Consider the following 57671-nt stretch of genomic DNA (forward strand, 5'->3'; position numbering starts at 1 on the left):
TAGCTCCGCTATCACGACGTTCCGGCGCCTTGCGATGCACCGCACCAGGCGCCGCACCCTGACCGACCCTGATCCACCAGACACCCCCTAGGCGTTCGCGCAGGTCAGGGAGGGGAGCGGCCGGGTGCGGGCCGGGGGCCGGCGGGCGGTTTTGACCCGCCCGGGGGCGCCCGGGTACCCTTCTGGTTTGTTATGCGTATCGGATAGGTCGTTCTCACGCGACAGATCCCCACGCAGGTTCTCTGGAGCAGTTACCAGTGGCTCGCATACGGGCAGCGTCCCCGGCACTGTGAGTCCCAGCTGCATATCGCTTCAGGGTGCAATGTGTCTGCTCCCCATCCACTAAGAAGCGAAGGCTACGAAGTGCGTACGTACAGCCCCAAGCCCGGCGACATCACTCGCCAGTGGCACGTCATTGATGCCCGGGACGTCGTCCTGGGTCGTCTGGCGACCACCGCAGCGAACCTTCTCCGCGGCAAGCACAAGCCCGTCTATGCGCCCCACATGGACATGGGTGACTTCGTCATCATCATCAACGCCGACAAGGTTCACCTGTCCGGCAACAAGAAGACCCAGAAGATGGCCTACCGCCACTCCGGTTACCCGGGCGGTCTCCGCGCGGTGCGCTACGACGACCTCCTGGCGAACAACCCGGAGAAGGCCGTCGAGAAGGCCATCAAGGGCATGATCCCCAAGAACACCCTGGGCCGTCAGATGCTCTCCAAGCTGAAGGTCTACTCGGGCGACCAGCACCCCCACGCTGCCCAGCAGCCGGTGCCGTTCGAGATCACCCAGGTCGCGCAGTAGTTCCGGCCACCACACCCCCTAAGACAGAAAAGAATCTGAGGAGCATCGTGGCCGAGACCACTGTCGAGACCCCCGTCGAGGGCGAAGAGACCTACGCGGAGGTCACCACCTTCGAGTCCGAGGTCCCCGTCGAGGGCGAGTACACCACCGAGTCGATGGCGTCCCGCTTCGGCGACCCGCAGCCGGCCGCCGGCCTGGGCCGTCGCAAGAACGCCATCGCCCGCGTCCGGATCGTCCCGGGCACCGGCAAGTGGAAGATCAACGGGCGTACGCTCGAAGACTACTTCCCGAACAAGGTTCACCAGCAGGAAGTCAACGAGCCCTTCAAGGTGCTTGAGCTCGACAACCGCTACGACGTCATCGCCCGCATCTCGGGTGGCGGCGTGTCCGGTCAGGCCGGCGCCCTGCGCCTCGGCGTGGCCCGTGCGCTGAACGAGGCCGACGTGGACAACAACCGCGCCGCCCTCAAGAAGGCCGGCTTCCTCTCCCGCGACGACCGTGCGGTCGAGCGCAAGAAGGCCGGTCTCAAGAAGGCCCGTAAGGCCCCGCAGTACAGCAAGCGCTAAATCCGCGCCTGCCACTACGGCTTTCGTTCGCCCCGGCAGCACCTTTCCGTGCTGCCGGGGCGTTCGTCTATCCACCCCCCGCATTCAGCTACCTTGCACATCCAGGTTTTCGGAGGACAGACGTGGGACGACTCTTCGGCACGGACGGCGTGCGCGGTGTCGCCAACTCGGATCTGACGGCTGAGCTCGCGCTCGGTCTGTCGGTCGCGGCGGCGCACGTGCTCGCCGAGGCGGGGACCTTCGAGGGGCATCGGCCGACCGCCGTGGTCGGGCGCGACCCCCGGGCGTCGGGAGAGTTCCTGGAGGCCGCGGTCGTCGCGGGCCTCGCGAGCGCGGGCGTGGACGTCCTGCGGGTCGGTGTGCTGCCCACCCCCGCGGTGGCGTACCTCACCGGCGTGCTCGGCGCCGACCTCGGCGTGATGCTCTCCGCCAGCCACAACGCCATGCCGGACAACGGTGTCAAGTTCTTCGCGCGCGGCGGCCACAAGCTCGCCGACGAGCTGGAGGACCGCATCGAGTCGATCTACGACCAGCACCGCACGGGCGCCCCCTGGGAGCGGCCGACCGGCGCCGGTGTGGGCCGCGTCCGCTCCTACGGCGAGGGCTTCGACCGGTACGTCGCCCACCTCATCGGGGTGCTGCCCAACCGCCTCGACGGCCTGAAGGTCGTCCTGGACGAGGCGCACGGCGCGGCCGCCCGGGTCTCGCCCGAGGCGTTCGCACGGGCCGGCGCCGAGGTCGTCACGATCGGCGCCGAGCCGGACGGCCTCAACATCAACGACGGCTGCGGCTCCACCCACCTCGACCTGCTCAAGGCGGCCGTCGTCGAGCACGGCGCCGACCTCGGCATCGCGCACGACGGTGACGCCGACCGCTGCCTCGCGGTGGACGCCGAGGGCAACGAGGTCGACGGCGACCAGATCCTCGCGGTGCTCGCGCTCGCCATGCGCGAGCAGGGCACGCTGCGCGGCAACACCGTCGTGGGCACCGTGATGTCCAACCTGGGCTTCAAGCTGGCCATGGAGGGCGAGGGCATCCAGCTCGTCCAGACCGGCGTCGGTGACCGCTACGTCCTGGAGTCGATGAAGGAGCACGGGTACGCGCTGGGCGGCGAGCAGTCCGGCCACGTGATCATCCTGGACCACGCCACCACCGGCGACGGCACGCTGACCGGTCTGATGCTGGCCGCCCGCGTCGCCGCGACCGGCCGCACGCTTGCCGACCTCGCCGGGGTCATGACGCGCCTGCCGCAGGTCCTGGTCAACGTGCCCGACGTCGACAAGTCCCGCGTCGCCACCTGCGCCGAGCTGGGTGTCGCGGTCAACGAGGCCGAGCGCGAGCTGGGCGCCACCGGGCGGGTGCTGCTGCGCCCGTCGGGCACCGAGCCGCTGGTCCGCGTGATGGTCGAGGCCGCCGACATCGAGCACGCCCGCTCGGTCGCGGGCCGGCTCGCCGACGTGGTCAAGTCGACGCTGGGCTGAGGCGGTCGACATGAGCGCCGGGCCGCCGCGGGATTCCTGCGGCGGGCCGGCGCTTTCGTGTGACGCCGCGTCAGGAGCGGCGCGGCGTACGGGACTCCGCCGCGATCAGAGCTTGCGCAGCGAGATCTTCTGGATCTTGTGGTCGGGGCCCTTGCGCACGACGAGGGTGGCCCGGCCGCGCGTGGGCGCCACATTCTCCACCAGGTTGGGCCGGTTGATGGTCCGCCAGGTCGTACGGGCGTAGTCCAGGGCCTCCTCCTCGGAGACCTGGGTGTACTTGCGGAAGTACGAGAACGGGTTCTGGAAGGCCGTCTCGCGCAGCTTGCGGAACCGGTTGAGGTACCAGGTCTCGATGTCCTCGGTGCGCGCGTCGACGTACACACTGAAGTCGAAGTAGTCCGCGAGGCCGACCCGGGTGCGGCCGTCCTGGCCGGGCAGCGCGGGCTGGAGGACGTTCAGGCCCTCCACGATGAGGATGTCCGGGCGGCGCACCACCAGCCGCTCGTCCGGCACGATGTCGTAGATCAGGTGCGAGTAGACGGGCGCGGTGACCTCGTCCTTGCCGGCCTTGATGTCCGCGACGAACCGGGTCAGGGCCCGGCGGTCGTACGACTCGGGGAACCCCTTGCGCGACATCAGGCCGCGCCGCTCCAGCTCCGCCATCGGGTACAGGAACCCGTCGGTGGTGACCAGCTCGACCCGCGGGTGCTCGGGCCAGCGGGCCAGCAGCGCCTGGAGCAGTCGGGCCACCGTCGACTTGCCGACCGCCACCGAACCCGCGACCCCTATGACGAACGGGGTGCCGCGCTGGGTGCCGTGCCCGTTGCCCGCGTCGCCCAGGAACGTGTTGAGGGTGCCGCGCAGATTGGCGGTGGCCCCGACGTACAGATTGAGCAGCCGGGACAGCGGCAGATAGATGTCGCGCACCTCGTCGAGGTCGATGACGTCGCCGAGACCCCGCAGCCGCTCCACCTCGTCGGCGGTCAGCGGCAGCGGCGTCTTGTCGCGCAGCGCGCTCCACTCTGCGCGCGTCAGGTCCACGTAGGGAGTCGCCTCCGGCTTGCGGTGGGCGCTCCGTGGCGGCGAAGTGATCACGCCTCCATTGTTGCGGCTGTATGACGTGCGTGGGGGGTGGGGTGGGTCACGTGGCGCAAGCCGGTGAAATCCGGACGAAAGGCCGCCTGCCCCTCGGGTCGGGCGGAAATGGGCGGCGCCGGTCGTAGGCTGCCGCCATGTGCGGAATCGTGGGTTATGTGGGCGGGCAGTCGGCGCTTGACGTCGTGCTCGCGGGGCTCAAGCGGCTCGAATACCGCGGATACGACTCGGCGGGCGTCTCGATTCTCGCGGACGGCGGGCTCGCCGGGGCGAAGAAGGCCGGAAAGCTGATCAACCTGGAGAAGGCGCTCCTGGAGGCGCCGCTGCCCGCCGGAGCGACCGGCATCGGGCACACCCGCTGGGCCACGCACGGCGGCCCGACGGACGCCAACGCGCATCCGCACCTGGACAACGCCGGACGCGTAGCCGTCGTGCACAACGGGATCATCGAGAACTTCGCCGCGCTGCGCGCCGAGCTCGCCGAGCGCGGGCACCAGCTGGACTCCGAGACGGACACCGAGGTCGTCGCGCACCTCCTGGCCGAGTGCCACTCCTCGGCCGGAGACCTGGCCGAGGCCATGCGGCAGGTGTGCCGTCGGCTTGAGGGCGCGTTCACGCTGGTCGCCGTGCACGCCGACGAGCCGGACGTGGTGGTGGGCGCGCGGCGCAACTCGCCGCTCGTGGTGGGCGTCGGCGAGGGAGAGGCCTTCCTCGCGTCCGACGTCGCCGCGTTCATCGCGCACACCCGCTCCGCCATCGAGCTCGGCCAGGACCAGGTGGTGGAGCTGCGCCGGGACTCGGTCGTGGTCACCGACTTCGACGGCGCGCCGGCCGAGACCCGGGCGTACCACGTCGACTGGGACGCCTCGGCCGCCGAGAAGGGCGGCTACGACTACTTCATGCTCAAGGAGATCGCCGAGCAGCCCAAGGCCGTCGCCGACACCCTGCTCGGGCGGATCGACGGCGCGGGCTCGCTGACCCTGGACGAGCTGCGCATCCCGCACGCGGTGCTGCGCGAGATCGACAAGGTCGTCGTCGTGGCCTGCGGAACGGCCTATCACGCGGGCATGATCGCGAAGCTGGCCATCGAGCACTGGACGCGGATCCCCTGCGAGACGGAGCTGGCCAGCGAGTTCCGCTACCGCGACCCCATTCTCGACCAGCGCACCCTGGTCATCGCCATCTCGCAGTCCGGCGAGACCATGGACACCCTGATGGCGCTGCGCCACGCCCGCGAGCAGGGTGCGAAGGTCCTCGCGATCTGCAACACCAACGGCTCGACGATCCCGCGCGAGTCGGACGCGGTCCTCTACACGCACGCGGGCCCCGAGGTGGCCGTCGCCTCCACGAAGGCCTTCCTCACCCAGCTGGTGGCCTGCTACCTCGTCGCGCTGTACCTCGGCCAGGTGCGCGGTACCAAGTGGGGCGACGAGATCGGGGACGTCGTGCACGACCTCGCCGAGATCGCCACCGAGGTCGACCGCGTCCTCGAAACCATGGAGCCCGTACGGGAGTTGGCGCGTTCGCTCGCCGACAAGAACACGGTGCTCTTCCTGGGCCGGCACGTCGGGTACCCCGTCGCACTCGAAGGCGCGCTCAAGCTCAAGGAGCTGGCGTACATGCACGCGGAGGGGTTCGCGGCGGGGGAGCTGAAGCACGGCCCGATCGCCCTGATCGAGCAGGACCTGCCGGTGGTCGTCGTGGTTCCGTCCCCTCGGGGCCGGTCCGTGCTGCACGACAAGATCGTGTCCAACATCCAGGAGATCCGGGCCCGGGGGGCGCGCACGATCGTGATCGCCGAGGAGGGCGACGAGGCGGTCGTCCCGTACGCCGACCACCTCATCCGCATCCCGGCCACGCCCACGCTGCTCCAGCCGCTGGTCGCCACGGTGCCGCTCCAGGTCTTCGCCTGCGAGCTCGCGACGGCACGCGGCAACGAGGTGGACCAGCCGCGCAACCTGGCCAAGTCCGTGACGGTGGAGTGAGCGAATGATTCAGGGAGGGGTCGAGTGATCATCGGGGTCGGCATCGACGTGGCCGAGATCGAACGGTTCGGGGAGTCCATCGCACGGACCCCCGCGATGCTCCAACGGCTGTTCGTGGAGAGCGAGTTGCTGCTGCCGGGCGGAGAGCGCCGCGGCGTCGCATCGCTGGCCGTCCGCTTCGCCGCGAAGGAGGCCCTGGCGAAGGCGCTGGGGGCGCCTGCGGGGCTGCTGTGGACGGACGCGGAGGTGTATGTGGAGGCGAACGGGCAACCGCGGCTTCGCGTCCGCGGGTCGGTGGCCGCGCGGGCGGCGGAGCTGGGGGTTCGGCATTGGCATGTGTCGCTCAGCCATGATGCGGGGGTGGCGTCGGCGGTGGTGATTGCGGAGGGGTGACTTTTGCTTCGGCTTCGGTGAGTTTTCCCCACCCCGCCCCTTCCCGAATCCCTCCGGGGGTTGGGAGGGGGTGGACGCCGTGGCCGGGTTCTCGCGCGGTTCCTCGCGGCCCTGGGGGGGGGTGGGTTTTCGGGTGCGGGCTGTGGGTGGCTGGTCGCGTAGTTCCTCGCGCCCCTTGGAGGGGGGTGGGATTTTGGGTGCGGGCTGTGGGTGGCTGGTCGCGTAGTTCCTCGCGCCCCTTGGTGGGGGGTGGGTTTTCGGGTGCGGGCTGTGGGTGGCTGGTCGCGCAGTTCCTCGCGCCCCTTGGAGGGGGGTGGGATTTCGGGTGCGGGGCGTGGGTGGCTGGTTGCGCAGTTCCCCGCGCCCCTTAAACCCGTTTTCGTCCGTCCGCCGTGGTCGCTTCTCGCGCGGTTCCCCGCGCCCCCGGCAGCTCTGGTGCAGGGGACGTGCTGGGCTGCATGGGCATCCTCAGCCCGTCTGGCTACGCGATGCCGGGCCGCATGGACCACCTCAGCCTGTCCGGCGTTTGAGGACGAGCGCCGTTCAGGCGCGAACGGGGTCTGGGGCGGAGCCCCAGGGGGCAGCTCATTCAATGCGCTGTACGGGCGGGTGGGTGGGAAAACGTCCCCGGGGTCTGGGGCGGAGCCCCAGGGACCCGGACCTTCCGGCATCCGTCACGCGCGGGGGGCGGGGAAGCCCCGGCGGGTTCAGGGCACCGGGCCCGGCCGGGTGCGGGAGAGTGGGCGGCATGCGTACTGCCTATGACGTCACGACCGTCCGCGCCGCCGAGGCCGAGCTCATGGCCCACCTGCCCGAGCACGCTCTCATGCAGCGCGCAGCCGCCGGACTGGCCGCCGCCTGCGCCGACATGCTGGGCCGGGTGTACGGAGCCCGCGTCGTGCTGCTCGTCGGCAGCGGCGACAACGGCGGCGACGCGCTGTACGCCGGGGCCCGCCTGGCCCGCAGGGGCGCCCGGGTCGACGCGGTGCTGCTCAGCCCCGACCGCACCCACCCCGAAGGGCTCGCCGCGTTGCGGCGGGCCGGCGGCCGCGTCGCCGATGACCCCTTCGAGGTGCTGGCCAGCATCGACCTCGTACTCGACGGCATCACCGGCATCGGCGGTCACGGCGGCCTGCGCCCCGAGGCGGTGCCCCTCGCGCGGGCCGCCCGCGGGTCCGGCGCGCTCGTCGTCGCCGTCGACCTGCCCAGCGGCGTCGATGCGGGCACGGGCGAGGTGGCGGGCGAGGCGCTGCGGGCCGACGTGACCGTGACGTTCGGGGCGTACAAGCCGGGGCTGCTCATCGACCCTGCGCGGGAGTACGCCGGTGCGGTGCGGCTGATCCCGATCGGACTCGACCTGCCCTCCGTGCCGGATGTCGAAGCGCTCCAACACGCCGATGTCGCCGACCTGTTGCCCACCCCGTCCGGTGAGAGCGACAAGTACCGGCGGGGTGTCGTGGGGGTGGTGGCGGGCTCGGCCCGTTACCCGGGGGCGGCCGTCCTCGCGGTCGCAGGCGCGCTGCGGGGCGGGGCGGGCGCGGTGCGGTACGTCGGCCCCGGCGGGGACGCCGTGCTCGCGCGCTTCCCCGAGACCCTGGTGTCGGACGGTCCGCCCGCGAAGGCGGGCCGGGTGCAGGCGTGGGTGGTCGGGCCCGGCCTCGGCGAGGATGAGGGCCAGGGAGTGGCCGACGTACTCGCATCGGACGTGCCGGTCCTGGTGGACGCGGACGGGCTGCGCGGGCTCGACCCCCGTACGGTACGGGCCCGCTCGGCGGAGACCCTGCTCACCCCGCACGCGGGCGAGGCGGCCGCGCTGCTCGGTGTGGCGCGCGAGCGGGTCGAGGCCGAACGGCTGGCCTCGGTGCGGGAGCTGGCGGAGCGGTTCGGGGCGACGGTCCTGCTGAAGGGCTCGACCACGCTGGTCGCGTCCGCGGACGGGCCGGTACGGGCCAACGCGACCGGGACGCCCTGGCTGGCCACGGCGGGCAGCGGTGACGTGCTGTCGGGGCTCGCGGGGTCGCTGCTCGCGGCGGGACTGCGGGCGGTCGACGCGGGGTCGGCGGGGGCGTACCTGCACGGGCTTGCCGGGCGGCGAGCGGCCGGGGGTGCGCCGACCACGGCCTACGCGGTGGCCGAAGCCCTCCCCGCCGCCTGGCAGGACATCACCCGACCCGGCCCGTCCTGACCCCCCGGGGCTCCGCCCCAGACCCCGTTCGCGCCTGAAGGGCGCTCGTCCTCAAACGCCGGACAGGCTGAGGTGGTCCCTGCGGCCCGGCGTCGCGTAGCCAGACGGGCTGAGGTGGGCCGCGCTGGGCACCCTGCCAGGGCCAGCCCACCCAGGGGCGCGGGGAACTGCGCGAGGCGCGGGCACGGTCCGCACCCGAAAGCGGGGTTGCCCGGGGCTCCGCCCCAGGCCCGGTTCGCGCCTGAAGGGCGCTCGTCCTCAATCGCCGGACAGGCTGAGGTGGTCCCTGCGGCCCGGCGTCGCGTAGCCAGACGGCTGAGGTGGGCCGGGCTGGGCACCCTGCCAAGGCCGGCCCACCCAGGGGCGCGGGGAACTGCGCAACCAGCCCCAGGCGCACCCGCAGACGAAGGCGGGCGCAGGCCGCGGGCGCGCCACCCCCGGGTGACATGTGCCGCGCGGCTTCCGCGACACGCCGGAGGCGGGGGGTTCGCTGAGGGAATGACTCAAGGACATTCACGTAGCAATCGCTACAAATGGGGCACCTGCGGCCTCGCCCTCGCCGCCGCCCTCGCCCTCACCGCGGCCGCCCCCGCCCCCGCCCCCGGCGACCCCCCACCCCCGTCCAGCCTCAGACCCGTCACCCCCGGCACCATCACGCCTGGCACCGCCATCCCCGCTACCCCTGGCACCACCACCCCCGGCACCACCACCCCCGGCACCACCACCCCTGGCACCACCACCCCCGGCACCGCCACCCCCGGCACCGCCGCCCCCGGCGTCGCGGCGCCGGGCGACCCCGCCCCCGGCGACCCCGCCCCCGGCGACCCCGCACCCCCCGCCCCCGGCACCGACATCGGCGCCGGTGACTCCGCCTCCCAGGCGAGTGAAGCCCTCGTACCCGGGGTCGACATGGACGCGCAGGCCGGGCCGCTCGACACGCCCGACCAGGTGCTGCCGCCGCTCGTCTACCAGCCCGGCGCCGACGAGGACCGGGCCGAGCCCGCCGAGGCGCCGGCCGACGCCTACCGGCTCATCGAGTACGTACCGCGCAGCGAGCTCGGGGCCAAGCCCGGCAGCTGCACCACCAAGACCGGCCCCCACCAGCGCCAGGTCGAGCAGTGGCTGCGGCTCAAGGTGGACGGGCGGCAGTCGGCCGCGGACTGCGCCGCGATCCGCAAGTTCCAGCAGGCGCAGGGGATTTCGCCGACCATCGGGTTCGCTGGGCCGGTCACCTGGTCGCGGATGCAGTTCCTGTCCGCGCGCAAGAACCCCAACGCCGCGCACAAGTGCCCCGTGCGGAAGGGGCGGGTGGCCTGCGTCGACCTCAATCGGCAGTTGATGTGGGTGCAGACCGGAAAAAAGGTGACGTACGGGCCCGTACCGATCCGCAGCGGGCGGGCCTCGCTCCCCACCCGGGCCGGCTGGCACAAGGTCTACTGGCGGCACAAGAACCACTGGTCGACGATCTACCACCAGTCCATGCCGTACGCCCAGTTCTTCGACGGCGGCCAGGCCTTCCACGCGATCTACCACAGCGTCTACACCACCGTCGGCAGCCAGGGCTGTGTCAACCTCACCCTCGCCGACGCGCGCAGCCTCTGGAACGCCCTGCGCACCGGTGACGCCGTCTATGTGTGGGGGCACCGCGAGGGCACCTGAGCCGGCATCCGAACGGCACCTGAGCCGGCATCCGAACGGCACCTGAGTGGATGTGTCCCGCGGCACAATCCCGGTCCTCGTACGCTCTGAGAGACTTGGCGCGATGACCGCGATGACTCAGTACCCCGCCGAGCGCGCCCGCGCCGAGATCGACCTGGGCGCGCTGCGTGCCAACGTCCGGACGCTGCGCGCCTGTTCACCGGGCGCGCAGCTCATGGCCGTGGTGAAGGCGGACGCCTACGGGCACGGCGCCCTGCCGTGCGCACGGGCCGCGCAGGAGGCAGGCGCCGCCTGGATCGGCACCGCCACCCCCGACGAAGCGCTCGCCCTGCGCGCGGCCGGCGTCCAGGGCCGGATGATGTGCTGGCTGTGGACGCCCGGCGGCCCCTGGCGCGAGGCCGTCGAAGCCGACATCGACGTCTCGGTGAGCGGGATGTGGGCGCTGCGCGAGGTCACCGAAGCGGCCCGCGCCGCCGGACGCACGGCCAGGGTCCAGCTCAAGGCCGACACCGGCCTCGGCCGCAACGGCTGCCAGCCCGCCGACTGGCCGGAACTGGTGCACGCGGCCCTCGCCGCACCCGAGGTGGAGGTCACCGGCCTCTGGTCGCACTTCGCGTGCGCCGACGAACCCGGCCACCCCTCGATCGCGGCCCAGCTCTCGGTGTTCCAGGAGATGACGGCGTACGCGGAGAAGGCGGGCGTCACCCCCGAGGTGCGCCACATCGCCAACTCCCCGGCCACCCTCACCCTCCCCGAGTCCCACTTCGACCTGGTGCGCACCGGCATCGCCCTGTACGGCGTCTCGCCGGCGCCCGAGCTCGGCACATCGCGGGAGCTCGGCCTGCGGCCGGTCATGACGCTCTCGGCGTCGGTCGCGCTGTCCAAGCACGTTCCGGCGGGTCACGGCGTCAGTTACGGGCATCAGTACGTCACCAGGAGCGAGACCACCCTCGGTCTCCTCCCGCTCGGGTACGCCGACGGCATTCCGCGGCACGCCTCGGGGCGCGGCCCGGTTCTGGTGGGCGGGAAAGTGCGTACCGCGGCGGGCCGCATTGCCATGGACCAGTTCGTGGTCGACCTTGAAGGGGACACGGTCGAGCCGGGCGCACAGGCGATCCTGTTCGGCCCGGGCGACCGGGGGGAGCCGACGGCCGAGGACTGGGCCCGGGCGGCGGACACCATCGCGTACGAGATCGTGACGCGCATCGGTGCACGTGTCCCGCGCGTCTATGTGAACGAGGGTGCCGACAGTGACGCGCACGACCAGCGTGCCGACGGTCGCGTGCACGGCGAGCGTTCCGGCGGCGTGTGAGCGCGGCGACGGGCAGGACGAAGAGCGGAACCAAGCGCAGGACGAAGAGCGGAACCAAGCGCAGGACGAAGCGCGAGACGAAGCGCAGGACGAAGAGCACAAGCGGCGACGAATAAAAGGGGCGGAGCGGCACGGTGAGCGAGACCAGCACAGGGGACGCCGTCGTATCCGCGGTCCAGGACGCCCAGACGGCGGTGGGCACCTGGCGCCTGGCCGGGATCGCGGGCGCCGCGATAGGCGTGGTCGCAGCGGGAGCCGCGGCGGGCGTGGCCATGGAACGGCTCACCGTGGGGCGCGGGATGCGCAGGAAGGCGCGGCTCGCACTCGACGCGTCCGGGCCGTACGGGGCGCTGCGCGGCACGCCGGGCAAGGCGGTCGCCGACGACGGCACCGTCCTCTACTACGAGAGCGACGAGGTCGAGCCGGAGGCGGGCACCCACGACCGGCGCACGCGTCGGCTGTTCGGGCGCAAGGTCCCGGCCCCCGTCACCGTGGTGTTCTCGCACGGGTACTGCCTCAGTCAGGACTCCTGGCACTTCCAGCGGGCGGCGCTGCGCGGCGTGCTGCGCACGGTGCACTGGGACCAGCGCAGTCACGGCCGCTCGGACCGCGGCAAGGCCCAGCGCGACGGCGTCCCGGTCGACATCGACCAGCTCGGCCGTGACCTGAAGGCCGTCATCGACGCGGCCGCGCCCGAGGGCCCGCTCGTCCTGGTCGGCCACTCCATGGGCGGCATGACGATCATGGCCCTGGCCGAGCAGTACCCGGAGCTCATCCGCGACCGCGTGGTCGGCGTCGCCTTCGTCGGCACCTCATCGGGCAAGCTCGGCGAGGTCAACTACGGGCTCCCGGTGGCGGGCGTCAACGCGGTGCGCCGGGTGCTGCCGGGGGTGCTCAGGGCGCTGGGCTCGCAGGCCGAGCTGGTGGAGCGGGGACGGCGGGCGACGGCCGATCTGTTCGCGGGCATGATCAAGCGCTACTCGTTCTCCTCCAAGGACGTCGACCCCGCGGTCGCCCGGTTCGCCGAGCGGATGATCGAGGGCACCCCGATCGACGTCGTCGCGGAGTTCTACCCGGCCTTCTCCGAGCACGACAAGACGGCAGCCCTGGCGATCTTCGCGGAGGTGCCGGTGCTCGTCCTGGCGGGCGACCGCGACCTGGTCACGCCCAGCTCGCACAGCGAGGGGATCGCCGATCTGCTGCCCGACGCCGAGCTGGTCATCGTGCCGGACGGCGGGCACCTGGTGATGCTGGAGCACCCCGAGACGGTCACCGACCGGCTCGCCGACCTGCTGGCCCGGGTCGGCGCGGTGCCGCAGGCCGCTAACGTTGGGACGTATGGAAGCACCGCACAGCAGCCCGGCGGCTGACGCCGGCACCCGCCTGACCCTCAACTCCCCTTCCGAAATGCAGGAGTTGGGGCGCCGCATCGCCAAACTGCTCCGTCCCGGCGACCTCGTGATGCTCACCGGGGAGCTCGGCGCGGGCAAGACGACGCTGACCCGCGGCCTCGGCGAGGGTCTTGGCGTACGGGGCGCCGTGACGTCGCCCACCTTCGTCATCGCCCGGGTCCACCCCTCGCTGGTGGGCGGCCCCGCCCTGGTGCATGTGGACGCGTACCGGCTGGGCGGCGGGCTCGACGAGATGGAGGACCTCGATCTCGACGTGTCGTTGCCCGAGTCCGTGGTCGTCGTCGAGTGGGGCGAGGGCAAGGTCGAGGACCTGTCCGACGACCGGCTCCAGGTGCTCATCGACCGCGCCGTGGGCGAGAGCGACGACGACCGCAGGACGGTCACCGTCACCGGAATCGGGCCCCGCTGGGCCGGCGCCGGGGTCGACGGCCTCTGAGTCGGCGGCCGGGCGCCGCGCGCGGGCACCGTACATTCCGACAAGACGTCGGCAAAATGTTGCGCCGTTCCCACCGGGCGTGGTCACATGGAGGAAGAGACCTGGTTAGGTCTACCTAACCGCGCCTTCTTCCGCAGCCTCAGGAGGCCGCCATGACCGTGCCGGAACGCGAAGCGAAGCCGCAGGCCCCGCGGGGCGTCCCGGCGCCGTCCGGAGTGTCGATACACGATCTGCTCGCCTCGTGCGCCGCGGCGAGCGCCGTGTCGACGCCGCCGCGCGAGAGCGCCCCAGCCACCGGCGAGGGTGACGCCCGCAAGGACGCCGCGTAGTCCTATCGAGTGGTGGCGGGGCCCCGGCGGACGCGCGAAGGCCCCGTGCCGGGGGAGCCGGTCACGGGGCCGGTGCCCGTCCCGGAGACAGCGGGTTCCCGAAGGACAGCGGGTTCCCGAAGGGCAGCGCGTTGCGGAAGGGCAGCGCGTTGCGGAAGGGCAGCGCGTTACGGGACGACGACGACCTTCGAGTTGTGCGTGGCGAACGCCCACATCGCGTCGCCGTCCGCCCGCTTCATGCGGATGCCGCCGGTCTTCTTCGCCGTCTTGGGGCTCGACATCGAGTCGTCCACCGCCGCGCTGAAGCCGACCACCGCGTTCTTGCTGGTGGTGAACACCACGACGTGCTCGATGGCCACCCCGTCCGAGCCCGTGGTGTGCCCGGTGCGCGAGGTCACGATGTACGTGCCCGGCTTCGGGCTGATCGCGGACGGCATGACGGTGAAGGTCTTCGGCGTCTTGGCCACGCCGACCAGCCACACCCGCTTCGCGCCGAGCGAGTACACGACCCGCACTCCGGTGCCCGATTCGGCGGGGACCGACAGGTCGGGCTTGACGGCGGGGGAGCCGGCGGGCGGCAGGTTCGACGGCTTCGCGGACGCCGAAGGCCTGGCGCTGGGCGCCGCGAGGTCGGCGGCGGGGGGCGCGCTCGCCGAGGCCTGATAGGCGAGGAAGCCGACCACCGCGAGAGCGGCCGCGGTGAGCCCGGCCACGAATCCCGTGCTGCTCCTTGCCACCTGGGCTTCCCCTTTCGTACGTACATGCTTGCTTACGGTCATACCTGCGGCTGACGGTAGCAGCAGGTGACGGCTGGGCCGGGACGCCGTGCCCCCGCCGGGTTGGCCGTAGGCTGTTCGCGTGCTCTTGCTCGCCGTTGATACCGCCACCCCCGCCGTCACCGTCGCCCTGCACGACGGCACCGCCGTCGTCGCCGAAGCCCGTCAGGTCGACGCGCGCCGGCACGGGGAGCTGCTGCTGCCCGCCGTCGACCGGGTGCTCGCCGAGGCCGGCCTGAAACTCGACGCCGTGACGGACCTGGTCGTGGGCGTGGGCCCGGGCCCGTACACCGGGCTGCGCGTCGGCCTGGTCACCGCCGCGACCTTCGGTTCGGTGCTCGGCGTTCCCGTCCACGGCCTGTGCACCCTGGACGGACTCGCCTACGCCTCCGGCATCGAGGAGCCGTTCGTGGTCGCCACGGACGCCCGCCGCAAGGAGGTCTACTGGGCCCGCTACGACACCTTCCGTACGCGCGCGGGGGAGCCCTCCGTCGACCGGCCCGGCGACATCGCCGAGCAGCTGAGCGGGCTGCCGGTCGTCGGCGCGGGCGCCGTCCTGTATCCGGAGGCCTTCCCCGACGCGCGCGGTCCCGAGCACCAGTCGGCGGGCGCGCTCGCCTCGCTCGCCGCCGAAAAGCTCGCCGAGGGCTCGGAGTTCCTGCCGCCGACGCCGCTGTACCTGCGCCGTCCGGACGCGCAGGTGCCCAAGAACTACAAGGTGGTCACCCCGAAGTGACCGGGGTCGTGCTGCGCGAGATGCGCTGGTGGGACATCGCGCCCGTGCTCGACCTCGAACACGAGCTGTTCCCCGAGGACGCCTGGTCCAAGGGGATGTTCTGGTCCGAGCTCGCCCATGCGCGCGGGCCGGGCGCCACCCGCCGTTATGTGGTGGCCGAATCCGTCGAGGACGGCAGGAGCCGGCTCGTCGGCTACGCCGGGCTCGCCGCGGCCGGTGACCTCGCCGACGTCCAGACCATCGCCGCCGCCCGCGACCAGTGGGGCACCGGGCTCGGCGCCCGCCTCCTGACCGATCTCCTCAAGCACGCCACCGCCTTCGAGTGCGACGAGGTCCTGCTCGAAGTGCGCGTCGACAACACCCGGGCCCAGAAGCTCTACGAGCGCTTCGGCTTCGAGCCCATCGGCTTCCGGCGCGGCTACTACCAGCCCGGCAACGTCGACGCGCTCGTGATGCGACTGACCGTCCAGGAATACGTCCAAGGAACAGAAGAGACTGACTGATGGCTGACGAACCGCTCGTACTGGGCATCGAGACCTCCTGCGACGAGACCGGCGTCGGCATCGTGCGCGGGACGACGCTGCTCGCCGATGCCGTGGCCTCCAGCGTGGACACGCACGCCCGGTTCGGCGGCGTCGTTCCCGAGATCGCCTCCCGGGCCCACCTCGAAGCGATGGTGCCGACCATCGAGCGGGCCCTGAAGACCGCCGGGATCTCCGCGCGCGACCTCGACGGCATCGCGGTCACCGCGGGCCCCGGCCTCGCGGGCGCGCTGCTCGTCGGCGTCTCGGCCGCGAAGGCGTACGCGTACGCCCTGAACAAGCCGCTGTACGGGGTCAACCACCTCGCCTCGCACATCTGCGTCGACCAGCTGGAGCACGGGCCGCTGCCCGAGCCGACGATGGCGCTGCTCGTCTCCGGCGGCCACTCCTCGCTGCTGCTCGCCCCCGACATCACCGCCGACGTGCGTCCGCTCGGCGCGACCATCGACGACGCGGCGGGCGAGGCCTTCGACAAGATCGCCCGGGTGCTCGACCTCGGCTTCCCCGGCGGCCCGGTCATCGACCGGCTCGCACGCGAGGGTGACCCGAAGGCGATCGCGTTCCCGCGCGGCCTGACCGGCTCGCGCGACCCGCTGTACGACTTCTCCTTCTCCGGCCTGAAGACCGCGGTGGCCCGCTGGATCGAGGCCAAGCGCGCCGCGGGCGAGGAGGTCCCGGTGCGCGATGTGGCCGCGTCCTTCCAGGAGGCCGTGGTGGACGTGCTGACCCGCAAGGCCGTACGGGCCTGCAAGGACGAGGGCGTCGACCACCTGATGATCGGCGGTGGCGTGGCCGCCAACTCCCGGCTGCGGGCGCTCGCCCAGGAGCGCTGCGAACGGGCCGGCATCCGGCTGCGGGTGCCGCGTCCCGGGCTGTGCACGGACAACGGGGCGATGGTCGCGGCGCTCGGCGCCGAGATGGTGGCCAGAAACCGGCCCGCCTCCGACCTGGAACTGTCGGCGGACTCCTCGCTCCCGGTGACCGAGCCGCACGTGCCGGGCGAGGCACACGGGGACGGGGACGGGCACGGGCAGGGCCACGCGCATTCCCACGACCACGACCATGTGCACGAGGTCAGCAAGAAGAACCTGTACTCATGACCGTCGCCCTGATGTGGGAGGCCCGGGCCGTCGAGGGCCGGGGCGCCGAACTCCTCGCCTGGGTCCGGGAGCAGCCCGCCACCGGTTCGCCGTCACGCCGCGAGATCCTGCGCGCGCCCGGCGACCGGGTCCTCGTCATCACCTGGTGGGAGGCGGCGTACGACGCCGAACTGCCCGAACTGCCGGAGCCCGATGGCGCGTTGGTGGCGCGGCCGGTGCACCGCTGGCGCTTCGAGTCGGCCGGCTGACCCGAGACCCGGGCGGCGCGCCTGTCGCTGTCCGATCATGTGAGGCAACCCCCTGACCGTTTCCGTCATCAACCTGTGCGTAAGTCGATGACGGAAACGGTCAGTGATGGGGCGGGGTTGTCTCGTGCGCAAGAAGGCTGTCGGTGCGGCTCTCTTCGGTCTTCTGATGGTCGCGGGCTGCTCGTCGGGCGGGGGAGGCGGCAGCACCCCGTCCGCGTCCGCACCGTCCGGCAAGGCGGGCGGCGCGCCGTCGACGGCGTCCCCGGGCGGTGACACGGCCGCCGTCGAGGCCGCGTACCGCAAGTGGAAGCTCAAGCCGTTCGCCGCGCCGCCCGCGCCGCCGGCCGAGAAGCCGGTGAAGGCGAAGCCGGGCGAGGTGCCGGTGGTGAGCGACATACCCACCCAGGAGAAAATCGTCTTCGTGACGTTCGACGACGGGGCCGAGAAGGACCCCAAGTTCGTCGAGATGATGCGGGACTTGAAGATCCCCTTCACCATGTTCCTGACCGACGACATCATCCGCGGCGACTACGGCTACTTCAAACCGTTGCAGGAGCTCGGCAATTCCATAGAGAACCACACGCTCTCGCACCCCAATCTGCGCACTCTCGGCGAGGCCGCGCAGAAGAACGAGATATGCACCCAGGAGAAGAAGCTGGGCAAGGAGTACGGCAAGGCGCCCGGGCTCTTCCGGCCCCCGTACGGCAACTGGAACGAGAACACGCGCGCGGCCGCCAAGACCTGCGACATCCGCGCGATGGTGCTGTGGCGCGAGTCGATGCAGATCACCAACATGCAGTACCAGCGCGGCGACAAGAAGCTGCACCCCGGCGACATCATCCTGGCGCACTTCCGCGGCCCCAAGGAACTCAAGGGCACGTCCATGACCGAGATGACCGCCAACATGCTCCGCCACATACAGGAACAGGGCTTCACGGTGGCCCGCCTGGAGGACTACGTCTAGAAACGCCGCACGTCCGCCGGTCCGGCGAACACCCACGCCGAGGCGGAAGACGCCTGTGCCGGTCCGGCGAACACCCGCGCAGAGGCGGAAGACGCCTGTGCCGGACCGGGAAACACCCACGCCGAGGCGGAAAAAAGAGAAGGCAAGGAGTACGCACTCTCCTCGCCACTATCAAGATATAGCGCACTGGGGGGCTTGCGGCAAGGCCCCCGTCGTACCGCAGAATCACTCGCCTCGGGCCAGTACCTGCGGAAATGGGAGATTCACGAAGTGCGTGTGCCGTTGTCGAATTCCGAAACCAGTGCTGCCGTCGCGTTCGATCTTCCCGTCCACCTCGCCGCCAAGGCGGATCCGGCGCTGATCGCCGACGACGAGCGGCACTTCGCCGCCATCGCGCGGACCCTCGACGAGACCGTCACCGAACTCTCCGACCGTCTCGACGCGCTGCGCCGAGCACCCGGCGGCATCGGCCGCGCGGCGATGGACCGGGATGTGGAGGTCCACCGCCTGACCGGCCGCCTGCGCACCCTGCGCCGCTTCGGCCTCGATCTGTGTCTGGGCCGCATGGTCGGCGCCGACGGCTCCGCACCGCTGTACGTCGGCCGGCTCGGCCTCACCGACAGCGAGGGCCGCCGCCTGCTGATCGACTGGCGTTCCCCGGCCGCCGAGCCGTTCTTCGCGGCGACCCACGCCGGCCCGATGGGCCTGGCGAGCCGCCGCAGGTACCGCTGGACCCGCGGCCGGATCAGCGACTACTGGGACGAGGTGTTCAGCGCCGACGGGCTCGAAGGGCACGCGGCCCTCGACGACCAGTCCGCGTTCATCGCGAGCCTGGGCACCAATCGCTCGGCCCGGATGCGCGACGTGCTCTCCACCATCCAGGCCGACCAGGACGCCATCATCCGGGCGGGATCACGCGGCGCGCTCGTCGTCGACGGCGGCCCCGGCACCGGCAAGACCGTCGTCGCCCTGCACCGCTCCGCCTACCTGCTCTACTCCGACCCGCGCCTGGGCCACCGCCGGGGAGGCGTCCTGTTCGTCGGGCCGCACCGGCCCTACCTCGACTACGTCGCCGACATCCTGCCCAGCCTCGGCGAGGAGGGCGTGCAGACGTGCATCCTGCGGGACCTTGTCGCCGAAGGCGCGACGGCCACGGCAGAGAGGGACCCCGAGGTGGCCCGCCTCAAGTCGTCCGCCGCCATGGTCGACGCGATCGAGAAGGCCGTCGCGTTCTACGAGGAACCTCCCACCGACCCGATGGCCGTCACGACCCCCTGGTCCGAGGTCCTGCTGAGCGCCGACGACTGGGCCGAGGCCTTTCGCGCACCGGGCCCCGGCGCCCCGCACAACGAGGGCCGCGAACAGGTCTGGGAGGCCCTGGTCACGATCCTGCTCGACCGGCACGAGGGCGACGACGTCACGCCCGAGGAGTTCGGCCGGGCGCTGCGCCGGAACCGGGAGCTGGTCGACGCGCTCAACGGCTCCTGGCCGCTCCTGGAGGCCGCCGACGTCGTGGGCGACCTCTGGTCGGTGCCCGCTTACCTGCGGCTGTGCGCGCCCTGGCTCGGCCCCGACGACGTACGCGCCCTGCGGCGCGCGGACGCGCAGGCCTGGACGGTGTCCGACCTGCCGCTCCTGGACGCGGCCCGCCGACGGCTCGGCGACCCGGAGGCGGAACGGCGCAGGCACCGGCACGACGCCGTGGTCGCCGCCGAGCGCGCCCGGATGGCCGGTGTCATCGACGAGATCGTCACGGCCGCCGACTTCGACGCGGCCGGCGACGACTCCGAGGGCGCGGTCCGGATGCTGCGCGGTAAGGACCTCCAGGACACCCTGATCGACGAGAGCGCCCTGCCGACCGCGGAGCCGGACCCGCTCGCCGGGCCGTTCGCGCACATCGTCGTGGACGAAGCCCAGGAACTCACCGACGCGCAATGGCAGATGCTGCTGTCGCGCTGCCCCTCCCGGAGCTTCACCGTCGTCGGGGACCGTGCCCAGGCCAGGCACGGGTTCACCGAGTCGTGGCGGGAACGCCTCGCGCGGGTCGGGCTCGACCGGGCCGAGGTGGCGTCCCTCAGCATCAACTACCGCACACCGCAGGAGGTCATGACCGAGGCGGAACCGGTCATCCGGGCCGTGCTGCCCGACGCCAACGTGCCGGCCTCCGTGCGCGGCAGCGGTGTGCCCGTCGGCCACGGCGCCGTCGCGGACCTGGACCGGGTCCTGGAGAACTGGCTCGCCGGGCACGCCGACGGGATCGCCTGCGTCATCGGCCATCCCGGTTTCCGGGCCACGCCCCGCGTCCGCTCGCTGACGCCGGAACTGTCCAAGGGCCTCGAATTCGACCTGGTCGTCCTCGTGGAGCCGGAGCGGTTCGGCACGGGTATCGAGGGGGCGGTGGACCGCTATGTCGCGATGACGCGGGCGACCCAGCAGCTCGTCGTCCTCACCGGCGAGTGAGCCTTCACCGGCGAATGGCCGGAAGGCCGGGGGGTGCGGGGGTGCGGGGGTGCGGGGGTGCCGGGCCCGGGAAATGTTGCCGCCCACCGGCCGCGGTGATCTGCTGGTACGGCCGGTCCGTGCAAGAGGCGGCGCCCCCGGCCGGCGCTTTCCCGGCCGTCGTTCCCGGCCGCTGGCTCCGCGGCGGGCGCTTCCCGGCTGTCGGCTCCCCGGCGTACGCGTACCGCGATGAGTTCCGGGCGCGGGGCCGGTCTACCGGGTGATGCCGCCCGCACCGGGTCCGGCGACGACGAGGAGGCCCACGATGACCGCGAAGATCACCCAGAAGATCACCCCCTTCCTCTGGTTCGACAGCCAGGCGGAGGAAGCCGCCGAGCACTACGTCTCCATCTTCGGCGGCGACTCGCGCGTCCTGGGGATCACCCACTATTCCGAGTCGGCGCCGGGCGAGCCCGGCGCGGTCATGACGGTCGACTTCCTGCTCGCGGGCCAGCGGTTCACCGCGCTCAACGGCGGACCCCAGTTCTCCTTCACCGAGGCGGTCTCGCTCGCGGTGGGGTGCGAGGACCAGGAGGAGATCGACCGGTTCTGGACACGGCTCGCCGAGGGCGGCGAAGAGGGGCCCTGCGGCTGGCTGAAGGACAAGTACGGGCTTTCCTGGCAGATCGTGCCCGCCGAACTGCCCGAACTGCTCGGCTCGGGCGCGGAGAAGGCCGACCGGGTCATGGCGGCGGTCATGGACATGAAGAAGCTCGACCTCCAGACCCTGCGGGACGCCTGACGAGCCGGGCGCGTGGGGCCCGGCCGGACCGCTGGGCCGCCGGGCGGCCGGACCGCTGGGTCGGCGGACGGGCGTCGCGGAGGGGGGCGGGTGTCGCGGAGGGAAAGGATCCGGCCGACTGTAGTGAACATGACCCAGGGTGGGCGCCGGTCCCGGGGGCGCCCCCGATAATCTCTGGCGCATGCCGTCCAGTTCGCCGCTTCCTCCCTCTCCGCCTCCGGCCGAGATACGCACCTGGCGCGACCGCAACGCGCTGCTGGCCGACCGGGCCCAGGCCCTGGAAGCGCTGGTCAAGGGGTACTTGGGAGCGGGCAGGCTCGGGCTGCTCTGGCTGTACGCGGCGCTCTTCGCGCTGGGCTGGTCGCTGGTCGGCGCGGCGCTCACCTCCCTCACGGACGTCCTCACCGCGATCGTGGGCGGGCTGCTCCTGCTCCTCGGCCTCGGCGTGATGATCCCCGCCGGGCTGGCCGTCGGGTTCGGCCTGCGCACCGACCGCAGGATCCGTGAACTCCTGCGCCAGTGGGCGGAGTTGGACCGGGATCCGGTGCTCGACCGCAATCTGGGCAGGCCCGGCCTGAGCCTCGCCTGGCTCGTTCCCTCGGCCGTGCTGTGCGGGGCGGGCCTGACCGTCTGCCTGGTGCTGCCCGCGACCGCCGACCCGGGGCACGACACGTACGCCGTCGTCGTCTACGGCATGGGGCTCGGCCTGATCTGCTGGCTCACCGGTCTGGTCGGCGTGGTGAAGGCGGCGGCGTACCGGCGCTGGGTGCAGCGCTCGCTCGCGCTGGCGGCCCGGCGCTGAAGCCGCGCTCCGAACCCGGCTCTATCCTGGGGAAGTTGCGGCGCCGCGCGGCGGCACATTCCGGGGGAAGGACGGTCGTCATGGCCTGGTACTGGTGGATTCTGATCGTTTTCTGGATGGGCGGGTTCGGCTGGGCGATCGACAACGGCCGGACGGCTCTGCGGACGCGGCACGAGCGCAAGATGGAGCGGCTTGAGGCGGCCCGGCAGGAACGTCTCGCCGTCGAGGCCGCGCACAAGACGCCGGAGCCGGTGTGCGGGTGCACGCACCATTTGGCCAAGCATGCCAAGGGTGGGAAGTGTCATGAGCGGGTTGAGGTTCCGGTCGCCTGGGACGAGAGCAAGAAGCCGCTGCGGTTCGAGGCGGGGCAGTGCAACTGCCAGCAGTACGTGGGGCCGCAGCCCCTCGCCCAGATCTACGCGGAACCCCTGACCGACCTGGACTGACCCCACCTTGCGCAGTTCCCCGCGGCCCTGGCGGGGCTGTTTCTTGGCGGGGTGTTCGGTTGAGGCCGCTTCAGCCTGTCCGGCGTTTGAGGACGAGCGCCCTTTAGGCGCGAACGGGGTCTGGGGCGGAGCCCCGGAGGCCCGGCTTTCGGGTGCGGATTGTGCGTGGTTGGTCGCGCAGTTCCCCGCGCCCCTGGCGGGGTTGTTTCTTGGTGGGGTGTCCGGTTGAGGCCACCTCAGCCTGTCCGGCGATTGAGGACGAGCGCCGTTCAGGCGCGAACGGGGTCTGGGGCGGAGCCCCGGCAACCCCGCCGTTTTCGGGTGCGGATCGTGCTGGGGCACCCGCGCAGTTCCCCGCGCCCCTGTAGGGCACCCGGTGCCGGTGGTCGCGTCGGCCGTGGCGGAGCCGCGTAAAGGGCACAGCCCCGCGGCCCTGTAGGGCACCCCGTACGGCGTGGTCTCGTCGGCCGTGGCGGAGCCGCGCAAAAGGGCGCAGCCTCGCGCCCCTGTAGGGCACCCGGTGCCGAGGTGGTCAGGCTGGGTGGCCCAGGAGCATGGTGGGGGCGCCGGCCACCCTGGTCAGGAAGACCGTCGCCGAGTTCGGCCCCCGCGGCTTCACCCTGCGGCGGATCTCCTCCGGCTCCACCGCCGAACCCCGCTTCTTCACCGTCAGGACACCCACCTCCCGCTCCCGCAGCAACGCCTTCAACTTCTTCAGGTTGAACGGCAGTTGGTCGGTGATCTCGTACGCCGATGTGTACGGGGACGCGTACGGCGCGTCACTCGTCACGTACGCGATCGTCTCGTCGATCAGCCGGCCCCCGCACCGCGAGACGATCTCGGCGACCAGGTGCGCGCGGATGACCGCGCCGTCCGGCTCGTACAGGTAGCGGCCGACCGGCCCGACCGGCGGCGCGGCGAGCGGGGTGGCCGTCCACAGGTCGGCGGACGCGGGCAGCAGGGTGGCGCGGACCGCCCCCGGGGTCGTCCCGCCGCCGAACCACAGCACCGCCTCCTTCACATCGCCCCCGTCCGAGATCCACTCCGCCTCGGCCTGCGGCGGGATCGCCTCGTGGGGGATGCCGGGCGCGATCTTCAGCGCGGCGAAGGGGGCCGCGAGGGCCGCCGAGACCGCCCACGACAGGGGCGGTGAGTACGCCTCGGGGTCGAAGATGCGGCCCCGCCCGCCCCGCCGTGCCGGGTCCACGAAGACGGCGTCGTACGGGCCCGTGTCGATGTCCGTCACATCCGCGCAGCGCACCTCGATCAGCTCCGCGAGGCCGAGCGCCGCCGCGTTGGCGCGGGCCACCGCGGCCGTCAGCGGGTCGCGGTCGACCGCGAGGACCGAGATCCCGGCCCGCGCGAGGGCCAGCGCGTCGCCGCCGATGCCGCAGCACAGGTCCGCGACGCTGCGCACGCCCCGCGCGGCGAAGGCCCGCGCGCGGTGGGCCGCGACCGAGGCGCGGGTGGACTGCTCGACGCCGTTCGGCGTGAAGAACATCCGGTACGCGTCCGCCTCGCCGAACTTCGCGACCGCCCGCTGCCGCAGCCGCGCCTGCCCCAGCGCCGCCGACACGAGCTCCGGGCCGTGCTCGCGGCGCAGCCGGGTGGCGACCGCGAGTTCCTGGGAGGGGTCGTACTCCCGCAGGGAAGCGAGCAGGGCGCGGCCCTCTTCGGCCAGCAGGAGGGAGAAGGTGTCGAGGTCGTTCACCCCGCCATTGTCGTCCAGGAGCGACCCGGCTGTGGGCCAGGCGGGCGACGGTGGGCCCGGGACGGCGGTGTCGTGCGGGTTGCGGGGTTCCCGCCTGACAGGATGCGGCGCCATGCAACTAGTAGGACAAAAGGGTAAAACCCACACCAGGGTCGCCGCCTGTGCCGCACTGGGACTCGCCGCCGCCCTCCTCGCCTCGGGCTGCTCGTCCGAGGACGCCGGCTCGGGGCGACCCGGGCCCCAGGCCGCCAAGCAGGGCCCCGCCGGAGCCCTGGCCAACTACTCCGAGCAGCTGAAGCGCGCCGAGACCGCCCGGCTCGCCGCCGTCAAGAAGTGGGGGCTCGCCAAGGCGCCCCTGCTCGCGCCCCCCGCACCCGCCGTCAAGCCGAGGATCACCAACCGGCCGGGGTTCGAGACGGACGGCGGCGACTCGCTGCCGCCCGTCTTCACCACCGTCCCGACCAAGGACAAGATCGTCTTTCTGACGATCGACGACGGCGCCGAGAAGGACCCCACCTTCCTGAAGATGATGCAGGAACTGCGCATCCCCTACAGCGCGTTCCTCAGCGACTACCTCGTGAAGGACAACCACGAGTACTTCAAGAAGATGCAGGGCCTCGGGGTCACGCTCAACAACCACACCATCAACCACCGCTACATGCCGGCGCTCTCCTACGAGGAGCAGCGGCACGAGATCTGCGACCAGCAGGACAAGATCGGCCAGTGGGCGGGCAAGCGGCCCCGGCTGCTCAGGCCGCCGTACGGGAACTACAACGAGGACACCCTCAAGGCGGCCAAGTCGTGCGGGATCACGGCCGCGCCGCTGTGGGCGGAGGAGGCCTTCACCGACCACATGGAGTGGCGCGAGTGGGACCAGGACCTGCACCCCGGTGACATCATCCTGACCCATTTCCGCGGGCGCGCGGACTGGAACGGGACCATGCCCGACATGGTCCGCCAGGTGATGAAGGTGATCACCGACAAGGGGTACGCCGTGGCCCGTCTTGAGGACTACGTGTGAGCGGGCCCGGGGAGCCGAGGTGAGGCGGGCGCGCCGGTTGCGGGCCGCCCTGGCCGGGCTGCTCGCGGCCGGCGCGCTCCTCGGCCCGCTGGCCGGGTGCTCGGAACCGGCTGCGCCCGTCGCCCCGTTCAGAAGGCTCGGACACCGGGCCGCCCAGCACACCGTGCCGCGCGCCGGGTCCGACGCGCGGATGGCCGCCGCACGGCGCTGGGGACTCGCCGCCCCACTGCCGCCGGCCCCGCGGCCACCGGCCCGCCGGGCCGGCGCGCACATGCCCTTCGTCGTCGACCGCGTCGCGGTGCGGGCGAAGGTGGTCTTCCTGACCTTCGACGACGGGCCGGGCGATGACCCCGCCTTCCCGCGCATGGTCCGCGATCTCCACCTGCCGCTCGCCCTGTTCCTCACCGGCGACGGCGACGGCGACGGTAGCGGCGGCGGCAGCGGCGGCGGCGGCGGCAGCGGTACGGGGACGGGTGCCGGGGCCGGCGCCGCGGTCGCGTCCGCCCGCGCCCGCGTCGACGAGCTGCGGGCCCTGGGCGCCGGAGTCCACAACCACACCCTGAGCCACCCCGACCTGCGGACCCTGGACTACGCGCGGCAGCGGGCGGAGATCTGCGGCCAGCAGGACCGGCTCGCCGCCCGGTTCGCAAGCCGCCCGAGACTGTTCCGGCCGCCGTACGGGGCGTACGACGCGGGCACCCTGCGCGCCGCGCGGGAGTGCGGGGTGCGCGCGGTCGTGCTGGCCCGCGTCACGATGACGGCCGACGGCCCGCGGTATGCCAGGGGCGCCCGGTCCCTGCGTCCCGGTGACATCGTGCGGGTCCGGCTGCCGGATCCCGGCGCGAGCGCGACCCGGCTGACCGCGCGGCTCCTGGAACACATCAGGGCCCGGGGGTTCACGGTGGGCCGCATCGAGGACTACCTCTGAGCGGCCGGGTGCGCCGGGCCAGGCCTGGCCGAAAACTGCGCGGTGGGTGGCCTGGAACCCCGGCGCGCGTCCGCCGCGACGGTGCGAGATTGGCACTCCGCTTGACCGAGTGCTAACCGCCGTCCTAGTCTCGCTTCTGGCACTCCCCACCGGAGAGTGCCAGTAGCGACGGGCAGGTCCGGCACCCGCGACGACGGATCCACCTGGTCGCCACCCCAGACAGTTAACCCCGTGAGATCTCCGAAGGGGGAGACCGGACCGTGACGACCACCAGCTCCAAGGTTGCCATCAAGCCGCTCGAGGACCGCATTGTGGTCCAGCCGCTCGACGCCGAGCAGACCACCGCCTCCGGCCTGGTCATTCCGGACACCGCGAAGGAGAAGCCCCAGGAGGGCGCCGTCCTCGCCGTGGGCCCGGGCCGCTTCGAGAACGGCGAGCGCCTGCCGCTCGACGTGAAGGTCGGCGACATCGTGCTGTACAGCAAGTACGGCGGCACCGAGGTGAAGTACAACGGCGACGAGTACCTCGTCCTCTCGGCTCGCGACGTGCTCGCGATCATCGAGAAGTAATTTCACCGAAGCGAATGCTTTGAGAGCTGCGCCCCTGGTCACCCCGCTGATTGCCGGGCGGCGAGGGGCGCAGTGTCATGAACCCGAGTTTTCGAGAGGGCTGAACCGCTCCCATGGCGAAGATCCTGAAGTTCGACGAGGACGCCCGTCGCGCCCTTGAGCGCGGCGTCAACAAGCTGGCCGACACGGTGAAGGTGACGATCGGCCCCAAGGGCCGCAACGTCGTCATCGACAAGAAGTTCGGCGCCCCCACCATCACCAACGACGGTGTCACCATCGCCCGCGAGGTCGAGCTGGACGACCCGTACGAGAACCTGGGCGCCCAGCTCGTCAAGGAGGTGGCGACCAAGACCAACGACATCGCGGGTGACGGCACCACCACCGCGACCGTGCTGGCCCAGGCGCTGGTCCGCGAGGGTCTGCGCAACGTCGCCGCCGGTGCTTCCCCGGCCGCCCTGAAGAAGGGCATCGACGCCGCGGTCAAGGCCGTGTCCGAGGAACTTCTCGCGACCGCCCGTCCCATCGAGGACAAGACCGACATCGCCGCCGTGGCCGCGCTGTCCGCCCAGGACAAGCAGATCGGCGAGCTCATCGCCGAGGCCATGGACAAGGTCGGCAAGGACGGTGTCATCACCGTCGAGGAGTCCAACACCTTCGGTGTGGAGCTTGAGTTCACCGAGGGCATGGCCTTCGACAAGGGCTACCTCTCGCACTACATGGTCACCGACCAGGAGCGTATGGAGGCCGTCCTCGACGACCCGTACATCCTGATCAACCAGGGCAAGATCTCCTCGATCCAGGACCTGCTGCCGCTCCTGGAGAAGGTCATCCAGGCCGGCGCCTCCAAGCCGCTCCTGATCATCGCCGAGGACGTCGAGGGCGAGGCGCTCTCCACCCTGGTCGTCAACAAGATCCGCGGCACGTTCAACGCCGTGGCCGTCAAGGCCCCGGGCTTCGGCGACCGCCGCAAGGCCATGCTCCAGGACATCGCCACCCTCACCGGTGCGACCGTCATCGCCGAAGAGGTCGGCCTCAAGCTCGACCAGGCCGGTCTTGAGGTGCTGGGCACCGCGCGCCGCGTCACCATCACCAAGGACGACACCACGATCGTCGACGGCGGCGGCAACAGCGCCGACGTCGAGGGCCGCGTCAACCAGATCAAGGCCGAGATCGAGTCCACGGACTCCGACTGGGACCGTGAGAAGCTCCAGGAGCGCCTTGCGAAGCTGGCCGGCGGCGTCTGCGTGATCAAGGTCGGCGCTGCCACCGAGGTCGAGCTCAAGGAGCGCAAGCACCGTCTGGAGGACGCCATCTCCGCGACCCGCGCCGCGGTCGAGGAGGGCATCGTCTCCGGTGGTGGCTCCGCCCTGGTGCACGCCGCCAAGGTCCTGGACGGCAACCTCGACAAGACCGGCGACGAGGCCACCGGTGTCTCGGTCGTGCGCCGCGCCGTCGTCGAGCCGCTGCGCTGGATCGCCGAGAACGCCGGCCTTGAGGGCTACGTCATCACCTCCAAGGTGAGCGAGCTCGACAAGGGCTTCGGCTTCAACGCCGCGACCGGCGAGTACGGCGACCTGGTCAAGGCCGGCGTCATCGACCCGGTCAAGGTCACCCGCTCCGCCCTGGAGAACGCCGCCTCCATCGCCTCCCTGCTGCTCACGACCGAGACCCTGGTCGTCGAGAAGCCGGCCGAGGAGGAGCCCGAGGCCGGTCACGGCGGTCACGGTCACTCCCACTGACGCACCCCGTCAGCGGTAGCCGCACGTAGGTGAGGCCCGGCATCCCCTTGGGGGGTGCCGGGCCTTCGGCGTTCTGGTACGGCCGCCCGGTTACGCCGAGCGTCCCAGGGACAGCGGGTGGACCGGGTCCGTGAACGGCAGGCCGACGGCGAAACGCTCCACCTCGTCCAGTGCCTGATCGGCCATCCGGTACAGCTCGTTGCCCAGCGAACCCGCGATGTGCGGGGTCAGCAGGACGTTGGGAAGGTCGTACAACGGGCTTTCGTGGGGCGGTAGTTCGGGGTCCGTCACGTCGAGGACCGCGTGCAGGCGGCCGCTGAGCAGTTCGGCGAGCAGGGCCGGTTCGTCCACCAGGGAGCCACGCGCGGTGTTGATCAGCGTGGCGCCCGTCGGCATCAGGGCCAGCCGGCGCGCGTCGATCATGTGGTGGGTCTCGGGCAGCTGGGGCGCGTGGACGGAGACGACGCTGCTGCGGGCGCAGAGCGCGTCCAGGCTCACCTGTTCGACGCCGAGCGATGCCGCTTGTGTCGCGCTCACGTACGGGTCGTACAGCAGGACCTCGAAGTCGAAGGGGCGCAGGAGCTCGATGACGCGCCGCCCGACGCGGGAGGCGCCGACCAGGCCGAGAGTGCGCCGGTAGTTGCCGGTGTGCTCGGTCTCGCCGAGCCAGGCGGGAGCGGTGCGCAGCTCGGCGTACCGCTGGGCGGAGCGCAGCACCTCCTTGCCCGCGAAGAGGATCGCGGCCAGCGTGTACTCGGCGACCGGCAGGGCGTTGGCCGCGGCTGCCGACGTCACGGCGATGCCGCGTTCCCAGCACGCGTCGGTGATGTGGTGCTTGACGGAGCCGGCCGCGTGGACGACGGCGCGCAGCTGCGGGGCCGCGTCCAGGACGTCCTTGGTGAGCGGGGGAGCGCCCCAGCAGGTGAGCAGGACGTGGGCCTCGGCGAGGGCTTCGGCGACCGGGCCGGTGGGCGTCGTGAGGTCGTGCGCGACCAGATGGGGATCGGTACGGGTGAGGGCGGTGAGCCGGGTGCGGTGACGCTCGGCGAGCAGACGGTCCGCGATGCCGGGACCCATCGCGAGCAGCAGCGCGGGCCGATTGTCAGTGGTGTGGTGCATGGTGGGAATCGGGCTCCTCACGAGACGTCGGCCGGGGGTAACGGGATGCCGGGGCCGGTCATTTGACGCTGCCTGCGGCGAGTCCGGCCCTCCAGTGCCGCTGGAGACAGACGAAGGCGACGATCAAAGGGATGACGGCGAGGAGAGAGCCGGTGACGACGAGAGGGTAGTAGCCCGGTTCGGCATGGGTGTTGCTGTTCCAGGCGTACAGACCGAGGCTCAGCGGGAAGAGCTTCTGGTCGCTGAGCATGACCAGGGGGAGGAAGAAGTTGTTCCAGATCGCGGTGAACTGGAAGAGGAAGACGGTCACAAAGCCCGGCATCACCATGCGCAGACCGATCGACCAGAACGTGCGCAGCTCGCCGGCGCCGTCGATACGGGCGGCCTCAAGGGCCTCGTCGGGGATGTAGCTCGCACTGAACACCCGGGACAGATACACCCCGAACGGATTGACCAGAACGGGTATCAGGACCGACCAGTACGTGTTGACCAGGCCGACCCTGCTCGCCAGCAGGTACATGGGCAGCGCGAGCGCCGTGGTCGGCACGAGCACCCCGAGCAGGACGGCCCCGAACAGCTTCTCCTTGCCGCGGAAGACGTACTTGTCGAAGGCGTACCCCGCGGCCACGGAGACCAGCGCGCAGACGGCCGCGCCGCCGCCCGCGTACAGAAGGGAGTTGAGGTACCAGCGGAAGTAGACGCCGTCGTTGTACGAGGCGAGCTGCGACAGGTTGTGGCCCAGGTCGAAGCCCTTGAAGGAGAACGCCTCGCCCGAGAGCAGGCTGCCGGTGTCCTTGGTGGCGGCCGTGACCAGCCACACCAGGGGGAAGAGCGTGTAGAGGACGGACAGCAGCAGCGCGCCGTTGACCGCGGTCCTGGAGAGCCAGCGGCTCGGGGGCCGGGGCGCGGCAGTGGTGGGGGAGGTCATGCCGTGGCGCCCTTCCGGTTGGTCAGGCGGGTGACGACGAAGGAGAGCAGGGCCGCGGCCAGCGCGAGGAGCACGGCCGATGCGGCCGCGAGGCCGTAGTCGTTGCGGCTGAACGCCGCGGTGTAGGCGTACATGTTGGGCGTCCAGGTGCTGGTGACCGTCGAGCTGCCGCCCTGGTTGAGGATCAGCGGCTCGGTGAAGAGCTGGAGCGAGCCGATGACGGTGAAGAGCGCCACCATCATCAACGAGCTGCGGATCAGCGGGAGTTTGATGCCGAACGCGGTGCGCCACTCGCCCGCGCCGTCCACGGTCGCCGCCTCCAGGACGGAGCGGTCGATGGCCTGGAGCGCCGCGTAGAAGATGACCATGTTGTAGCCGAGCCATTCCCACAGGGCGATGTTGACCACGGAGGGGAGCGTGCCGCCGGCGGAGAAGAAGCTGAAGCCGACGCCGCCGGAGTTCATGGCCTTCACGACCGGGCTGAGACCCGGGGTGTAGAGGTAGACCCAGATGAGCGCGGCGATGATGCCGGGCACGGCGTGCGGCAGGAACAGGGCGAGCTGGAAGAAGCGGCGGGCGCGGGCCAGCGTCGAGTCGAGCAGCAGCGCGAGCGCGAGGGCGCCGCCGACCATCAGCGGGATGTACACCACGCAGTACCCGGCGAGCACCCAGAAGCCTTCGCGGAAGGCGCGGTCGCCCAGCGCCGCGGTGTAGTTGTCGAGCCCGCTGAACACGGAGCGGGCGCCGCCGAAGCCGAGCCCAGACTGCTTCTCGGTGAACAGGCTCAGCCATACCGCGTACCCGATCGGCACCACCGTCACGGCGGTGAACAGGACGAAGAACGGGGTGAGCAGCATCGCGGCGGCAGCCCCGGTGCGGCCACGGCTCCGGCTGCGGACCTGGAGGGGCACCCGGCGGGCGGGCCGGGGCGCGTACGCCGTGGCGGGTACGCCCGCCGTGTCGTCGCCCCCGGCTGCGGCCCGGGCGGGGCCGTCCCCGGCCGCGGCCCGGGCGGTGCCGTCGTCGGCGCCGGGCGGCGGGGTGGGTGGGGGCCCGCCCGGCGTTGCGGCGAGGCCCGCGGCTCGGCCCTTCGTCGTCATCCGGTCAGCCCTCGACCTTCAGGCCGCGCTTCTTCAGCTCGGTCACCGTGGCGTCGTGGGCCGCCCGGATGGCGTCGGTGATCTTCACCGACCCGCCGGCGACCTTGCCGAGCTGGTCCTTGAGCGTGGTGTTGGTGGTGCCCATGCTCGGGCCCCAGCCCCAGTCGGCGTTGATCGAGCTGCCCGCGGCGTCGAAGAGCTGGTAGACGTCCTGGCCGGAGTAGAACCTCGCGTCGAACGCCTTCTTGGCGGCCGGGCGCAGCGCGATGTCGGCAGGGAAGGCGCTCGACGTACCGGACTTGATGCGGGCGTCGATGCCCTGCGCGGTCGTCGACATCCACGTGGCGAACTCCAGGGCGGCCGCGGTCTTGGTGCTGCCCTTGGTCACGGCCCAGGTGGAGCCGCCGAGCATGCCGCTGGCCGGCTTGCCGTCCCAGGTGGGGACGGGGGCCACGGCCCACTTGCCGCTCTGGTCGGGGACGGTGCCGCTGAGCACGCCCGCGCCCCACGAGGCGCCGAGGTAGCCGACGGTCGAGCCGTCCTTGAGGGAGGCCGTCCACTCGGGGCTGAAGGAGACCGCGTTCTGGACCAGCTTGTCGTCGAGCAGGCCCTGCCAGTAGTCGGCGACCTTGTGGGTGGCGGCGTCGGCGGTGTTGAGCTTCCAGGTGTCGCCGTCGGCCTTGAACCACTGGGCACCGGCCTGCCAGGCCATCGCCTCGAACGTGGTCGGATCGTCGGGGAAGAAGGTGCCGATGCGCGCCTTCGGGTCGGCCTGCTTCGCCTTCTGGGCCGCCGCCCTGAACTCGGCCCAGGTCGTGGGGACTTCGATGTTGTTCTTCGCGAAGAAGTCCTTGCGGTAGAAGTAGGCCTGGGGCGCGGCGTCGAAGGGGATCGCCCAGTTCTTGCCGCCGAGGGTGGTCTGCTGGATCGCCTGCGGCAGGAACCGCTTCTTGAGGTCGTCGGTGACGTACGTGCTGATGTCCTGGAACGAGCCCTGGCTGACGAACTCGGGAAGCATCGGGTATTCGACGGTGACGAGGTCGGGCGCGTTGCCCGCCTTCACGGCGTTGGAGATCTTCGCGTAGCCGCCGGCGTTGCCGGAGGGGATCTCCTCGAACTTCACCCGGATGTTTTTGTGGGAGGCGTTGAAGGCGTCCACCACGTCCTTGGAGCCCTTCTGCCACGCCCAGAAGGTGAGCGTGACGGGCTTGTCGGCGGTGCCCTTGCCCGCGTCGCCCGTCTTGCCGTCCCCGCCACCGCAGGCCGTGAGCACGGCGAGCGCGGTGGCGGTGGTGACGAGGGCGGAGGTCGATCTGCTCCAACTACGGCTCACGGAACGGCTCCTGAACGTGTGGGGACGAGGCGATGGCCGCGATCCTTGGCCCAGTTCTGACCGAAGTCAAGAGCGAAAGTTCGATTGATCGAAAAAAGATCAGAGAGCGGGTGAACGGTCGGGGTTCAGGAGCGAACGCTCATTGAGCGCCCCATCGGCTCGGGCGGCGCTCCGCACGACGCCCGGACCCGCAGCCTCGGCAGCAGATCGACATGGCGCCGCGGCGTCCCCTCGGCCGCGCCCCCGCCGTTCGCCGAAGCGCCGCGCAACCGCTCGATCAGCAGCTCGGCAGCGTAGCGCCCGACCTCGTGCTTGGGCGGCGCGACCGCGGTGAGCGGAATGTCCGCGAGGGCCGCCACCTCGTCGTCGTACGCCACGAGCGCCAGGTCGTCCGGCACCCGCACGCCCAGCTCGCCCAGGCGCTGCACGATCCGGATGGCGTCCACGTCGTTGTGGACCAGCGCCGCCGTGGCGCGCCCTTCCATGACCGCGGTACGCAGCGCCCGCACGGCCGTCTCGAAGCCGGCCGGATCCGCCTCGGCCGACACCGAACCGATCACCGGGAGGGGCGACTCCAGGCCCAGCGCGTCGAGCGCGTGCCGGTATCCGGCGCGCACCGCGATCGCCGTGGGGCTGTCGGCCCGGGCCACTAGCAGGGGCGTCGGGTGCCCGAGTCCGAGCAGGTGGCGCACCGCGATGAGCACGCCGTGGCTGTGGTCGGAGCAGACCCGGTCCAGGTCGTCGAGCTCCCGGCCGGGCACCCCGCGGCGCTCCAGGAGGACCGTCGGCACGGGCAGCCCGGCGATCCAGGCGCCGTGCTCGACCGGATCGTCCGGCTCCTTCCAGCCCGGCGCGATCAGCAGACCGTCGGCCCCGGCCGCGAGCAGCCCGGCCGCCCGGCCCGCGTCCTCCTGCGGCCGGTAGTCCGAGATCCGCAGGACCAGCCGGGCCCCGGCCGCCGCGGCCGCCTCGTGCGCACCCCGGATGACCTCGGCGAAGTAGTACGTGGCGTTCGGCGCCAGCATGCCGATGACGAGGTCGCGGGGGCCGGACCCCGCCGGGCCGGAACCGTGGCCCCCCGGGCCGGAAGCGAGGCCGGGCCCGGACCCGGACCCGGGGCCACGATGGGCGTACGGGGTGCCTGGGGCCCCGGGGGTGCCTGGAGTGACCGGGGTGCCTGGGGAGCCGTCCCCGGCGCCGGGCCAGGAGACCGAACCGTGCATCCGCTCAAGGCGCCCCTCGGTCGCCAGGAACTCCACGTCCCGCCGCACCGTCACCGGCGAGACCCCCAGGTGGGAGGCGAGTTCGGAGACCCGGGCCGAGCCGCGCCCACGCACCAGCTCCAGCAATCGGTCATGACGTTCAGCAGCGCTTTCACGCACGGCGGCAGCCCCTTCGCGGTGTGGTGGCCCGGTGGCCATGACCCTAACGGAACGTGATCGAACGACGAGAGTTTCGATCATTCGGTCGGATCCATTGACGTTCGATCATGTGAAGTCCTACGTTCCCAAGGATTTCGCGGGGCAGTCTGTCGCCGTCGCCGTCGCCGTCGCCGTCGCCGTGGCTGTCGCTGTCGCTGTCGCTGTCGCCGTCGCCGTGGCTGTCGCCGACTCCGCACTTCTGTCCGACCCGCCCCCGAGGGAGCATCGCACCATGCCCATCCCCTCCGAGAACCGTGGGCTCAGCCCGTACACCGGCTGGACCCGCGAGCACTGGGAGCGCTCGGCGGACCAACTCCTGCTGGCCGTCCGGCCCTTCGCCTCACCGGGGAAGGGGCTCATCAACCTGCCCGGCGCGCGGCCCAGCCGGTCGGGGCCGCGCTCGGACGGCCTCGAAGGCTATGCCCGCAGCTGGCTGCTCGCCGCCTTCCGGGTGGCCGGCGACCGGGGCGCCGACCCGCACGGGCATCTGGAGCGCTACGCCGAAGGCCTCGTCTCGGGGACCCGGCACCCGCTCCCCACGGGCGAGCCGGGATCGGCGTCGCCCGATGCCTGGCCGCTGACCACCCACGTCCCACAGGCGATCGTCGAGTCCGCGTCGGTCGCCCTGGGGCTCCGGCTCACCCGCCCCTGGCTGTGGGACGGGCTCGACGACGGCGCCCGGCAACGCGCCGTCGACTGGCTGCTGCCCGCGCTCGGGCCCTCCCCGGTCGACAACAACTGGTGGCTGTTCGGCCTCACCGTCGCCGGATTCCTCCAGGACGTGGGCATCGAGACGGACCGGGCCGCGGCCACCATCGACCGCGCCCTTGAACGCATCGACCGGTGGTACCTCGGCGACGGCTGGTACAGCGACGGACCCAACCGCTCCTTCGACCACTACAACGCCTGGGCCCTGCACTTCTATCCCGTGCTGCACGCCCACCTGAGCGACGACGCGGAACTCCTGGCCCGCTACGGACCCCGCCTGCACGCCCAACTCGACGCGCACAGCCGCCTGTTCGGCTCCGACGGCGCCCCGATGCCCTACGGCCGCTCGCTGACCTACCGGTTCGCCGCCGCGGCCGCGCCGTGGCTCGGCACCCTCACCGGCCACACCCCGCTCACCCCCGGGGCCACCCGCCGCCTGGCCTCGGGCACCCTGAAGCACTTCCTCGACCGTCCCGCGGGCAGCGGCGCGACCGACGAGGCCGGGCTGCTCACGCTGGGCTGGCACGGCCCGTACCCGCCGGTGATCCAGCACTACTCGGGCCCCGCCTCCCCGTACTGGGCGGCCAAGGGCTACCTCGGACTGCTCCTGCCGCCCGAGCACCCGGCCTGGACGGCGGTCGAGGAGCCGCTGCCCGCCGAGACGCAGGACGCGACCCTCCCCCTCGGGCCGACCGGTCTGCTGATCCAGTCGACCGCGGCGGACGGCGTGGTCCGGCTCCACAACCACGGCAGCAACAACCACGTGGACGGCGGCACGGGCGATGACCCCTGCTACTCCCGATTCGCGTACTCGACCCGCACGGGACCCACATCGAAGGGTGTGCCCGACAACCACTTCGGGCTTCTGTCGCAGGGCGCGTCCACCACACGCGGGCCCGCCGTTCCGCTCGGCAGCGGGCCCGGCTGGGCGGCCTCGCTGTCCGAGCCGCGGCCCGGCCCGCCCGGCGTGCGCATCGTCTCGGTCACCCTGGCGCACGGCCGCGCCGAGGTCCGCGCCCACCTGGTCGTCGACGCCGTCCCCGGCACCCCCGTACGCCAGACCGGCTGGGCCGTCACCCCGGGCCACGCGGCCCAACTGCACCCCGTGCACGGTTATGCGGGGGAGGCCTGCCAACTGGCCGCCGGATCAACCCTGTTCGGGCCGGGATCGCACGTCCGGGCACTGCACGGAACGACCGGCGCCCCGCCCTGCCTCTTCGTCGCGCTGGCCTCGCTCACGGCGCAACCGGACCCGGACCCGGTCCACGCGCTCGCCGACATCCAGGTGACCGGCCACACCGTACGGGTGGCCTGGCGGGACGGACCCGCCTACCGGCTCACGCTCGGCCCCGCATCGGTGGACGTGCGTACGGAGGGTGGGTGAGCTCGGCTCACTGGGGACCGTACTTGCGGCCCGTCCTGGAGGTGAGCCCGCCGAGCAGACCGCGCGGCGCCAGCTTCACCGCGCCCATCAGCGCCTTGTAGCGGGGGTCGGGGATCGACAGCGACTTCCCGCGCGCGAGGTCGGTCAGCGCGGCCGCCACCAGCTTGTCGGCGTCCAGCCACATCCACCCCGGGATGTTGTCGGTGCCCATGCCGGCCCGCTCGTGGAACTCGGTCCGCACGAACCCGGGGCACAGCGCCATGAGCCGCACCCCGGACCCGGCGAGGTCCCGGGCCGCGCCCTGGGTGAACTGCACGACCCACGCCTTGGACGCGCCATAGGTGCCGCGCGGCACGAACGCCGCCACCGACGCGACGTTGACGACCCCGCCGCGGCCCCGCTCGCGCATGGCGACGGTCGCCGCCGATGTCAGCCGCAGGACCGCCTCGATGTGCACCTTCACCATGGTCAGCTCGTCGGCCATGGACACATCGAGATAGCGGCCCTTGTTGCCGAACCCGGCGTTGTTGACCAGGAGATCGACCGGCTGCCTCTGCTGCGAGAGGCGCGCCTCGACCGCGGCGATCCCGTCCTCCGTCGAGAGGTCGGCGCTCAGCACCTCGGCCTCGATGCGGTGCCGGTCGTGCAGCTCCGTGGCCTGCTCGCTCAGCCGCTTGCCGTCGCGGGCCACCAGCACCAGATCGTGTCCATCGGCCGCGAGGCGCCGCGCGAACGCGGCGCCGATGCCCGCCGTCGCTCCCGTAATCAGTGCAGTCGTCATAGGGCGCACGTTAACGCCCCGGCCCCGCGCCCGATGACCGCCCCCGCCGGACGCCCGACGACCGCCCCCGTTGGGCGCCGATGACCGCCCCTGTTGGGCGCCGATGACCGCGCCGCCCGCCCGCCGACCGGTCGGGACCGCCATGAACCGCCCAACCGGTCGGGACCGTCACGAACCGCCCCCATGACGGCAGTTCCGCACCGGCCCGCCGTCGCTCGGGCCTTACGCGCCCTGCTTCGCCAGGTACTGCCGTACGGTCTCGTGCCCGTCGGGTTCCAGGGCGTCGCCCGCTGCGAGGAGCCGCGGCAGCAAGGTCCGCTCGGTCGTGAACGCCCGGAACCAGAAGGCGACCGACACCTCGTGGTCCGGGCGCTCAAGCACCTCGACCCGGTCGCCCACGCGGATCTCACCCGGCTCGATCACCCGGAAGTACGCGCCGGGAACCGCCGCCTGTGTGAAGCGCCGTACCCAGCCCTTCTGTTCGAGCCAGCCGGCGAACGTACGGCAGGGGATGCGCCCGGAGGCGACTTCGAGGACCGCCCCGCCTATCCGCCAGCGCTCGCCGAGCCGCGCGTCGTTGACGTCGATCCCGTACGTCGTGAGGTTTTCGCCGAACGAGCCGTTGGGCAGCGCGCGGCCGAGCTCCTTCTCCCAGACGTCCAGATCCTCGCGGGCGTAGGCGTAGACCGCCTGGTGGTTCCCGCCGTGGAAGCGCAGATCGCAGACATCGTCCCCCTCGACGCCACTGGCGCCGACGCCCCGGGGGCCCGGCGCGAACACCCGGACGGGCGTGGTCACCGGTCGTTTGTCGACGCCCGTCATCCCGCCCTCGGCATCGGTGTACTCGACGGTCTTCGCGCGGCCCACGTTCACAGACAGAAGCTCCATGGGGGAACGCTAACCGAACCAAACCCAAAGCCCCCAAAGCCCCGTGCGAATTTTCTCCGCCCTCCCCAAGTTCCGCTTATCCTTGAAGGATGATCGAGGCCCGTCATCTCCGCGTCCTGCGCGCCGTCGCCGCCACCGGTTCCTTCTCGGCGGCCGCCCGCGACCTGGGCTGCACCCAGCCCGCCGTCAGCCAGCAGATGAAGGCCCTGGAGACCTCCGCGGGCACCCCGTTGCTGATCCGTACCGGCCGCGAGATGCGCCTGACGCAGGCGGGTGAGGTGCTGGTCCGGCACGCCGCGGGCATCCTCGCCGGTCTCACCGCCGCGGAGGAGGAGGTCGCCGCCATCGCGGGCCTGCGGGCCGGCCGGGTGCGCCTGGTGTCGTTCCCCAGCGGCTCCTCCACGCTGGTGCCGGCCGCGCTCGCGGCCCTGCGCGCCGCACATCCGGGCACGCGGGTCTCGCTGGAGGAGGCCGAGCCGCCGCGCTCGGTCGAGATGCTGCGCGAGGGCGACTGCGACATCGCGCTCGCCTTCCGCTACGGGTCGAACGCCACGGAGTGGGACGACCTGGTGGTGCGCCCGCTGCTCGTCGACCGCCTGGTCGGTCTCGTCCCCGACGGGCACCCGGCGGCGGAGGCGGGGACCGTCGCCATCAAGGACCTCGCGGACGAGTCCTGGATCGCGGGCTGTCCGCGGTGCCGCCGTCAACTGGTCGAGGTCTGTGAGGAGTCCGGCTTCACCCCGCGCATCGACTTCGCGACCGACGACCATCCGGCGGTGATCGGGCTCGTGGGCGCCGGGCTCGGCGTCGCGGTGATGCCGGAGCTGGCCGTCGAGTCCGTACGGCCCAAGGGCGCGCGTACGGTCACCGTCGAGCCCGCCGTCGAGCGGGAGATCGTCGCGCTGACCCTGCCCGACCTCGCCCAGGTCCCGGCCGTCGCGGCCACCCTCGACCAGCTGGCCAGGGCATCGGCGCGCGACTAGGGGGTGTCTGGTGGATCAGGGTCGGTCAGGGTGCGGCGCCTGGTGCGGTGCATCGCAAGGCGCGGGAACGTCGTGATAGCGGAGCTATCGGGGCGTTTTGGCAACGCCGCGAGGTGCCGTGCCAGGCGCCGCACCCCCGGCCCTGATCCACCAGACACCCCCTAGGGCCTTCGTTCGGGCCTGCCGGGCTTGCGGGGCGGCGCCCGGGGCGCGGCTCAGCGGCCCGCGCTGGGCCAAACGGCGCAGGAACGTTTCTTCTGATCCGGTCCGGTGGGTGGGCCTTCAGGGGGCTTCCATGCCGCCCACGCCGGGCGCGGACGCCGACACCAGGCGGTTGCGTGCCCGGCCCATGAGCTCTTCGCGCTCGTCCTCGGTGAGGCCGCCCCAGACCCCGTAGGGCTCGCGTACCGCCAGGGCGTGGGCCGCGCACTGCGCACGCACCGGGCAGCGCATGCACACCTCTTTCGCCGAACTCTCGCGCGCGCTCCGCGCCGCGCCGCGCTCGCCCTCCGGGTGGAAGAAGAGCGAGCTGTCGACCCCACGGCAGGCCGCGAGGAGCTGCCAGTCCCACAGATCGGCGTTGGGTCCGGGAAGGCGGGAGAAATCTGCCATTGCTCTTGTCCCCTTGAAACCGTGCTGAGGCGGATGGGCGGGCCGGTACAGGACGGGTGCGCACGGGGGCTCATCCGAAACGTACGTACCGACGAAGGTACATCTCCTGTGTAAGTAGATGTAAATATGACTCATTGGGAATCTAGCCACAGACACCAGCAAAAGGGAAGAAAAGCCGCTAAATGGGGCATAGCCGTAATAGCTGGGCGAATGCCTCGTGGCACTCTCCTGTGTGTGCGCCTCCTCACGTAGAGTGCCGAACATGCCCGCAGCACCCGTAACTCTTTCGAGTGACCGTCGTTGAGAGTGCGGAGGCGATTGAAAGAAGAAGCGCTCGGGCAAGTGTCCGAGAGCGCCAATCGCTCAGGTGACACATGTACCCAGCCTGGAGGCTCAAGGTGACGCGCATCAGCTGCGGAGGGCGGCCATGACATCAGTCCTCGTCTGCGACGACTCCCCGCTTGCCCGCGAGGCGCTCCGCCGCGCGGTTGCGACCGTGCCCGGCGTCGAGCGTGTGACGACGGCGGCCAACGGCGAGGAAGTCCTCCGCCGCTGGGGTGCCGACCGCTCGGACCTGATTCTGATGGACGTACGCATGCCCGGACTGGGCGGCGTGGAGACCGTCCGTCGGCTGCTGTCCGCGGATCCGGGCGCCCGGATCATCATGCTCACGGTCGCCGAGGACCTGGACGGGGTCGCGCTCGCGGTCGCCGCCGGTGCCCGCGGCTACCTACACAAGGACGCGTCGCGCGCCGAACTGCGCGCGACCGTCACACAGGCGCTCGCCGACCCGACCTGGCGGCTCGCCCCGCGCAGACTGCGGTCGGCCGAGATGGGCGCGGCGCCCACGCTCACCGCGCGGGAGATCCAGGTGCTCGAAGGCATGAGCCACGGCCGCTCCAACGCCGAGATCGGCCGTGAGCTGTTCCTCTCCGAGGACACGGTCAAGACGCACGCCCGGCGGCTGTTCAAAAAGCTCGGCGCCTCGGACCGCGCGCACGCCGTCGCGCTCGGTTTCCGCTGGGGCCTGGTGCGCTGACGGACGGTGCGACAGCTGGTCGGAGCCCCGTCCGCCGTCGGGTGGACGGGCCCGGCCGCCGCGCGAACGGCAGCAGTAGGTGTTGCTTCCGCCGCGATGCCGCATCCTTGTAGGTGTGAAGTTCCTCGGGGACAGGTCGGTCGAGCGGGAGGGGGGTGCAGGGGATGAGTTCCGGCGCACCCGCTCATAACGCTTCAGTGCACAACTACGGACGCGGTGCCGCGGGCGGGACGACGCCGGGGCACCATGGACCGATGCGCGACGACGAGAGTACGGCGCAAGGGGTCATCGGTGCCCTCGTTCACCGTGCTGTCGACGGCGACGAGCAGGCCACGCACGATCTGCTCGCTCATGTGCACCCCCTGGCGCTGCGCTACTGCCGCGCCCGGCTCAGCCGGCTTCCGGGTGATGCTCGCCACTTCGTCGAGGATCTGGCGCAGGAGGTCTGCGTCGCCGTTCTGATGGCGCTGCCGCGCTACCGCGACACCGGACGCCCCTTCGAAGCCTTCGTCTTCGCCATCGCCTCGCACAAGGTCGCCGACCTCCAGCGGGCGGCGATGCGCCACCCCGGGTCGACGGCCGTGCCCTCCGACGAGATGCCGGAGCGGCCCGACGACTCGCTCGGCCCCGAAGAGCGTGCGCTGCTCAGCAGCGACGCGGCCTGGGCGAAGAAGCTGCTGGCCAACCTCCCGGAGAACCAGCGGGAGCTTCTGGTGCTGCGGGTCGCGGTCGGCCTCACCGCCGAGGAGACGGGGCAGATGCTGGGGATGTCGCCGGGCGCGGTCCGGGTGGCCCAGCACCGCGCGCTGAGCAGACTGCGCGCCCTCGCCGAGCAGTAGCCGACGCCCCGGCGGCAGGCACCGGGAGCGCCGTCACAGGCGCCCGGCGAGCGCCCGATCGCCGCCACCGGCCGTATCAGGCCCGCTCAAGGCCGCTCCCCGGGTGCGGCCCAACGGCTGCCCCATCCGCCCGTACCCCACGTGCGAACATACAAAGAATCCTGATGATCTTGCTCGTGGAATGAGACACCCGCACAGCCCGTTAGCATGGACATCCGCACCGATCAAGGCCATTGGGGAAGGTGTCATGACTGCAAACGTCGACGGAGTGCCCGAGAAGTTCGCGACGCTCGGGCTGACATACGACGACGTGCTGCTCCTGCCGGGCGCGTCCGACATGGCGCCCGAACAGATCGACACCTCTTCGTACCTCTCGAAGAACGTGAAGGTGAACGTCCCGCTGCTCTCGGCGGCGATGGACAAGGTCACCGAGGCGCGCATGGCCATCGCCATGGCCCGCCAGGGCGGCGCGGGCGTGCTGCACCGCAACCTCTCCATCGAGGACCAGGCCAACCAGGTCGACCTCGTGAAGCGCTCCGAGTCCGGCATGGTCACCGACCCGATCACGGTGCACCCCGACGCCACGCTGCGCGAGGCCGACGAGCTGTGCGCCAAGTTCCGCATCAGCGGCGTCCCGGTGACCGACCCGGCGGGCAAGCTGCTCGGCATCGTCACCAACCGGGACATGGCCTTCGAGTCGGACCGCAGCCGCCAGGTGCGCGAGGTCATGACGCCGATGCCGCTCGTCACCGGCAAGGTCGGCATCTCCGGCGTGGACGCCATGGAGCTGCTGCGCCGCCACAAGATCGAGAAGCTGCCGCTCGTCGACGACGCCGGCATCCTCAAGGGCCTCATCACGGTCAAGGACTTCGTCAAGGCCGAGAAGTACCCCCACGCCGCCAAGGACAAGGACGGCCGGCTGCTCGTCGGCGCGGCCGTCGGTGTCGCGGGCGACGCCTACGAGCGCGCCCAGGCGCTGATCGCCGCTGGTGTCGACTTCATCGTCGTCGACACCGCGCACGGCCACTCCCGCCTGGTCGGCGACATGGTCGCCAAGATCAAGTCGAACTCCTCGGGCGTCGACCTCATCGGCGGCAACATCGCCACCCGTGACGGCGCCCAGGCGCTCATCGACTCCGGCGTCGACGGCATCAAGGTCGGTGTGGGCCCCGGCTCCATCTGCACCACCCGCGTTGTCGCCGGCATCGGCGTCCCGCAGGTCACCGCGATCTACGAGGCCTCGCTCGCCGCCAAGGCCGCGGGCGTCCCCGTCATCGGCGACGGCGGCCTCCAGTACTCGGGCGACATCGCCAAGGCCCTGGTCGCGGGCGCCGACACCGTGATGCTGGGCTCACTCCTCGCGGGCTGCGAGGAGTCGCCCGGCGAGCTGCTGTTCATCAACGGCAAGCAGTTCAAGTCGTACCGCGGCATGGGCTCGCTCGGCGCGATGCAGTCCCGCGGCGACCAGCGCTCGTTCTCCAAGGACCGGTACTTCCAGGAGACCGTGTCCACCGACGACAAGCTGATCCCCGAGGGCATCGAGGGCCAGGTGCCCTACCGGGGCCCGCTCTCCGCCGTCGTGCACCAGCTCGTGGGCGGCCTGCGCCAGTCGATGTTCTACGTCGGCGGCCGTACCGTTCCCGAGCTCCAGGCGAACGGCAAGTTCGTCCGGATCACCTCGGCGGGCCTCAAGGAGAGCCACCCGCACGACATCCAGATGACCGTCGAGGCGCCGAACTACAACAAGCGCTGACGGCCCGTACGAGCGCCCGAGGGGCGGGCCCGGAGTTCCCGGGGCCGCCCCTCGCCCGTGTGTCGGGGATACTGGAGCATGCAGACGTAGAGGGAAAGGCCCACACAACGTGACTGAGATCGAGATCGGGCGCGGCAAGCGCGGCCGCAGGGCGTACGCGTTCGACGACATCGCCATCGTCCCGAGCCGGCGCACCCGGGACCCGAAGGAGGTCTCGATCGCCTGGCAGATCGACGCCTACCGTTTCGAGCTGCCCTTCCTGGCCGCCCCCATGGACTCCGTGGTCTCGCCGCAGACGGCGATCCGCATCGGCGAGCTCGGCGGCCTCGGCGTGCTGAACCTCGAAGGCCTGTGGACCCGGTACGAGGACCCGCAGCCACTGCTCGACGAGATCGCCGAGCTGGACGAGGCGACCGCGAGCCGCCGCCTCCAGGAGATCTACGCGGCGCCCATCAAGGAAGAGCTGATCGGGCAGCGCATCAAGGAGGTGCGCGACTCCGGTGTCGTCACCGCCGCCGCGCTCTCCCCGCAGCGCACCGCCCAGTTCTCCAAGGCGGTCGTGGACGCGGGGGTCGACATCTTCGTGATCCGCGGCACCACCGTCTCGGCCGAGCACGTCTCGGGCGCCGCCGAGCCGCTCAACCTGAAGCAGTTCATCTACGAGCTGGACGTCCCGGTGATCGTCGGCGGCTGCGCCACGTACACCGCCGCCCTGCACCTGATGCGTACCGGTGCGGCCGGTGTCCTGGTGGGCTTCGGCGGCGGCGCCGCGCACACCACGCGCAACGTGCTCGGCATCCAGGTCCCGATGGCCACCGCCGTCGCCGATGTCGCCGCGGCCCGCCGCGACTACATGGACGAGTCCGGCGGCCGTTACGTCCACGTCATCGCGGACGGCGGCGTGGGCTGGTCCGGCGACATCCCCAAGGCCGTCGCCTGTGGCGCCGACGCGGTGATGATGGGCTCCCCGCTGGCCCGCGCCACCGACGCGCCGGGCCGGGGCCACCACTGGGGCATGGAGGCCGTCCACGAGGACGTGCCGCGCGGCAAGCTCGTCGACCTGGGCATCGTGGGCACCACCGAGGAGATCCTGACGGGCCCCTCGCACACCCCGGACGGTTCGATGAACCTGTTCGGCGCCCTGCGCCGTTCGATGGCGACGACCGGCTACAGCGAGCTCAAGGAGTTCCAGCGGGTCGAGGTCACCGTGGCGGACGCGCAGCACAAGCGCTGAGGTTTGAGCGGCGTACCGCCCGTATAGGGCAGGCCGCCCCCTGGGGGCGAGCCGTACGCACAAGGAGAGGGCCCGTACCGCGCCGAGCGGTACGGGCCCTCTCCTTGTGCGCGCCGCCGCTACTCGGTCGCGCGGCTGGCCCCCGCCCAGGCGCCGACGACGGCGAGCACGAGGAAGGCGTACCGCAGGATGCTCTGGTCGTAGGACCACAGGTCGGTCAGCAGGCCGAAGTGGCTCAGGAACAGGTCGGTGACCGACTCGGGGGTGTCCTTGGTCTCGATCATCGCGACCGCGAGGAGCTGCCCGAAGAACGTGGCCGCCACCGCGAGCGGTGCGGAGATCACGAAGAGCCAGAAACTGCGCCCGCCGGCCTTGAAGGCCGCTATCGCGACCGCGAAGCCGATGCCGAAGGCCGCGTAGCCGAACTGTCGCTCGATGGCGCCGGTGATCAGTCCGTAGACGAGCCCGGTGACGACGGCGGCCGCGAAGCCGGCGAGCGCTCCGCCCACCAGGTTGCCGGGCCCCCGCACCGGCGCCGGTGCCACGGGGGCCGTCGGGTACCCGAACGCGGGCTGCGGCTCGGACGCCGGGGGCGCCGACGGCTGTGGGTCGGGCGGCTGTGGCGGCGGCGTGACGGGCTGGGTCATGAAAGGTCCCCCCTGGGACAAAAACGCACGGCTGTGCGGCAAGCGAACGCCGCAGATTAACAGCCGCGCGACCGTCGGCTCACCGGGATTTCACAGCCGGTGCGCCGCCCCCGCCGGGGTCGCCCCCCGGGTGTCCAGGAGCAGCTGTGCCTTGACCGCGAGGCCCTGGAGGTCGTACGTGCGGTGGTGCTGGAGGAGCACCGTGAGGTCGGCATGGGCGGCGGCCTCGTACAGCGAGTCCGCGCGCGGCACCGGCTGGTCGCGGACGCGCCAGGCGGGTACATGGGGGTCCTGGTACGTGATCTGGGCGCCCAGGTCCATCAGGCGCCCGGCGATCTCCTGGGCGGGGGAGCCCTCCTGGTCGGCCGAGTCCGGCTTGTAGGTCACCCCGAGCAGCAGGACGCGGGCCCCGCGTGCCGACTTGCCGTGCTCGTTCAGGAGCGTGGTGGAGCGCTGGATGACGTAGCTGGGCATGTGTGCGTTGATCTCGCGGGCCAGGCCGACCATGCGAAGTCCCGCGTACGGCAGGGGGGTCGGGTCGAGCGGGATGCCGTGGCCGCCGACGCCCGGGCCCGGCCGGAACGCCTGGAAGCCGAACGGCTTGGTCTCCGAGCAGCGGATGACGTCCCACAAGTCGACGCCCATGTCGTGGCAGAGGACGGCCATTTCGTTGACCAGGGCGATGTTGACGTGCCGGAAGTTGGTCTCAAGGAGCTTGGACATCTCGGCCTCGCGCAGGCCTCGTGCGCGCACCACCTTGTCGGTGATGCGGCCGTAGAACGCGGCGGCCGACTCCGTGCAGGCCGGGGTGAGCCCGCCGATCACCTTGGGCGTCGCGGCGAAGCTGTGGGCGCGGTTGCCGGGATCGACGCGGCTCGGCGAGTAGGCGAGGTGGAAGTCGCGCCCGGCGGTCAGGCCCGAGCCCTCTTCGAGGAGGGGCCGCAGGAATTCCTCGGTGGTTCCGGGGTATCCGGCCGACTCCAGGATGACGGTGGTGTGCGGACGCAGCCGCCGGGCCAGCGCGCGGGCCGCGCCGGCGACCGCGCCGAGGTCGAGGGTGCGGTCGGCGGCCAGGGAGGTGGGGGCGCAGATGACGGCGGTACGGACCCGGCCCAGTTCGGCGGGGTCGGTCGTGGTGTGGAAGCCGCCCGCGAACATGCGGCGCAGATCGGCGGGGGTGAGCGAGCCGTCGACGGGCGTGCGGCCCGCGTTGAGTTCGGCGACGGCCCGGGCATCCGTGTCGTGGCCGACGGTCTGGATGCCGGCGGCGACGGCGGCTTGGGCGAGGGGCAGGCCCAGGTGGCCGAGTCCGATGACGGCGAGGTCTGCGGGCATGTGACCGTCCTTTCCCTTAGCCGGAGGGGACATGGGACGCAAGCCCTGTGGACAGAATGGGCGTGCGGAATGTCAGACTAAGAGGAAATATGACTGATTTGCGGCATTAAGAGGGTGTGGGGCCGCGAGTGTTGTCCACAGGCGGTGGCCGATGTCGGTGGTCCCGTCCAGAATCAAGGGTGTGAGCCAGGCCACCCGGTCTGTGGAACCACCCCGATCAACGGGAGGCAAGCCGTGAGGACAGCGACACTGGGACCCGAGCAGCGCGCACAGGCGCTCGCCGCCATGGCCGAGGGCGAGCTGGACGTACTGGTCGTGGGCGCGGGGGTGGTCGGAGCGGGCACGGCCCTCGACGCGGCGACCCGGGGCCTGGCCACCGGCCTGGTCGAGGCGCGGGACTGGGCGTCGGGCACCTCCAGCCGCTCCAGCAAGCTGATCCACGGCGGGCTGCGCTATCTGGAAATGCTCGACTTCGCCCTCGTACGCGAAGCGCTCAAGGAGCGCGGGCTGCTGCTCGAACGGCTCGCGCCCCACCTCGTGAAACCGGTCCCGTTCCTCTACCCCTTGCAGCACAAGGGCTGGGAGCGGCTGTACGCGGGCTCGGGCGTCGCGCTCTACGACGCGATGTCGGTGTCCTCGGGCCACGGCAGGGGACTGCCGACACACCGTCACCTGAGCCGCCGCCACGCCCTGCGCGTGGCCCCCGCGTTGAAGAAGGACGCGCTGGTCGGAGCGTTGCAGTATTACGACGCGCAGATGGACGACGCCCGCTATGTGACCACCCTGGTGCGCACGGCGTCCTCCTACGGCGCCCAGGTGGCCAACCGGGCCCGGGTGGTGGGCTTCCTGCGCGAGGGCGAACGCGTGGTCGGCGCCAGGGTGCAGGACGGCGAGGCCGGCGGGGAGTACGAGATCCGCGCCAAACAGGTCGTCAACGCGACGGGGGTGTGGACCGACGACACCCAGGCACTGATCGGCGAGCGCGGGCAGTTCCACGTACGGGCCTCCAAGGGCATCCACCTGGTGGTGCCCAAGGACCGCATCCACTCCAGCACCGGCCTGATCCTGCGGACCGAGAAGTCCGTGCTGTTCGTCATCCCCTGGGGCCGGCACTGGATCGTCGGCACCACCGACACCGACTGGGACCTCGACAAGGCGCACCCCGCCGCGTCCAGCGCCGACATCGACTACCTGCTCGAACACGTCAATTCGGTGCTCGCGGTCCCCTTGACCCGGGACGACGTGCAGGGCGTGTACGCCGGTCTGCGACCGCTGCTCGCCGGGGAGTCGGACGCCACGAGCAAGCTCTCGCGCGAACACACCGTGGCGCATCCGGTGCCCGGGCTCGTGGTCGTGGCGGGCGGCAAGTACACGACGTACCGGGTGATGGCGAAGGACGCCGTCGACGAGGCGGTGCACGCGCTGGACCAGCGGGTGGCGGCCTGCGTCACCGAGGACGTCCCACTGCTCGGCGCCGAGGGGTACAAGGCGCTGTGGAACGCCCGGGCCAGGATCGCGGCCAGGACGGGGCTGCATGTGGTGCGCGTGGAGCACCTGTTGAACCGGTACGGCTCGATGGCCGAGGATCTTCTGGAGCTGATCCTCGCCGACCCCTCGCTCGGCGAGCCGCTTGCCGCCGCCGACGACTATCTGCGCGCCGAGATCGTCTACGCCGCCTCGCACGAGGGTGCGCGCCACCTCGACGACGTGCTGACCCGCCGCACCCGGATCTCGATCGAGACCTTCGACCGGGGCACCCGATCGGCCCGGGAGTGCGCGGAGCTGATGGCGCCGGTGCTGGGCTGGGACAGCAAGCAGATCGAGAAGGAGGTGGAGCACTACGAGAAGCGGGTGGAGGCCGAGCGGGAGTCGCAGCGTCAGCCCGACGACCTGACGGCGGACGCGGCCCGGCTCGGAGCGCCGGACATCGCACCGGTCTGAGGCACGGCGGGCGAAGGCGGTGCCGACGGGTGGGGTGCGGTGTGGTGTGGTGCGAGTGCCGGGAGGGGTATTGGTGAGCGGAGCGGCGGCAGGGGCACGGGCCCCGTGGGCGGTGGGTCGGCCGGGTTCGTGTGGAGGGGGCCACGGAAGGGCCCGGTTTACGGGTATTTGACGTTGTGTTGATGACGCACAGTGCTGTTGTCATCGCTGCGACGAACGGGTCCCGCAGCCTTGGCGCGGCTGGCTTCCCTTCCTTCGGAGCCATCTTGGCGGACGGCGGACCCGGGACCATCACTGGTCCCGGCGTGAGGGACAATGGGGGCTCTGCCAGGGCGGGTTACGGGCCTCGCGCGGACGCCGGGTTCGAGAACGGCTCCGGGCAGGCCGAACACCCGGCAGGACAAGCAGGTCGGAGCGGTGAGCCGGGCCCCCTCCATGAGGGCGGGTCACGGCGAGCCGGGGGCCGAGGCCGGCGCGGGCGAAGATCAGGATCGCAGAGGGGACGCATGTCGGAGGCGGAGCAGTCGCGGGGACCTCAGCGGGACGAGCGACAGGAACCGGGGGCGCCGTCGGCGCCCGCAGAATCCGCCTCGGGCGAGGCGGGCACGAAGTCCGGGCAGCGCCCGGCGGATGCGGCGGACGCCGCGACCGCGGCCGGCCGGACGGCCGAGCCCGGCCGGGGCCCGGCTTCGCGTGCCGCCGAGCCGGACCGGACCTCCACGGCGAACCGGGGTGCGGGGGACGCGGTGGCGGAGCCGGATGCGGGCGGGCCCTCGGGCGCCGGGCGGGATGCGGCTGCCCCCGAGGACAGGCCCGACCCCCGCGCCTCGGGCACCAAGTCCGGTGCTGACGTGCCGGATGCCGAGCAGGGTGCGTCCGGCCAGGAGGCCAAGTCGTCCGAGCGCGTGTCGTCCGAGTCAAGCTCGACAGAGTCCAGCTCGTCAGAGTCCAAGTCACCCGAGCCCGTGTCGTCCGAGCCCGTGTCGTCGGGCACGGTGGAGGACGCCAAGTCCGGCTCGGAGCCGGTCGATGGCAAGGGAAGTGCGGAGTCCGGCTTGCAGTCGGATGACGCGAAGTCGGCCGCGAAGGCGAGTCCCGCGGCCTCTGACGCCAAGTCGATAGCGAAGGCGAGCCCCCGGGCCTCTGACGCCAAGTCGACCGGCGAGTTGAGCTCCGCGGCCCCGGCCTCTGACGCCAAGCCGGCCGCCAAGGTGGACCCCGCGGCCTCTGACGCCAAGCCGACCAGCAAAGTGAGCCCCGCGACCTCTGACGCCAAGCCGCGTCCTGTCGTCGCCGACGTCGCCGATGCCAAAGCGAGTGCGCCTGTTGGCAAGGACGCTGGTGCCAAGCCGAGTGCGTCGCAGGCCAAGAGTGCTGGTGCCAAGCCAAGTGCGTCGCAGCCCAAGGGTGCTGGTGCCAAGGCCAGTGCGTCGCTTGGCGAGGGTGGGTCAGCTGCCCGCGGCGGGAAGGCCGTTGTCCCCGGGGCCGGTGGCGAGGCGCCCGAAGAGGAAGGGCGGCTGCTCGCCGGGCGGTACCGCCTCGGCGGGGTGCTCGGTCGGGGCGGGATGGGGACGGTCTGGCGGGCCGTGGACGAGACGCTTGGGCGGACCGTCGCGGTCAAGGAACTGCGCTTCCCCTCCAGCATCGACGAGGACGAGAAGCGCCGGCTCATCACGCGCACACTGCGTGAGGCCAAGGCGATCGCCCGGATCCGCAACACCGCCGCCGTGACGGTCTACGACGTGGTGGACGAGGACGACCGGCCCTGGATCGTGATGGAGCTCGTCGAGGGCAAGTCGCTCGCCGAAGCGGTGCGCGAGGACGGGACGCTGACGCCCCGCCGCGCCGCAGAGGTGGGCCTCGCCATCCTGGACGTGCTGCGTTCCGCACACCGTGAAGGCATCCTGCACCGTGACGTGAAGCCGTCCAACGTGCTGATCGCCGAGGACGGCCGCGTCGTCCTGACCGACTTCGGCATCGCTCAGGTGGAGGGCGACCCGTCCATCACCTCCACCGGCATGCTCGTCGGCGCGCCCTCGTACATCTCGCCGGAGCGGGCCCGCGGCCACAAGCCGGGCCCGGCCGCCGACCTCTGGTCGCTCGGCGGCCTGCTGTACGCGAGCGTGGAAGGGGTGCCCCCGTACGACAAGGGCTCGGCGATCGCGACGCTCACCGCCGTCATGACCGAGCCGGTCGACCCGCCCAAGAACGCGGGGCCCCTCCTGGAACAGGTCATCTACGGGCTGCTCGCCAAGGACCCGACGCAGCGGCTCGACAACGCCGCCGCGCGCAAGATGCTCACCGGAGTGCTCAACGCCCCGGAGCGTTCCGCGCCGGTGCCCGAGCCGGTCTCGCCCGAGGCGACCCGGGTGGTTCCGCTGCCCCCGCTGCCGGGTGAGCCGAAGAGCGACGCGGCCGCGGAGCGGGTGCGTGGCGCGCTCAAGTCCGTACGGAACGCGGCGGCCGAGGCCAAGGCGTCGGCCAAGGAGAAGGCGCAGGGCGCCCGTGAGGCCCGGGACGTCCGGTCCAAGGCCGTGCCCGCTGCGCGGTCCAGGTCCGGGTCGCCGTCCGGTCCGGTCCCGCCGCCGCGCGCCTCGCTCACGGACGTCGTGCCGCGTCGCACGCTGGTGATCATCGCGGTGGTCGCGGCGCTCGCCATACTCGGCACGGTGCTCGCCATCTCGCTCAGCGGGGGAGACGACACGGCGGGCAAGCCCGCGGGCGGCGAGGCCGCCTCCAGCGGTCCCGTGGCCGGCGGCACACCGGCCGGCAGCAAGAAGGGCACCGGCGGTCAGAAGCAGTCCGGCGGAAGCACCCCCTCGGGCCAGGGTTCGACCACTGCCGGGCAGGGCGACGGCAAGGGCGACAGCAGCCCCGGCACCGGCACGGGCACCGGCGAGAACACCGGCACCGGCACCGGTGACAGCAACACCGGTGGTGGTACGGGCACTCCGGCCACCACCCCCTACAAGTCGGACCAGGGCTTCTCCATAGGGCTGCCCGCGGGTTGGTCGTACAAGTCGACCGACGACGCGGGTGCCCGCTTCACCGGCCCCGACGGACAGCGCCTCCTGATCGGCTGGACCGACACCCCCAAGTCGAACCCGGTGGCGGACTGGACGAACCAGGAGTCGTCCATGACGAGGCCGGGCTACAAGAAGGTGAAGATAGCCGCGGTGAGCTACCGGGGCTGGCCCGCCGCCGACTGGGAGTTCACCTACGACGACAGCGGCACGAAGTACCACTCGGTGGACCGGGGCTTCGTCGTCAGCGCCCATCAGGGCTACGGAATCATGTTCTCGGCCAAGGACGACGACTGGTCGAAGCCGGAGACCCAGCAGACGCTGGCCGCGCTCTTCGCCACCTTCCAGCCCGCCTGACCCGCGCGCATGTCGTGGAACAGCCGCGTCCGGGGAAACGGGTATCCCCCGGACGGGATGCGGCGGGGCCACGTATCGTGAGAGCTCGCGGACGGTACGCAGCCGCAACGGGCCGGTAATCGACCGGAATTGACGGGTTGCGGGGCGAATGGGAGCCGTGATCCGGGGGAACAGCGCGCTGTGGGGAGGCGTCGTGGACGATTACGCGGGTCGGGTACTGGCCGACCGCTATCGGCTGCCGTTGCCCCCCGACGACACGTACGACCTCGTCGAGACGCGCGCCTTCGACACCTACAGCGGACAGCAGGTCCTGGTCCGCCAGATCCCGTTGCCCGAGGTCGTCGACGCGGAAGTGCTCGACGGCGACGCCGACGATCCGTACGGGACGCCCGACGCCTATATGCGCGGCGGCGGCCCCGGTTACGGCGCCGACCCCAGCACCGGCACCGGCACCGGCACGGGCATTGGATACGGCGGCAACAGCACCGGATACGGCACCGGCACCGAATACGGCAACAGCACCGGATACGGCGAGGCGGCCGGTTATGGGCGCACCACGCGCCGGCCCGCCGAGCCCGCTGTCCGGCGGGCCGTCGAGGCGGCCCAGGCGGCCGCGCAGATCCCCGACCACCCCCGCCTCGACCAGGTCTTCGACGTGTTCGCGCAGGACGGCTCGCTGTGGATCGTCAGCGAACTGATCGCCGCGCGCCCGCTGTCGGCACTGCTCGCCGACCGGCCGATGAACCCCTATCGCGCGGCAGAGGTCGCCTCCGACGTGCTGACCGCGCTGCGGGTGCTGCACGCGCACGGCTGGACACACCGCAACATCACCGCCCGTACGGTGCTGATATGCGACGACGGGCGGGTCGTGCTGACCGGTCTCGCGGTGGGCGCAGCGCAGGAGGCACTGTGCGGATACGCCCCCGTGCCGCTGCCGCCGGATGACGACGGATTCGGCGTGGCGCCCCCGGCCGCGTCCCCGGATGCCCCCAACGCCCTTGCGCCGAACGGTACTTCGGCTTCCGATTTGTATGCCGAACCGCGCCCCGTGCCCCCCGGCGCCGCCGCGCGGGCGGGCGTGGTCGCCGCGTACCGCGCGGGCGCGGGCGCCGTCGCGCGCACCGGACCGGACGCTTCGCTGCCGGGGCAGCGCCCTGTCCCGGAGTCCGAGCGCCCCGCCCCGCAGGGCCGGAACGACCGGGGTGAGTACGCCGGCCAGAACAGCCAGAGCGGCCACGGCCAGGACGGCCAAAGCGGCCAGAGCGGCCAGGACGGCCACGCCGGCCAGAACAGCCAGAGCGGCCAGGGCGGCCAGAACGGGTCCGACGGGACCAGGGCCGGCACGGATGGGGGCGTGTACGACCCCGTGCGGGGGGTGCGGGTGGCCGGCGGTGGCGCCAGTCCCTACGCCGATGACCAGGGCCCCGACTCCGGCCGGACCCGCCGCCAGTACGACCCCGTGACAGGCCGCTGGGTACCCAGGCCCGCCGGGCGCGGGGCCGAGGAGACCCCGGCCGGCCGGGCGCTGCCCGCGCGCCCCGACACCCCCATGCCGGACCCCGGCTCCGAAGGACCCGGCCGGCCCCGGGCCGCCGTCGCCCCCGCGCCGAGGACGCCCGCACTGCCCCCGGGGTTCCGGGCCGACGCCTTCCGGGCCGACTCCCAGCGCCTGCCGCATCAGGACGCGCCCGCCCCCGCGCCCGTACGCGAACGGGCCGCGCCCCAGCGTCACCCGGCTCCCGACGGCCCCGGCGCGCCCTACCGCGGCCCCGCCAACCGGCTCGACGCCGAGCGGGCCCGGCACACCCGGATGGCCGTCGTGGGGGCGGTCACCGAGCGGTGGGCGCCCGAACAGGCCGGGCCCATACACGAGAACTGGCGGCTCGCTCCGCCGATCGGCCCGGCCACCGATCTGTGGGCACTGGGCGCGTTGCTGTTCCGCGCGGTGCAGGGCCACGCCCCGTACCCGGAGGACAGCGCGGCCGACCTCGTGCAGATGGTGTGCGGGGAGCCGCCCGCGTTCGCCGAGGAGTGCGGGCCGCTGCGCCCGGTCGTCGAATCGCTGCTGCGTCAGGACCCCACCGAACGCCCCGAGTTCGAGGAGGTGCGCGGCTGGCTGCGCTCGCTCGTACGGTCCGCGCCTGAGCCGGACGCGGGCACCCGCATCACCCCGCTGATCGTCCCCGACAGCAAGAAGCTCCCCGTGGTGCGCCGCCGGGGCGAACTGGTGCGGCGCAGAAGGAAACCCGCGGCGCCGCCCGCCGAGCACGGGCGGCACCGCCACCGTCAGCCCGTGGCGCCCGCCAGGAGACCGCGATCGCTCGGCAGGTTGCTCCTCGTGCTGGTCCTTCTGCTGCTGGCGGCTGCGATCGCGTACGCGGTGATGTTCATGCCCCGGTCGGACTCGGCGCGGGACGCGGGCAACGCGGGGCCGGCCCGTTCCGACGCTCCGCAGAGCCCCGGGTCCCCGGGCGCGAGCCCCCGGGTGCCCAGCTCCGGCGGCACGCCCCCGTCCCAGCAGACGCAGACCACCGGTTCCGGCGGGACGAGCCCCGGCCCGGCCACCGGTTACGCCGTGCGCACGGATCCCGAGGGATTCCAGGTCGGTGTCGACCGCGGCTGGCAGCGACAGCCGATGAACGATGCCGGGCAAGTCCGTTATGTCGGTGGCGACTTCACGCTGATCGTCGTGCCCGGCCGGGATTCGGTGCAGGCCGACGGCTCCGATCCGCTGGCCTACCAGGCGGACAAGGAACGCGAACTCCAGCCCTTCCGGGACTCCAGCTGGTCCACCTCCAGCGGCCTGCGGCGCATCGACATCGGGCAGCGGACCATGGCCGAAGGGCAGTTCACCTGGCGCGACAGCACTGGTCGGCAGGTGTACGTCCGCAATCTGGCCATGATCATCAATGGCCGGTATCACGTGGTCCAGGTCATCGGTCCCGAGTCGCAGCGCGACAAGGTGACGGAGATCTACGGGCAGGCCACCGGCGCCTACCGCGCCACCCGCTGACGTCCGGTCACCCTCCGCGTTCTCCGAAATCACCCTGCCCGCACGGGAATCGGCCGGTATGCGCGGCACGTTGCGGGTGTGAAAGTGTGGAACGGTGCGGTGTGGACGGTCCCTGGGGTCACGGTTGGGTGCCCCGAGGTTCCCTGGCCGGATTCCGCTCCGTAACCTGACTCCGTAGGAAAGGTCTGGGCGGGCGGGGGACGTGGAAAACACTCAGAGCACGAGCGGCTCCGGCGCGGGGCTGTTGCTGGCCGGGCGCTATCGGCTCGGGGACGCGATAGGCCGCGGCGGCATGGGCAAGGTCTGGCGCGCCCACGACGAAGTCCTGCACCGCACCGTGGCCGTCAAGGAACTGACCGCCGCCCTGTACGTCGCCGAGGCCGACCGGGCGGTGCTGCACGCCCGCACGCAGAAGGAAGCCCGCGCCGCCGCCCGCATCACCCACCCCGGCGTGGTCACCGTCCATGACGTGCTCGACCACGACAACCGGCCCTGGATCGTCATGCAGTACGTCGACGGGCCCTCGCTCGCCGACGCCGTCAAGGCCGCCGACGGCCACCGCATCGAAGCGCGCGAGGCCGCCCGCATCGGGCTGCACGTCCTCGGCGCGCTGCGCGCCGCGCACGCGGCCGGCGTCCTGCACCGGGACGTGAAGCCGGGCAACGTGCTGCTCGCCCGGAACGGGCAGGTGCTGCTCACCGACTTCGGGATCGCCGCCATCGAGGGCGACGTCACCATCACCAAGACCGGTGAACTCGTGGGCTCCATCGACTATCTGGCGCCCGAAAGGGTCCAGGGCGCCCACCCGGGGCCCGCCTCCGACCTGTGGTCGCTCGGCGCCACCCTGTACGCCGCGGTGCAGGGCGTGTCGCCGTTCCGCCGGGACTCGCCGATCTCCACCATGCAGGCCGTGGTGGAGGAGGAGCCCTTGGCGCCCGACCGTGCCGGGGCCCTCGCCCCCGTCATCGTGGCGCTGCTGAGCAAGGCGCCCGAGGACCGGCCCTCCGTCGAGCAGGCCGAGCGGATGTTCCTCGATGCCATGGGCGGCCACGCCTCCCGGAACGCCCAGATGCATGTGCCCACCGGCCGGCTGTCCGAGGCCGAGCTGCGCTCCGCCGCGGCCGCGCAGACCGGGCCCACCGTGGCCAACCCGGTGCCCGCCCCCCGGTCGGCCCCTGAGCGGCCCGCGCCCGCCCCGACGGCGGCCCCCTTGCCGCCCGCATCGCCCGCCTCGGGTCCGGCCCCCGTGCCGGCACCGGGCCCGGCGCCGCGCAGGCGGCGTTGGCGCACCGTCGCGCTGGTGGTCGCCCTGGCCGCCGCGGTCGGTGTGGGCGCGGGGTTCACGTATCTGAAGTACCAGGAGAGCAGGGACGGTTCGAGCGGCGGGACCGGCACGGGCGGGTCCAACTCGCCCGCGCCCAGCGCCCCGGAGACCGGCCGGCAGCCCAGCGGCGACGGGTCGGTGCCCGCCGGCTGGCAGCGCGTCAACGACAAGGCCGGCTTCAGCCTGCTCGTGCCCAAGGGCTGGAAGCGCCAGATGGACGGCGCCGAGATCGACTACACCCCGGACAACGGCAAGCACCGGATCCGGATCAGCGTCGACAAGGTGCCGGACTTCGAGAACCCGTACATGCACATGCTCAACATGGAGAAGTCGCTCAAGGACCGGCTGCCCGCGTACAAGCGGGTCACGCTGCACAGCAACAACTACCGCGACCAGGTGAAGTCCTCGCTCTGGGAGTTCACGTACACGGAGAAGCAGGACTTCCCCGGCAAGCGGCACGCCATCGACCAGATGTACTACGGGGACGGCGGCAAGCCCGAGTACGCCCTCTACATGTCGGGCCCCGACGAGGACTGGGCGACCACGCGCCAGCAGTTCGACACGGTGCTCCAGGGGTGGCAGCCCGCCCCGGCGGGGGGCGGCTGACCGGTTCGGCCCGACCCCGCGCGGCCCGTGGCGAACGCCGTCGGAGCCCGCCGGGGTGCGGCATGATGGGCTCTGCACGCGTGCGGGAGATCGAGGGGGAACCCGGTGTCCACAGCAGAGCAGGATCCGAACGAGCCCCGCGACCGGCCGGGCTCCCGCCTGATCGCGGGGCGTTACCGGTTGGGGAGCCGGCTCGGCCGGGGCGGGATGGGCACGGTCTGGCGCGCGTACGACCAGTTGCTCGGCCGGCAGGTCGCCGTCAAGGAACTGCATCCCGAGGGCGGCGCCCCCGCCACCGCGGCACTGCGCGAGGCCCGGGCGGTCGCCCAGATCAAACACCCGCACGTGATCGTCGTCCACGACGTCGTCGAGGACGGCGCCGAGGGCGCTGTGGACGGCTGGGCCGCGGCGCGCCGTTCGTACATCGTGATGGAGCTCGTCGACGGGGGTTCGCTCGCCGACCGGCTCGCGTCCAAGGGGCCCGTCGGGGTCGACGAGGCCGCGCGCATCGGGGTCGCGCTGCTCGGCGCGCTGGCCACCGCGCACGCCAGGGGGGTGCTGCACCGCGACCTCAAGCCCGCCAACGTCCTCATCGAGGAGGACGGGGGGCGCGTGGTCCTCACCGACTTCGGCATCGCCCAGGTGCCCGGCGCCTCGACGATCAGCGAGGAGGGCGCGTTCGTCGGCTCGCCCGAGTACACCGCGCCGGAACGGATGCAGGGCGCGGGCGCCGGACCCGAGTCCGATCTGTGGTCGCTCGGGGCGCTGCTGTGCGCGGCCCTGAGCGGTGAATCGCCCTTCCACCGCGACTCGTTGGGCG

48 protein-coding genes (1 of these 48 running past the window's edge) are annotated in these 57671 nt (G+C 72.0%); 35 read left to right on the plus strand and 13 right to left on the minus strand.

The features are described 5' to 3' along the window. The first annotated feature begins 363 nt into the window (after window positions 1-363). The 3 genes from rplM (at window position 364) to glmM (ending at window position 2854) form a co-directional block, all read left to right on the plus strand. Window positions 364-807, plus strand: coding sequence for a 50S ribosomal protein L13 (gene rplM / locus ACGFW5_RS28560; RefSeq protein ID WP_267055824.1), 444 nt, complete (start codon window positions 364-366; stop codon window positions 805-807). 47 nt (window positions 808-854) lie between these two features. Beyond that, a complete protein-coding gene (gene rpsI, locus ACGFW5_RS28565) occupies window positions 855-1373 on the plus strand; it encodes a 30S ribosomal protein S9 (RefSeq protein WP_120721887.1) in 519 nt (172 codons plus the stop codon). Window positions 1374-1495: 122 nt separating this feature from the next. After that, window positions 1496-2854 (plus strand): phosphoglucosamine mutase, encoded by a 1359-nt coding sequence (gene glmM, locus ACGFW5_RS28570; RefSeq protein WP_393837180.1) that lies wholly within the window; start codon window positions 1496-1498, stop codon window positions 2852-2854. A gap of 105 nt (window positions 2855-2959) precedes the next feature. Here the strand turns inward: glmM and coaA are convergent, their stop codons facing one another. Beyond that, window positions 2960-3949: a type I pantothenate kinase gene (gene coaA, locus ACGFW5_RS28575; protein WP_393837181.1), complete on the minus strand. Its 990-nt coding sequence runs from the start codon at window positions 3947-3949 to the stop codon at window positions 2960-2962. 137 nt (window positions 3950-4086) lie between these two features. Between coaA and glmS the strand changes: the two genes are divergently transcribed. The 8 genes from glmS (at window position 4087) to ACGFW5_RS28615 (ending at window position 13660) form a co-directional block, all read left to right on the plus strand. Then, entirely contained in the window at window positions 4087-5934 is a 1848-nt protein-coding gene (glmS, locus tag ACGFW5_RS28580; protein WP_393837182.1) for a glutamine--fructose-6-phosphate transaminase (isomerizing), read from the plus strand. Between the two features lie 24 nt (window positions 5935-5958). Next, on the plus strand, window positions 5959-6327 hold the full coding sequence (locus ACGFW5_RS28585; protein WP_393837183.1) for a holo-ACP synthase: 369 nt from the start codon (window positions 5959-5961) through the stop codon (window positions 6325-6327). A 748-nt stretch (window positions 6328-7075) separates the two neighbouring features. Further along, window positions 7076-8512 carry an NAD(P)H-hydrate dehydratase gene (locus tag ACGFW5_RS28590; RefSeq protein WP_393837184.1) on the plus strand — a complete coding sequence of 479 codons (1437 nt, stop codon included), beginning with the start codon at window positions 7076-7078 and terminating at the stop codon, window positions 8510-8512. Between the two features lie 498 nt (window positions 8513-9010). Then, window positions 9011-10171 (plus strand): L,D-transpeptidase family protein, encoded by a 1161-nt coding sequence (locus ACGFW5_RS28595; protein ID WP_393837185.1) that lies wholly within the window; start codon window positions 9011-9013, stop codon window positions 10169-10171. A 112-nt stretch (window positions 10172-10283) separates the two neighbouring features. Beyond that, window positions 10284-11483 (plus strand): alanine racemase, encoded by a 1200-nt coding sequence (gene alr, locus ACGFW5_RS28600; RefSeq protein WP_393837246.1) that lies wholly within the window; start codon window positions 10284-10286, stop codon window positions 11481-11483. Between the two features lie 134 nt (window positions 11484-11617). Beyond that, complete coding sequence (locus ACGFW5_RS28605; RefSeq protein WP_393837186.1) at window positions 11618-12853, plus strand: alpha/beta fold hydrolase; 1236 nt, start codon at window positions 11618-11620, stop codon at window positions 12851-12853. Beyond that, on the plus strand, window positions 12822-13331 hold the full coding sequence (gene tsaE, locus ACGFW5_RS28610; RefSeq protein ID WP_393837187.1) for a tRNA (adenosine(37)-N6)-threonylcarbamoyltransferase complex ATPase subunit type 1 TsaE: 510 nt from the start codon (window positions 12822-12824) through the stop codon (window positions 13329-13331). Before ACGFW5_RS28605 ends, tsaE begins: the two co-directional genes overlap by 32 nt. A 152-nt stretch (window positions 13332-13483) precedes the next feature. Continuing rightward, complete coding sequence (locus ACGFW5_RS28615) at window positions 13484-13660, plus strand: hypothetical protein (protein WP_393837188.1); 177 nt, start codon at window positions 13484-13486, stop codon at window positions 13658-13660. A gap of 167 nt (window positions 13661-13827) precedes the next feature. Here the strand turns inward: ACGFW5_RS28615 and ACGFW5_RS28620 are convergent, their stop codons facing one another. Further along, window positions 13828-14373: a hypothetical protein gene (locus tag ACGFW5_RS28620; RefSeq protein ID WP_393837247.1), complete on the minus strand. Its 546-nt coding sequence runs from the start codon at window positions 14371-14373 to the stop codon at window positions 13828-13830. 145 nt (window positions 14374-14518) lie between these two features. Here ACGFW5_RS28620 and tsaB point away from each other — a divergent pair, with 145 nt between their 5' ends. The 9 genes from tsaB (at window position 14519) to ACGFW5_RS28665 (ending at window position 22515) form a co-directional block, all read left to right on the plus strand. Beyond that, window positions 14519-15172: a tRNA (adenosine(37)-N6)-threonylcarbamoyltransferase complex dimerization subunit type 1 TsaB gene (tsaB, locus tag ACGFW5_RS28625; RefSeq protein WP_393837189.1), complete on the plus strand. Its 654-nt coding sequence runs from the start codon at window positions 14519-14521 to the stop codon at window positions 15170-15172. Between the two features lie 20 nt (window positions 15173-15192). Next, window positions 15193-15675, plus strand: coding sequence for a ribosomal protein S18-alanine N-acetyltransferase (gene rimI, locus ACGFW5_RS28630; RefSeq protein WP_393837248.1), 483 nt, complete (start codon window positions 15193-15195; stop codon window positions 15673-15675). Beyond that, window positions 15675-16814: a tRNA (adenosine(37)-N6)-threonylcarbamoyltransferase complex transferase subunit TsaD gene (gene tsaD / locus ACGFW5_RS28635; RefSeq protein WP_393837190.1), complete on the plus strand. Its 1140-nt coding sequence runs from the start codon at window positions 15675-15677 to the stop codon at window positions 16812-16814. The genes rimI and tsaD overlap by 1 nt, the downstream gene beginning before the upstream one ends. Further along, window positions 16811-17062, plus strand: coding sequence for a hypothetical protein (locus ACGFW5_RS28640; protein ID WP_393837191.1), 252 nt, complete (start codon window positions 16811-16813; stop codon window positions 17060-17062). The genes tsaD and ACGFW5_RS28640 overlap by 4 nt, the downstream gene beginning before the upstream one ends. Window positions 17063-17168: 106 nt before the next feature. Next, complete coding sequence (locus tag ACGFW5_RS28645; protein ID WP_393837192.1) at window positions 17169-18026, plus strand: polysaccharide deacetylase family protein; 858 nt, start codon at window positions 17169-17171, stop codon at window positions 18024-18026. Window positions 18027-18308: 282 nt separating this feature from the next. Then, a complete protein-coding gene (gene helR, locus ACGFW5_RS28650; RefSeq protein ID WP_393837193.1) occupies window positions 18309-20486 on the plus strand; it encodes an RNA polymerase recycling motor ATPase HelR in 2178 nt (725 codons plus the stop codon). 304 nt (window positions 20487-20790) lie between these two features. Further along, window positions 20791-21267 carry a VOC family protein gene (locus ACGFW5_RS28655; RefSeq protein WP_393837194.1) on the plus strand — a complete coding sequence of 159 codons (477 nt, stop codon included), beginning with the start codon at window positions 20791-20793 and terminating at the stop codon, window positions 21265-21267. Between the two features lie 181 nt (window positions 21268-21448). Then, complete coding sequence (locus tag ACGFW5_RS28660; RefSeq protein WP_393837195.1) at window positions 21449-22069, plus strand: hypothetical protein; 621 nt, start codon at window positions 21449-21451, stop codon at window positions 22067-22069. 80 nt (window positions 22070-22149) lie between these two features. Next, window positions 22150-22515 (plus strand): hypothetical protein, encoded by a 366-nt coding sequence (locus tag ACGFW5_RS28665; RefSeq protein ID WP_393837196.1) that lies wholly within the window; start codon window positions 22150-22152, stop codon window positions 22513-22515. A 532-nt stretch (window positions 22516-23047) separates the two neighbouring features. Here ACGFW5_RS28665 and ACGFW5_RS28670 read toward each other — a convergent pair. Then, window positions 23048-24340 carry a methyltransferase domain-containing protein gene (locus ACGFW5_RS28670; protein WP_393837197.1) on the minus strand — a complete coding sequence of 431 codons (1293 nt, stop codon included), beginning with the start codon at window positions 24338-24340 and terminating at the stop codon, window positions 23048-23050. On the opposite strand from ACGFW5_RS28670, the gene ACGFW5_RS28675 reads away from it, so the two are divergent. The 4 genes from ACGFW5_RS28675 to groL all read left to right on the plus strand — a co-directional run bounded on the left by ACGFW5_RS28675 (window position 24339) and on the right by groL (window position 28483). Continuing rightward, a complete protein-coding gene (locus ACGFW5_RS28675) occupies window positions 24339-25247 on the plus strand; it encodes a polysaccharide deacetylase family protein (RefSeq protein ID WP_393837198.1) in 909 nt (302 codons plus the stop codon). The genes ACGFW5_RS28670 and ACGFW5_RS28675 overlap by 2 nt on opposite strands. A 19-nt stretch (window positions 25248-25266) precedes the next feature. Then, window positions 25267-26175 carry a polysaccharide deacetylase family protein gene (locus ACGFW5_RS28680; RefSeq protein WP_393837199.1) on the plus strand — a complete coding sequence of 303 codons (909 nt, stop codon included), beginning with the start codon at window positions 25267-25269 and terminating at the stop codon, window positions 26173-26175. Window positions 26176-26435: 260 nt separating this feature from the next. After that, window positions 26436-26744, plus strand: a complete 309-nt coding sequence (gene groES, locus ACGFW5_RS28685; protein WP_330459340.1) for a co-chaperone GroES — start codon at window positions 26436-26438, stop codon at window positions 26742-26744. A gap of 113 nt (window positions 26745-26857) precedes the next feature. Then, the gene (groL, locus tag ACGFW5_RS28690; RefSeq protein WP_393837200.1) at window positions 26858-28483 is read left to right on the plus strand and encodes a chaperonin GroEL; all 1626 of its coding nucleotides are present in this window, start codon (window positions 26858-26860) and stop codon (window positions 28481-28483) included. A 90-nt stretch (window positions 28484-28573) separates the two neighbouring features. Here groL and ACGFW5_RS28695 read toward each other — a convergent pair whose 3' ends face one another. The 5 genes from ACGFW5_RS28695 to ACGFW5_RS28715 form a co-directional block, all read right to left on the minus strand. Beyond that, entirely contained in the window at window positions 28574-29602 is a 1029-nt protein-coding gene (locus ACGFW5_RS28695) for a hydroxyacid dehydrogenase (RefSeq protein ID WP_393837201.1), read from the minus strand. A 58-nt stretch (window positions 29603-29660) separates the two neighbouring features. Beyond that, entirely contained in the window at window positions 29661-30530 is an 870-nt protein-coding gene (locus ACGFW5_RS28700) for a carbohydrate ABC transporter permease (protein WP_393837202.1), read from the minus strand. Continuing rightward, window positions 30527-31387: a carbohydrate ABC transporter permease gene (locus ACGFW5_RS28705; RefSeq protein WP_393837249.1), complete on the minus strand. Its 861-nt coding sequence runs from the start codon at window positions 31385-31387 to the stop codon at window positions 30527-30529. Before ACGFW5_RS28705 ends, ACGFW5_RS28700 begins: the two co-directional genes overlap by 4 nt. A gap of 247 nt (window positions 31388-31634) precedes the next feature. Beyond that, complete coding sequence (locus ACGFW5_RS28710) at window positions 31635-32963, minus strand: ABC transporter substrate-binding protein (RefSeq protein ID WP_393837203.1); 1329 nt, start codon at window positions 32961-32963, stop codon at window positions 31635-31637. 125 nt (window positions 32964-33088) lie between these two features. Beyond that, window positions 33089-34345, minus strand: a complete 1257-nt coding sequence (locus tag ACGFW5_RS28715) for a substrate-binding domain-containing protein (RefSeq protein WP_393837204.1) — start codon at window positions 34343-34345, stop codon at window positions 33089-33091. A 271-nt stretch (window positions 34346-34616) separates the two neighbouring features. On the opposite strand from ACGFW5_RS28715, the gene ACGFW5_RS28720 reads away from it, so the two are divergent. Next, window positions 34617-36476 (plus strand): DUF2264 domain-containing protein, encoded by a 1860-nt coding sequence (locus tag ACGFW5_RS28720; protein ID WP_393837250.1) that lies wholly within the window; start codon window positions 34617-34619, stop codon window positions 36474-36476. Between the two features lie 7 nt (window positions 36477-36483). Here ACGFW5_RS28720 and ACGFW5_RS28725 read toward each other — a convergent pair whose 3' ends face one another. Both ACGFW5_RS28725 and ACGFW5_RS28730 read right to left on the minus strand, forming a co-directional pair. Next, window positions 36484-37257 (minus strand): SDR family NAD(P)-dependent oxidoreductase, encoded by a 774-nt coding sequence (locus ACGFW5_RS28725; RefSeq protein WP_393837205.1) that lies wholly within the window; start codon window positions 37255-37257, stop codon window positions 36484-36486. A gap of 222 nt (window positions 37258-37479) precedes the next feature. Next, a complete protein-coding gene (locus tag ACGFW5_RS28730; RefSeq protein ID WP_393837206.1) occupies window positions 37480-38145 on the minus strand; it encodes an MOSC domain-containing protein in 666 nt (221 codons plus the stop codon). A gap of 89 nt (window positions 38146-38234) precedes the next feature. Here ACGFW5_RS28730 and ACGFW5_RS28735 point away from each other — a divergent pair, with 89 nt between their 5' ends. Continuing rightward, window positions 38235-39128 carry a LysR family transcriptional regulator gene (locus tag ACGFW5_RS28735; protein ID WP_393837207.1) on the plus strand — a complete coding sequence of 298 codons (894 nt, stop codon included), beginning with the start codon at window positions 38235-38237 and terminating at the stop codon, window positions 39126-39128. Window positions 39129-39410: 282 nt separating this feature from the next. Here ACGFW5_RS28735 and ACGFW5_RS28740 read toward each other — a convergent pair whose 3' ends face one another. Next, the gene (locus tag ACGFW5_RS28740) at window positions 39411-39740 is read right to left on the minus strand and encodes a WhiB family transcriptional regulator (protein WP_393837208.1); all 330 of its coding nucleotides are present in this window, start codon (window positions 39738-39740) and stop codon (window positions 39411-39413) included. A 427-nt stretch (window positions 39741-40167) separates the two neighbouring features. On the opposite strand from ACGFW5_RS28740, the gene ACGFW5_RS28745 reads away from it, so the two are divergent. From ACGFW5_RS28745 to ACGFW5_RS28760, 4 genes are all read left to right on the plus strand, one after another. Beyond that, on the plus strand, window positions 40168-40779 hold the full coding sequence (locus ACGFW5_RS28745) for a response regulator transcription factor (RefSeq protein ID WP_003948568.1): 612 nt from the start codon (window positions 40168-40170) through the stop codon (window positions 40777-40779). 254 nt (window positions 40780-41033) lie between these two features. Continuing rightward, window positions 41034-41618 (plus strand): sigma-70 family RNA polymerase sigma factor, encoded by a 585-nt coding sequence (locus ACGFW5_RS28750; RefSeq protein ID WP_393837209.1) that lies wholly within the window; start codon window positions 41034-41036, stop codon window positions 41616-41618. A gap of 247 nt (window positions 41619-41865) precedes the next feature. Further along, window positions 41866-43371, plus strand: coding sequence for an IMP dehydrogenase (guaB, locus tag ACGFW5_RS28755; protein WP_393837210.1), 1506 nt, complete (start codon window positions 41866-41868; stop codon window positions 43369-43371). Window positions 43372-43480: 109 nt separating this feature from the next. Beyond that, window positions 43481-44605: a GuaB3 family IMP dehydrogenase-related protein gene (locus ACGFW5_RS28760; protein WP_161247528.1), complete on the plus strand. Its 1125-nt coding sequence runs from the start codon at window positions 43481-43483 to the stop codon at window positions 44603-44605. Window positions 44606-44724: 119 nt separating this feature from the next. Here ACGFW5_RS28760 and ACGFW5_RS28765 read toward each other — a convergent pair whose 3' ends face one another. Next, a complete protein-coding gene (locus tag ACGFW5_RS28765) occupies window positions 44725-45252 on the minus strand; it encodes a hypothetical protein (RefSeq protein ID WP_393837211.1) in 528 nt (175 codons plus the stop codon). A 90-nt stretch (window positions 45253-45342) separates the two neighbouring features. Continuing rightward, entirely contained in the window at window positions 45343-46587 is a 1245-nt protein-coding gene (locus ACGFW5_RS28770) for a nucleotide sugar dehydrogenase (protein WP_393837212.1), read from the minus strand. Window positions 46588-46821: 234 nt separating this feature from the next. On the opposite strand from ACGFW5_RS28770, the gene ACGFW5_RS28775 reads away from it, so the two are divergent. From ACGFW5_RS28775 to ACGFW5_RS28795, 5 genes are all read left to right on the plus strand, one after another. Continuing rightward, complete coding sequence (locus tag ACGFW5_RS28775) at window positions 46822-48528, plus strand: glycerol-3-phosphate dehydrogenase/oxidase (RefSeq protein ID WP_393837213.1); 1707 nt, start codon at window positions 46822-46824, stop codon at window positions 48526-48528. 1517 nt (window positions 48529-50045) lie between these two features. Continuing rightward, window positions 50046-51908, plus strand: coding sequence for a serine/threonine-protein kinase (locus ACGFW5_RS28780; RefSeq protein ID WP_393837251.1), 1863 nt, complete (start codon window positions 50046-50048; stop codon window positions 51906-51908). Window positions 51909-52101: 193 nt separating this feature from the next. After that, complete coding sequence (locus ACGFW5_RS28785) at window positions 52102-54921, plus strand: protein kinase (RefSeq protein WP_393837214.1); 2820 nt, start codon at window positions 52102-52104, stop codon at window positions 54919-54921. A 202-nt stretch (window positions 54922-55123) separates the two neighbouring features. Then, window positions 55124-56851, plus strand: coding sequence for a serine/threonine-protein kinase (locus tag ACGFW5_RS28790; protein WP_393837215.1), 1728 nt, complete (start codon window positions 55124-55126; stop codon window positions 56849-56851). A 105-nt stretch (window positions 56852-56956) separates the two neighbouring features. Continuing rightward, on the plus strand, window positions 56957-57671 hold the beginning of the coding sequence (locus ACGFW5_RS28795; protein ID WP_393837216.1) for a protein kinase. It continues 1016 nt past the right edge of the window; 715 of the gene's 1731 nt are visible here — the first part of the coding sequence; the start codon lies at window positions 56957-56959; the stop codon falls past the right edge of the window.

It is taken from the genome of Streptomyces sp. NPDC048416 (assembly GCF_043200435.1).
Taxonomy (GTDB): Bacteria; Actinomycetota; Actinomycetes; order Streptomycetales; family Streptomycetaceae; genus Streptomyces.

Excerpts from the sequence above, each read along its gene's own strand:
- glmS (WP_393837182.1), top strand. The coding sequence starts at position 4,087 with ATGTGCGGAATCGTGGGTTATGTGGGCGGGCAGTCGGCGCTTGACGTC.
- ACGFW5_RS28590 (WP_393837184.1), top strand. The coding sequence starts at position 7,076 with ATGCGTACTGCCTATGACGTCACGACCGTCCGCGCCGCCGAGGCCGAG.
- ACGFW5_RS28595 (WP_393837185.1), top strand. The coding sequence starts at position 9,011 with ATGACTCAAGGACATTCACGTAGCAATCGCTACAAATGGGGCACCTGC.
- alr (WP_393837246.1), top strand. The coding sequence starts at position 10,284 with ATGACTCAGTACCCCGCCGAGCGCGCCCGCGCCGAGATCGACCTGGGC.
- tsaE (WP_393837187.1), top strand. The coding sequence starts at position 12,822 with ATGGAAGCACCGCACAGCAGCCCGGCGGCTGACGCCGGCACCCGCCTG.
- ACGFW5_RS28615 (WP_393837188.1), top strand. The coding sequence starts at position 13,484 with ATGACCGTGCCGGAACGCGAAGCGAAGCCGCAGGCCCCGCGGGGCGTC.
- rimI (WP_393837248.1), top strand. The coding sequence starts at position 15,193 with ATGCGCTGGTGGGACATCGCGCCCGTGCTCGACCTCGAACACGAGCTG.
- tsaD (WP_393837190.1), top strand. The coding sequence starts at position 15,675 with ATGGCTGACGAACCGCTCGTACTGGGCATCGAGACCTCCTGCGACGAG.
- ACGFW5_RS28640 (WP_393837191.1), top strand. The coding sequence starts at position 16,811 with ATGACCGTCGCCCTGATGTGGGAGGCCCGGGCCGTCGAGGGCCGGGGC.
- ACGFW5_RS28645 (WP_393837192.1), top strand. The coding sequence starts at position 17,169 with ATGGGGCGGGGTTGTCTCGTGCGCAAGAAGGCTGTCGGTGCGGCTCTC.
- ACGFW5_RS28655 (WP_393837194.1), top strand. The coding sequence starts at position 20,791 with ATGACCGCGAAGATCACCCAGAAGATCACCCCCTTCCTCTGGTTCGAC.
- ACGFW5_RS28660 (WP_393837195.1), top strand. The coding sequence starts at position 21,449 with ATGCCGTCCAGTTCGCCGCTTCCTCCCTCTCCGCCTCCGGCCGAGATA.
- ACGFW5_RS28665 (WP_393837196.1), top strand. The coding sequence starts at position 22,150 with ATGGCCTGGTACTGGTGGATTCTGATCGTTTTCTGGATGGGCGGGTTC.
- ACGFW5_RS28675 (WP_393837198.1), top strand. The coding sequence starts at position 24,339 with ATGCAACTAGTAGGACAAAAGGGTAAAACCCACACCAGGGTCGCCGCC.
- ACGFW5_RS28670 (WP_393837197.1), bottom strand. The coding sequence starts at position 24,340 with ATGGCGCCGCATCCTGTCAGGCGGGAACCCCGCAACCCGCACGACACC.
- groL (WP_393837200.1), top strand. The coding sequence starts at position 26,858 with ATGGCGAAGATCCTGAAGTTCGACGAGGACGCCCGTCGCGCCCTTGAG.
- ACGFW5_RS28695 (WP_393837201.1), bottom strand. The coding sequence starts at position 29,602 with ATGCACCACACCACTGACAATCGGCCCGCGCTGCTGCTCGCGATGGGT.
- ACGFW5_RS28700 (WP_393837202.1), bottom strand. The coding sequence starts at position 30,530 with ATGACCTCCCCCACCACTGCCGCGCCCCGGCCCCCGAGCCGCTGGCTC.
- ACGFW5_RS28705 (WP_393837249.1), bottom strand. The coding sequence starts at position 31,387 with ATGCTGCTCACCCCGTTCTTCGTCCTGTTCACCGCCGTGACGGTGGTG.
- ACGFW5_RS28720 (WP_393837250.1), top strand. The coding sequence starts at position 34,617 with ATGCCCATCCCCTCCGAGAACCGTGGGCTCAGCCCGTACACCGGCTGG.
- ACGFW5_RS28725 (WP_393837205.1), bottom strand. The coding sequence starts at position 37,257 with ATGACGACTGCACTGATTACGGGAGCGACGGCGGGCATCGGCGCCGCG.
- ACGFW5_RS28730 (WP_393837206.1), bottom strand. The coding sequence starts at position 38,145 with ATGGAGCTTCTGTCTGTGAACGTGGGCCGCGCGAAGACCGTCGAGTAC.
- ACGFW5_RS28735 (WP_393837207.1), top strand. The coding sequence starts at position 38,235 with ATGATCGAGGCCCGTCATCTCCGCGTCCTGCGCGCCGTCGCCGCCACC.
- ACGFW5_RS28740 (WP_393837208.1), bottom strand. The coding sequence starts at position 39,740 with ATGGCAGATTTCTCCCGCCTTCCCGGACCCAACGCCGATCTGTGGGAC.
- ACGFW5_RS28745 (WP_003948568.1), top strand. The coding sequence starts at position 40,168 with ATGACATCAGTCCTCGTCTGCGACGACTCCCCGCTTGCCCGCGAGGCG.
- ACGFW5_RS28750 (WP_393837209.1), top strand. The coding sequence starts at position 41,034 with ATGCGCGACGACGAGAGTACGGCGCAAGGGGTCATCGGTGCCCTCGTT.
- guaB (WP_393837210.1), top strand. The coding sequence starts at position 41,866 with ATGACTGCAAACGTCGACGGAGTGCCCGAGAAGTTCGCGACGCTCGGG.
- ACGFW5_RS28765 (WP_393837211.1), bottom strand. The coding sequence starts at position 45,252 with ATGACCCAGCCCGTCACGCCGCCGCCACAGCCGCCCGACCCACAGCCG.
- ACGFW5_RS28770 (WP_393837212.1), bottom strand. The coding sequence starts at position 46,587 with ATGCCCGCAGACCTCGCCGTCATCGGACTCGGCCACCTGGGCCTGCCC.